The following is a 46,982-nucleotide window of genomic DNA, read 5'->3' as shown; positions in this document are numbered from 1 at the left end:
GTACGCTTAACGTCTTTAGTTTTAGTGGTTTTCATAAAATAAGTCCTAAATGTGTAAACACATTTCAGGACAAGACATAGTTAAACACAAAAAAGCCGCTGACTAAGGCGGCTTTAGTGGAGTATGTTTTTTAATGCTAGGCAACCCTGCTTAGCAGCTTCTAATTACTGTACTTTTGAAAACTCTTGCTCAGAAATTTCACCATTACCATCAGTATCTAGCTGGTCAAAAATTTTCACTAGCTGTGAATTTACCTGCGCTTCTTGCTTTGAAATTGCACCATCACCATCGGCATCAAACGAGGCAAAGTCGACTGCAGCATACGCCGCTGATGAAGAAGCTAATACGATAACGGCAAGTGCTGTATTTAATGTTTTCATAGTTGTGTCCTAATTAAGAGGAAATCCTTTTCTAAGATCCATGGGTTTAAAAATTAACTAAAAAGTGCTTTTGCCAATGTGCACTACTAAGTTTTAATGCACATTGGATTAGAGCAAATGACTCTTTGCTAAGTGAACATGCGCTGCCCTGCGCTCAATTGGCAAAGATCATCACACCCTAGTATTTAGAGAACTCTTGCTTTGAAAGCTCACCATTTCCATCGGTATCAAGCTCAACAAACTCAGCCATTAAATCCGCATCAACCGATGCTTCAGCTTGGCTAATGGCGCCATTGCCATCTACATCTAGCGTGTCAAAATCAGTCCCTGCAAAGGCAGCAGAAGAAGAGGCAATAGCCATAAATGCGAGTGCTTTATTTAAATGCTTCATAATTTAATCCTTCAATATAAACAAATTAGTTAAGTTCACTACGTGGTGTACGCAATCCTTGTAATCCTTTTTCGTAAGCTCCCTTGCCTACTTAGGTTGTCATTGGCAACTCAGGATTGTTACCACACTTTAAGCTTCTGAAAATTCTTCTTTTGATAGCTCACCATCTTGGTCAGTATCTAATTCTGAGAACATGCTCATCAGTTTTGCATCAATTGATGCCTCTGATTTGCTAATCGTGCCGCTGCCATCTACATCTAACGTATCAAAATCGGTTGCTGCAAATGCAGCTGATGATGAAGCAAGGGCGATAAGTGCTAAAGTTTTATTAATGCTTTTCATAATATAATTCCTTCAAGTATATGTGTGCGATTAAGTGTTTTACTTTAAATCACGTTATTGTTCAGTACAGCCAGACTATTACAACTTGAATGCCAAGTTTTAAAAGCTCATTAATTTCAATTGGTTAAAAGAGAACTTGGCTATTTTTGATAAATTTGCGGGGGGTTTATGTTGCAAACTAGCAACAAAGGGTAAACCTAAGTTTTTAAATGCAATAAAAACAGCTAGTTACACAAGAGAAAAAAGCTACAATTTTCGGCGTAAATTGTAAGGATGAAGATTTATCGAAAAAAGAGACTAAATTTTAGCCGTGAGGGGAGCTAACGTATTAAAATAACTCACTAGTAAAACTAATCTATACAGCTGATTTTTATAGAAAATAAAAATTATTTTGTGAAGTTTTAAAAAATATGACTGCCACTCAAATAAAAAATGGCCATTTGTTGCTATTAAGCGAAAGTGCTTACTCTAATGGCAACTCAAGCATTGCGGGATCGATAAAGTGCTCTTTCATAAATGCCTTCATTTCATCTTCACTGGCTAGAAGTTTAATACCACAATTAACTCCTGCGGCGTGTTCTTTTACACTGCATATTTCGCCAGTAAATGCTTTATTGTTGGTATCAACCGTCACCGTGCATTGCATATCTTTAATATTTTCATCGTTTTGATCGCCGCGTACATCAAACATCACCCCGGTAAGCGAGATGTCTTTAATCACCCCTTCAAGTACTCTATCGTCACTGAGAGTTAATTTTGCAGGTAATAAGGTAGGTATGCGTGTTTGCGCGCGCAGTGCAAATAACTGCACTTGCTTAGGGTAATTAATAAAAATGAGCCTAGCAGGGTGTGAGGCAACCGACATAAGCTGCTGCCTAAATGCTATTACTTGTCCGCCACTGCCTTCTATAACCGCTCTTACCACCACCATTACACCGTCTCGTAGGTAATCACTTGCAGCAGGTAAACGCTTTGAACTTGGGTAATTTAAAATAATAAATTTATTTTCTAGCAAGCCAATAAACTCTGTTTTTACGCGTTTACTACTGGTAGGCGTAACAATTTCCAAGTCGACCAATCGCCCTGTTGTTAACTGCTGTAATTTATCTAAATTAGAATGTGGCATGCCTGTTCCTAAGCATCATTTTTATATTATTACCCACGCCAAAAGGTCGGCGTAAATAGCACGAGTAAGGTGAAAATTTCTAAGCGACCAAATACCATGGCAATGGTTAATAGCCATTTGGCACCATCGCTCACCGCGCCATAATGAGAGGCAACATCACCTAAGCCTGGGCCTAAATTATTTAAACACGCCGCCGTAGCAGAGAACGCGGTAATGTTATCCATGCCGGTTCCCATTAGCGCCAGCATTATAATAATAAACACCAATGCGTACGCTGAGAAAAACCCCCAAACCGCTTCAACTACTTTATCGGGCAGGGCTTTACGACCAAGCTTAATAGAGTATATAGCACGTGGGTGCACTAAGCGGTTAAGCTCACGTATGCCTTGTAGGTAAAGTAAAAACACGCGTACAACTTTCATACCGCCACCGGTTGAACCTGCACAGCCACCTATAAAGCTCGAAAAAATAAGTAATATAGGTAAAAACAGCGGCCAAGTAGAAAAGTTATCGGTGGCAAAACCGGCTGTGGTGCTCATAGAAACCGCCTGAAATAAGGCCTGATCGAGGGTTTCATCGCCATCGGCAAATATTTCGTTAGATGAGAGCACCGTAAAACAAATCACCACCAGCGCTAACTGTATCAGTAAAAAAACTTTAAATTCAGGGTCGCGAATGTATACCTGAATATTACGACTCGCTACCGCCGCGTAATGCAGTGAAAAGTTAACCGCAGCAATAATTAAAAAGAAAACACATATAAAGTTAATGACAGGGCTATCAAAGTGCCCTATTGAGGCATCGTAAGTAGAAAAACCGCCAATCGCCACTGTAGAAAACGCATGGCATATAGCATCAAACCACTCCATACCTGCCGCCCAATACGCCAACATACAGGTTACCGTTAACGACACATAAATGTACCAAAGATGCTTTGCGGTATCGGCAATACGGGGGGTCATTTTTGAATCTTTTACTGGGCCTGGGATCTCAGCTCGGTATAACTGCATGCCACCGACCCCAAGCATGGGCAGAATAGCAACAGCAAGTACAATGATACCCATACCGCCAAACCACTGTAATTGCTGGCGATAAAACAAAACAGACTTAGGCAGGTATTCAATTCCGGTAAGTACCGTGGCCCCAGTGGTTGTAAGGCCAGAAAAGGCCTCAAACACCGCATCGGCCATAGACAAATTAGGTTCTTGTAAAAAAATCAGCGGTAACGATGCAAACGCCCCTAGTACCAGCCAAAACAGTACAACAATTAAAAAGCCTTCGCGTGCTTTTAAGTCGCCGTTTTCATGCCTGTTTGGGTAATAAGCTGTTAAACCAATAACCACACTAAATATAAACGCTAATACAAAAGGAACACCACCACCATCTTTATAAAATAAAGACACCACCGCAGGCGGCACCATGGTAATACTAAACAGCGCAACAAGTTGGCCAAGGATTTTTATGATGGTACGAAATTGCATGTAGCTTATCGCTTTTATTATTAGTAAATATAAGTGTGTAAGTTATTGTCTTACTCTTTGATAGTTAACTCAACTGCGCCATGGCTTAAATCAAAAATATCTTTAATGGCCTGTTTTGCTTGGCGGCTATCAATAGTAATAACCCATTCAATATTAGCAGTAAATTGTTTTTCTATATTAAGTACTTGATAATTGGTTTTTAACAATTGCTCTATTGCGCCCTGCATGCTGTATTCACTCTGGCCTACAATCTCGATACTCGGTACTTTAGTCACCGTTTTTAGCTGCGAAAGTGCATTATTAAGCGACCCACCATAGGCACGTACTAACCCACCGGTGCCCAGCTTTATACCGCCAAAATAACGGGTGACAACCGCAGTAATTTCGCCAAGTCCAGAACCCACCAGCACATTAAGCATGGGCTTTCCTGCGGTACCATTTGGCTCGCCATCATCAGAAAAACCATAAACATGGCTTCCGCCTGGGTTACCCGCTACGTGCGCCCAACAATTATGACGAGCATCTGGGTACTTTTCTTCAATGCTTTTAATAAATGCTTTAGCAGCCTGTAGGTCTGGCGTATGCGCGATATGAACTATAAAGGTGCTTTTTTTAATTTCTTCTTGATGAAACACATCATCGGCGGGGTATTTATATTCAGACATAATTAAAGCTCAATTAAAAATGGGGCCAAAAGGCCCCTTTGCATTCGCGTATTTTAGCGCGTATTGGCGAGCTCGTCTTTATTAGCTTAGTCGAGCGCTAAATCACGAGTCATATTTTCTAGGCTGTCTTCGTGAACAATAATATTGTCTTCAATACGAATACCGCCGTATGGTTTTAACGACTCGATTTTTTCCCAGTTAATAAACTGCTTACTGTCGGTTTGCGCTAAATCACCTAATAATGAGTCTATAAAGTAAAGCCCTGGCTCAATAGTAAATACTTGGTTTTTCTCTATTTTACGAGTACAACGTAAGAATGGGTGCCCTTCTGGCGATGGCTGGTGGGTGCCTTTATCATCACGCATAAAGCCGCCCATATCGTGCACTTGTAAGCCAAGGTGATGGCCCAAGCCATGAGGAAAAAATGTTGAGGTAATTTTACGTTCCACAATTTCTGTTGCAGGTAAGTTTACAATATTGAAATCGCTAAGAATTTGCGCAATACGGTTATGGCAATCAACGTGTAAATCGCCATATAACATGCCAGGCTTTAATGCGTTGCCTAGCTCAATTTGTATTGCCGTCATAGTTTGTACTAGTTCAGCAAACTCGCCCTGCTTTTTAAAATCGTACGTACGGGTTATATCTGCGGCATACCCATTAAAGTTTGCGCCAGCATCGATTAAAAACGAATTATGAGTAAGCGGTGCTTTTGGCTCAAAATGCGTGTAATGCAAAATAGCGCAGTTTTCGTTAAGCGCTACTATGTTGCCATACGGCATTTCGTTTTCGCTTTGGCGTGTAGCCATAAGGTACGCTTGCTGAATATCAAATTCGCTACCACCATTATAAAACGTATCGCGTGCTGCTTTATGTCCATCTACCGCGATGCGGTTGGCTTGGCGTAAACATTCAAGCTCGTACTGCGTTTTATAAGCGCGGTTATAATGAAAATAGTTAAGTACTGGCTCAGGATTCATAATACTAAAGCCAAGCGCTTGCGCTACCTCTAGGTATTCGCCCATGTAAGCGTATTTAGCTTTATCGTAAGGTAATAGTTTTTCAACTTGATCAGGCTGTAGCAACAATTCTATATCAAAGTACTCTGCCCAAAAATCACGCGGTTCATCTGGCACTTTGTGCCAAAAATCAACTGGGCGGTAAAAAATAAGCTTAGGTTTATCGCTACCATTTACCACAATCCAACAATGTGGATTATCAATAACAGGAAGCCATGCTTTAAAGTGTGGATTAACTTTAAATGGGTAATACATGTCGTCTAAAAACTGGCGCTTAGCTTGGCCTGAGTGAATAACTAAACCCTCGAGCCCTTCACGGTCACAAATTGTACGCGTACGTTGTTGTAATGTGGCAATATGCTCTGCATATAAAACGGCTAATTTATCCATTGTTAATCCATCTGTTAAATTTAACTTGCTTTGAGTCTACCACTTAAACGTAAAGCGCTCAAAAAAGGGGGATATTTAACATGTAAATATCCCCCTAATACTTATACCCATCATGTTAAGTTATTAGCCCTTTATTTAGCACGCTAGAATGGCTAAATATTTTAGGCAATTGGTATTACATAATTTACCCGCCCATTTTCATGTTGAGCAACGGCGCGAGCACGTTTCCTTCTCGGCCCATCCGGGTGTGATAAACTTGGCGATAAGCAAACACATTTTTTACGTAATCTCGCGTTTCTCTATACGGGATCAGCTCAACCCATAGCTCTGCTGGTATGGCTTCGTCAGGTAACCAGCGTTTAATACGATGATACCCTGCGTTGTAAGAAGCCGTAGCAAGTATTTCATTCCCTTTGTTTTTCTTTTTTAAGTACTGCAAGTAACTAGTACCTAAGCGTATATTGGTTTTAGGTTGGTACAAACGCGTACTCGATACCCTTGCTTTGTTAACGTATTCTGCCGTACTAGGGAGCAATTGCATTAAACCACGCGCATTTGCATGCGAACGCGCATCTGGTGCAAACGAGCTTTCGCGCCGTGCAATTGCAATACTCCACGCGGGGTCTATTTTGCTGCGTTTACTGTAGCGCTCAAATATATCTTGAAATGCAAACGGAAAACGCAGTTCAACATAATCCCATGCTTTAATTTTAGCTAACGTGAAAATAACGTTATCGTGCCAATTGTTTTGCGCTGCAACCTTTGAGGCAGCTAGTTTTTCTTCATCAGTAGAGGTGTTCGTTAAGTAATTCCATTCTCTGCGAGCAGAGGTAAAACGCTCGAGTTCGTAAAGTGCTTTTGCACGTTTAAAGCCCGGCGCATTCTTCACCTTCTCTACTAATTTTTGATCAACCTGCAAAGGCTGATTGTTTAAATCAACCGGCAGTCCTAATCGTGCCGCCGCTAAAAAACCATAGTAATCGCGGTTAGCGGCCACTTTAGTCCAAATTTCGTCTGCTTTTTGTTGCTCGCCTCGCTTAGCATAGCTATAAGCAAGCCAATATTGCTGACCTAAACTTAAATCGTCTTTACCTGTAAAAAAAGCCGCTATGCCTTCCCAGTCTTGGGTTTTAAGCATATTACCAAGTTGCCACTGAATTAACTTTCTGTCTTGTCGCGCTTTAGGCACTTTATTAAGCCAAAAGCTGGCCTGCTTATGCCCACTTGAAGCAAGCGATAAAGCAAACGTGTAATATAAATCTGCTTTTTCTTCATCGCTGTAGGTAAACATTTTTTCTAGCTTTTGCCAGGCTCTTAAAGCCAGCGCTTTATCGCGCCAAATTAAACGCTTAACTCCATAAATGGCTATTTGCGCTTCTTTTGCCGACTTAGTTTTATAACGATACAAGCCTGCGGCCGCACTAGGGTCGCGGCGTACTTTTAAATATAAATCGGCTAAGTAACGCTCGTTTTTGGGTAACAACGTTTTTAAATAAGGGAGTAAACTTTGCGTACCGCCCTGCGCTGCAAGCGTTATGCGCTTCCATACAAGCTCTTTATTTAAATAACCTTTTTTGCGCCAAAGCGAAAATAGCGGGTCGCATTCATTCGGTTGCGACTTACCCACCGTCCATAAATCGGTAACCTGATTAAAAATGGCTTTTTCTGGCGCCCCTAAATCAAGCTGAAAATCTAAAAACGTGCATGTTAGCGCTGCGTTAGACGTTTCTCGGTAGTTTTTTATATAAGCTGCTTTTTTATTGTTTTTTTCAAGATACTCTAACCACGCTTTGCGTACCGGCCACTCAAGCGGGGTATGTTCATAAATGGTTAGGTAATCTTCAATTTCGCTTTGGTATTTAAAATTGGGATGGCGTTGCCAATATGTTTTTTCGACATACGGCTTTAGCGGGTGGTCTAACCCGTTTATTGCTTCTTTAAAGTCTTGGTAGCTTCCATAGCGCACTTTTTTTTCAGCATCTAAAAACGCGTCATTATCGATACTCGCTTGGGCAGAACTAAAAGGAAGAATAAAGGCAGCTGCCACAGCGCTTAATAAAAATTTTTTCATAATATCCTTTAGGTTTAACGACCTGTCAGGGTTAATAATTTCCAGTTTGAGACACTAAAACAATAATGAGAGTGCCTTTAATAAAGTATGAACAACATTTAATTTACGCACTCATAATAATTAATGAGTACCTTTAGCACATTCCAGTACACCTTAGCACCAAACCAGCTATATTTTAACCAACCGTTTGTAACCGAGTTAAATTTTTCGTTGCATTTTAATTTTAAAGCAAGCACACTGGTCGAAATGCAAACTCATCGTACCAGTCTTAGTTCGTCAACTAGGGAGAATAATAATGTTATATAAAAGCGATTCCTTTGAAGTTAGCTTCCTAAAGGAAAACATCGCCGAGTTTAAGTTTTGTGTTGCAGGTTCTGTAAACACACTATCTCAGCAAACTCTTTCAGATTGTGCAGCAGCATTAAAAGAATTAGCGTCTAATTCTGATATCAAAGGCATGATTTTCACCAGTGATAAAGATCACTTTATTATTGGTGCAGATATCTTCGAATTTTTACCAACATTTACTAAACCAGAAGAAGAATTAGTAACGTGGATCAAAAACGCAACCGACGTTTTTGACGCAATCGAAGACTTACCATTCCCAACTCTTAGCGCTATAAATGGCTTGGCACTTGGCGGCGGCTGTGAGTGGGCACTTGCTACCGATTATCGCGTTGCAAGCGAAACCGCTAAAATGGGCTTACCAGAAGTTAAACTAGGTATAATGCCTGGTTTTGGTGGCACAGTGCGCTTACCACGCATCATTGGCGCAGATAATGCCATGCTTTGGATTACCTCAGGCAAAGAAAACCGTGCCGCTGACGCCCTAAAAGTAGGTGCGTTTGACGCGGTAGTTAGTGCTGACAAACTTTTAGAGTCAAGCCTAGCAACACTTGAATTAGCAATTGCCGGAAAACTAGATTGGCAGGCGAAGCGCGATGTTAAACTTCAGCCACTTAAATTAAACCGTGTTGAGCAAGGCATGAGCTTTGCGATGGCAGAAGGTATGGTAATGGGTAAAACCAAAGGCCACTATCCTGCTCCGGTTATGGCAGTTCGCACTATTAAAGCAGCGGCCAACTGTACTCGCGATGAAGCAATGGCAATCGAAAATGCTAACTTTGCAAAACTTGCGCGCACTAACGAAGCAGCTGCACAAACCGGTATTTTCTTAAATGACCAGTTTATTAAAGGCAAAGCACGTAAACTTGCTAAGCACAGCAATGTTGAAATTAAACAAGCGGCTGTATTAGGCGCAGGTATTATGGGCGGCGGTATTGCATACCAGTCTGCTTATAAAGGTACCCCAATTGTAATGAAAGACATCCAACAGGATGCGCTTGATTTAGGTATGGGTGAAGCGTCTAAACTACTGGGTGCAAAAGTTAAACGCGGCCATATGCCAATGGAAAAAATGCTGGCAACGCTTAGTAAAATTAAGCCAACGCTTAACGATGCCGACCTACAAAACGCCAACATTATTGTTGAAGCGGTTGTAGAAAACCCTAAAGTTAAGCAAGCGGTATTAGCTGACCTTGAAAAGAACATGCCTGAAGGCACGGTACTTACATCAAACACATCGACTATTTGTATCGACTTGCTTGCAGAAGCGTTAGATAAACCAGAAAACTTCTGTGGTATGCACTTTTTCAACCCAGTGCCAAAAATGCCATTAGTAGAAATTATCCGTGGTGCAAAAACCTCTGATAAAACAATTAATGCAGTTGTTGATTACGCGCTTAAACTTGGCAAGTCACCTATCGTTGTTAACGATTGCCCTGGCTTTTTTGTAAACCGTGTTTTATTCCCTTACTTTGCAGGCTTTAGCAAATTAGTTGTTGAAGGCGCTAACTTTGCAAAAGTAGATAAAGTAATGGAAAACGTATTTGGCTGGCCAATGGGCCCGGCTTACCTGCTTGATGTTGTAGGTATTGATACGGCGTATCACTGTACTGGCGTAATGGCTGACGGATTCCCTGAGCGTATGGCACGCGCAGAAAAAGATCCGGTGACTGTTTTTGCTAACGAAAAACGTTTTGGTCAAAAGAACAAAGCAGGTTTTTACAAGTACGAAACAGACCGTCGTGGTCGTCTTAAAAAATCAAGCGATGCAACAGCAATTGAGCTACTAGCGCCAATTACTGATGCACCGAAAGAATTTGATAAACAAGAAATTATCGACCGTTGTATGATCCCAATGATCAACGAAGTACTACTTTGTTTACAAGAAGGCATTGTTGCTTCTCCTCAAGAAGCTGATATGGCCCTTGTATACGGCGTTGGTTTCCCTCCATTTAGAGGCGGCGCGTTCCGTTACTTAGATCAAACAGGTTTAGCTAACTTTGTTGCAGCAGCAGACAAATATGCTCACCTAGGTGCGATTTACCAAGTATCAGAACAAACTCGCAAATGGGCCGAAGAAGGTCGTGTTTTCTATAAGGTGGAAGGTTAATATCATGAATAATCCAGTAATTGTAGATTGTATCCGCACACCAATGGGTCGCTCAAAAGGCGGCGTATTTAAAAACAAGCGTGCGGAAGATTTAAGTGCTCACCTTATGAAAGGGTTATTAGAGCGCAACCCAGCAGTTGACCCTGCATCAATTGACGATATTTATTGGGGCTGTGTACAGCAAACATTAGAGCAAGGCTTTAACGTTGCACGTAACGCATCACTGCTTGCAGGTATTCCACACTCAGTACCTGCTACAACCGTTAACCGTTTATGTGGCTCGTCAATGCAAGCATTGCATGACGCAGCACGCGCAATTATGACAGGCGCTGGCGACACTTACCTTATTGGTGGTGTTGAGCACATGGGTCACGTTCCTATGACTCACGGTAACGACTTTCACCCAGGCTTAGCAACTTCAATTGCACAAGCATCTGGCTCTATGGGGTTAACTGCAGAATACCTTGCTACTATTCACGGTATTAGCCGTCAACAGCAAGATGAGTTTGCTTATCGCTCACATCAACGTGCACATGCTGCAACAGTTGAAGGCCGTTTCCGCCGCGAAATTTTAGCAATGGAAGGTCACGCAGCTGATGGCTCTTTAATTTTAGTTGAAGATGATGAAGTAATTCGCCCTGAAACAACGGTTGAAGGTTTATCTCAGCTTCGCCCAGTATTTAACCCTGCCTCTGGCTCGGTTACTGCGGGTACATCTTCTGCACTTTCTGATGGCGCATCAGCCATGTTAGTAATGAGCGAAGAAAAAGCAAAAGAGCTTGGCTTACCAATTCGTGCACGCGTTAAAGCAATGGCTGTTGCCGGTTGCGATCCATCAATCATGGGTTACGGCCCAGTACCAGCAAGTAAAAAAGCACTTGCACAAGCTGGTATTACTATTGATGATATTGACGTAGCAGAGCTTAACGAAGCATTTGCAGCACAATCACTGCCTGTACTTAAAGACTTAGGTTTAGCAGACGTGGTTGATGAAAAAGTGAATTTAAACGGCGGCGCAATCGCACTTGGTCACCCACTAGGTTGTTCAGGTTCGCGTATTAGCACCTCGCTTATACACTTAATGGAAGACAAAAATGCAAAATATGGTCTAGCAACTATGTGTATTGGTTTAGGCCAAGGCATCGCGACTGTATTTGAACGTGTTCAAGACTAAGTATTAACTTAAACATGTAGACCATCTTGGTGATTAAAAAGGCGAACTAGCGCAAGTTAGTTCGCCTTTTTTTATGCCACCAGCTTATTGCTGATATGAATAATGTGATCGGGTGTATTAAATTTAAACCAGATTATTTTTTACTGTATTACGCTTACCCGTTATATGCAAAACAGTTAACCAAACAGATTAATTGCGCTAAACTACCCGACCTAACCAAGCCGCGACTATTTTTACAGGTAACTTTTTATGAGCTTTGATAATCCCGATCACCAATTAGACGCCATGGGCCTACGCTGCCCAGAACCTGTAATGATGTTACGCGCTGCAATTCGTAAGATGAACGACGGTGAAACGTTATTAATTACCGCTGATGACCCATCAACCACCCGTGATATTCCAAGTTTTTGTACGTTTATGGATCACACGCTGGTGGCCACAGACGCCGATGAAGCACCGTATAGGTATGTGGTGAAGAAAGGGCTTTAAGGTTTGAAAGTTGGTTTAGTAAGTTAGGTTATTTTTGAATATTTAACGCATCGTTAAGAACTTAAACCAGATGTAGGTTGGGTAGAGTTTACGAAACCCAACTTGTTTTATAACACCGAAATTTTATTCATCATACAAAGTGGTTGAATCATTATTGCACTCCCAATCTTGGCTTAGTTTTGAATTTTTAACGTATTGATGAAAGCTTGAAAATGGCCAATCACTCACTTTAATAACATGGTTATGTTTCACCGGGTTGTAGTGAATATAATTAATATGATTATTTAAGTCTTCTTCATCTCTAATTTTATGTTCCCAATAGCGACGCTGCCAAATCCCGCGCTCTCCTTTCGCTATTCGACTTTTATTACAAAACTCTGTTGCTGGCAGCTCTCGAGAAAAGCCTGATTTTATAAGTCGCCAACGCATTGCGTAATTACTATCACCTTTTGGTAATTGCCAAATAGCATGAAGATGATCGGGCATGATAACAATTGCAATCGTCTTTATTGGATGCTTTTTTGCCACCTTTGAATATACACGGCGTAATAACTCTATATTTTCCACAAGCAAAGGCTGAGATCTATCTTCTAAATTTACCGTAAAAAAATAACATGCGCCCGCCTCTAACATACGTTTATAACGCATATTTTTATCCATAAAATAAACAGATAAATAAGAGTATAGATTAGTTTTGTTAATTATAATCAAGACAAGTTTACGAAACCCAACGTATTTGATAACCAGCAGCACAGTTTTATTCGCAGCATATGTTGGGTTTCGTTTCACTCTACCCAACCTACTTAAAATCTACTTAAAATCTACTTACCTATTATCGCGCTTTTGATTTACGACTGTAATTAATACTAACTAAGCTCATTAATTTGATTGCAAATTTATAGCAATCAATAAAAATTATTATTGATGTAGGTTGGGTTGAGTTTTACGAAATCCAACGTATTTGATAACCAGCAGTACTGTTTTATTCGCCGCATATGTTGGGTTTCGTTTCACTCTACCCAACCTACTTAAAATCTACTTACCTATTACCGCGCTTTTGGTTTACGACTGTAATTAGACTAACTAAGCTCATTAATTTGATTGTATATTTATAGCAATCAATAAAAATTATTATTGATGTACGTTGGGTTGAGTTTTACGAAACCCAACGTATTTGATAACCAGCAGAACAGTTTTATTCGCCGCACATGTTGGGTTTCGTTTCACTCTACCTACAACATCCTTGTCGCAAATCTATAAGCCCACTCGGGCAACTAAAAGCTGACAGCTCCCAACTAACAGCTATTTCTTAGTAATCGTCACTTGTGGCTTATCGTAATCACTGTAATCAATACTTACTATGTAGGTGCCTTTTATCGCTGGCGTGTAGCTAAAGTAGTTATAAATAGTATTGCAGTCTGCAAGTACGGGTTGGCCGAGCGTTAGTTTTTGCCCTGCAGGTTGGGCATCGCTGTAGCCACAGTTGTAGCCTTCGCTAAAATCGGCATCGGCTATTTTAAATTCGTACACTTTACCTGGGGTGCTAAATTTAACTTCTGCTTGGTAAAGCGCGCCGCCTACTGGCATAAACTGGTACTGAGGCTCTGCATCCCAAAGCGTAAAATCGCCTCTTAGGTAAATTGTTTTATCCAGCTCTTGCTGTGGCAGTACGTCGTTAATAGACACTTGGCTAGTACACGCTGTGAGTAAGCCGACAATGGCAAGCGTTAAAATTCGTTTCATTGGCATCATTAATGGGTTTCCTTCGTTCTGTTAAAACTAAAAAGCCAGCAATACGCTGGCTTTTTATTGGCTTAAGCGGTGTTATTTTTGTAGTACAGATATATCTGCAATATCTAAAAATAAGCGGCTTAACTGGCTTAATAGTGCGAGGCGATTTTGCTTTACAGCTTCATCGTCGGCCATAACCATGACGTTGTCAAAAAAGTTATCAACACTTTGGCGAATACCAGCCAATTGGCTTAATGCCTCTTGGTAGCTTCCATCAGCGTAAAGTGGTGCAAGCTCAGTTGCAAATTTTGCTACTTGTGATGCTAATACTTTTTCAGCGTCGTCGCTTAATAGGCTCTCATCAACATCACCTTCGGTGGTAATGTTATTTTTAGCTAGTATGTTACCTACACGCTTATTCGCTGCTGCAAGCGCTTCTGCGGCGTCTAACGTACGGAAGTGGCTTACTGCTTTAACACGACGGTCAAAGTCAGTAGGCTTAGTAGGACGACGTGCCAGTACTGCTTGAATAACATCTACTTCAATGCCTTCGTCTTGATACCATGCGCGAAAGCGCCCTAGCATAAAGTCAAATACGTCGGTTGATACATTTAGGTTAGTAAGCTTTTCGCCAAACAGTGTTTGTGCTTTTGCTACTAGGTCTAAAATATCAAGCGGTAGCTCTTTTTCTACCATGATACGCAGTGCACCAATGGCAGCACGACGAAGTGCAAATGGGTCTTTGTCACCTTTTGGTGCTTGGCCTATACCAAAAATACCCACCAGCGTATCAAACTTATCTGCAATTGCTACTGCACAGCTGATTAGGTTTGTAGGTAAATTGTCACCCGCAAAACGCGGCATGTATTGCTCGTTTTGTGCAATAGCTACATCTTCTGCTTCGCCATCAAAGCGTGCATAGTGCATACCCATTACACCTTGCACGTCGGTAAATTCCATTACCATTTCGGTCATTAAGTCTGTTTTACTTAATAGGCCAGCACGTTTTGCAAGGTCTTTGTCGGCACCAAGTTGCTCTGCAATGTAGCCGGCAAGTTCGCTAATACGTACAGATTTATCTTTAAGCGTACCTAATTGCTTTTGGAATAAAACAGTATCAAGTGACTCTAAGCGACTTTCTAGGGTTTTCTTTTTATCTGTTTCAAAGAAGAACTGCGCATCAGCTAAACGTGGGCGCACTACTTTTTCGTTACCAGATATAACCACTCTTGGATCTTTACTTTCGATGTTAGATACAAACAAAAACTTATTTAAAAGTTTGCCGTTCTGATCTAATAGCGGGAAGTATTTTTGATCATCCTTCATGGTGTAAATTAGCGCTTCGGCAGGTACATCTAAAAATGCTTCTTCAAATGTTGCCGTTAACGTTACTGGCCACTCTACTAGTGAAGTAACTTCTTCTAATAAGTCTTCATCCATTGCAACAACCGCATTCACTGCGCTTGCCGCTTCTTCTATTTGTGCACGGATTTGCGCTTTACGTTGTTCGTAATCAGCAATAACGTAGGCTGATTTTAATACGTCGAACACGTCATCAGCATGGTTAATGGTGATTTTTTCTGGATGATGAAAACGGTGGCCTTGTAACTGATTAGTTACTTGCTTACCTAAAATTTCACCTTCAATAAGTTCCTCACCAAATAAAATAGTAACGGTATGAACTGGGCGAATAAATTGTGTTTTATTCGCGCCCCAACGCATTGGCTTAGGTATTGGCAGCTTTGCTAACGACTTTGCAATGGCATCGCTCATCAGCGTTTTGGTTTCTTGTCCTGCTACTTTAGCAATATGTAAAAGCCAAGCGCCTTTGTCGGTTTCAAGAGTTTGTGCTTCACTTACGTCAATACCACAACCACGTGCCCAACCCATTGCTGCTTTAGTTGGGTTACCTTCGCTATCGAACGCGGCTTTAGTTGCAGGGCCACGCTTTTCTACTTCTTTATCTTGCTGCTTTGCTGCAAGCGCTTTTACTTGTAAACCTAAACGACGAGGCGATGCATACCAGCTTACGCCTTCATGCCCAAGCTCTAGTGTTTCAAGCTCTGCAGTTAAGTTTGCGGCAAAGGCTTCTGCTAATTTGCGCAGTGCTTTTGGTGGCAGCTCTTCGGTGCCAATTTCTACTAATAAATTTTGTGCTGACATGCTTACTTATCCTTACACAGCGGAAAACCAAGCGCTTCACGTGCATCGTAATAACTTTGTGCACACGCTTTTGATAACGCTCGAACGCGTAAAATATAACGCTGACGTTCGGTTACTGAGATTGCATGGCGCGCATCGAGTAAGTTAAACGCGTGCGATGCTTTCATTACTTGCTCGTAAGCAGGTAGTGGTAAATTTGCTTCTATTAGCTTTTGGCTCTCAGCTTCACACTTATCAAACTGTGCGAATAAGTCATCTACGTTTGCGTGTTCAAAGTTGTAAGTAGATTGTTCTACTTCATTTTGATGGAATACATCGCCGTAAGTTACACGCCCTAATGGACCGTCTGCCCATACTAGGTCGTAAATACTGTCTACGCCTTGAATGTACATTGCTAAACGCTCTAGGCCGTAAGTAATTTCACCGGTTACAGGAGAGCACTCTAAGCCCCCTACTTGCTGAAAGTAAGTAAACTGCGTTACTTCCATACCGTTTAGCCAAATCTCCCAACCTAAGCCCCAAGCGCCTAGTGTTGGCGATTCCCAGTTATCTTCTACAAAGCGTACTTCGTGCGTTAGGGTATCAATTCCCATCGCTTCTAGTGAGCCTAAGTAAAGCTCTTGAATATTATCTGGTGATGGCTTTAAAACTACCTGAAATTGGTAGTAATGCTGTAAGCGGTTTGGGTTTTCGCCGTAGCGACCATCAGTAGGACGGCGACACGGTTGTACGTATGCGCTCGACATTGGCTCAGGGCCAATAGATTTTAAGAATGTTTGCGGGTGAAATGTCCCTGCGCCCACTTCCATATCAAGTGGTTGAATAATGACACAGCCTTGCTGCGCCCAATAATCCTGTAAAGCCAGGATCAAACCTTGAAAGGTTTTAACGTCATATTTTTGCATATTTGGCTTTTTACTATCTGAAAGTAGCGTGAAAATTACCCTCAGTATACCTTGTGCACACGCAGGTTTTAAGCAGTTTGTGCGGTTGTTAAAATAAAAAAGGAGCCATTAGGCTCCTTTTAAGATGTAAGTATAATTTTTTACACGTCTAAGTTAACTACGCGAAGTGCGTTGGTTTCTATAAACTCACGACGTGGCTCAACTTGATCGCCCATTAATGTTGCAAACAATTGATCTGCCGCTACAGCATCTTCAATTGTTACTTGTAACATACGACGAGCGCTAGGATCCATTGTGGTTTCCCACAGTTGGCTAGGGTTCATTTCGCCTAATCCTTTATAGCGCTGAATATAGATCCCGCGCTTAGATTCTGCGATCAACCATTCCAAAGCATCCACAAAGTTATCAACAGGTTTTGTTTTCTCACCACGTTGAACATATGCGCCTTCTTTTAAGATGTTTGCGATCTTCGTGCCAGTCACAGCAATGCGTTGGTAGTCGCGCGAGGCGATAAAGTCGTAATGTAATACGTGTGCTTTATCCACACCGTGCTGACGAATATTCACAACCGGGAAGTACAAGTTGCGCTCTGCATCATGCTCAGTACCCGCATGGAAAATTGTCGCATCTTCATCACGTTCAACTAAGTCATCAACAAGCTCTTTAGTCCACTCAATTACCTTAGCTTCGTTAGATAAGTCTTCTACTTTTAACTCGCTTTGGTAAATCAAACGTTCCATTACCGTGTTAGGGTATTTACGTTTTAAGCGCTCAATGACTTTAACTGTGTTTTGGTAATCTTGTACTATTTGCTCAAGCGCTTCACCTTCAATTGCACTTGCATCTTCGCTTGTGTAAAGCGCTGCATTATTTAGTGCAAGTGATGTTAGGTAATCTACTAGTGCAGGATCGTCTTTAATATAACGCTCTTGCTTACCTTTTTTCACTTTATAAAGTGGCGGTTGTGCAATGTAAATATAGCCACGCTCAACAATTTCTGGCATTTGGCGATAGAAGAATGTTAGTAGCAATGTACGAATGTGAGAACCATCCACGTCCGCATCGGTCATGATAATGATGCTGTGGTAACGTAGTTTTTCTGGGTCATATTCATCACGGCCAATACCACAACCTAGGGCTGTTATTAGCGTCGCTACTTCTTGTGAAGAAAGCATCTTATCAAAGCGTGCTTTCTCTACGTTCAAGATTTTACCTTTAAGTGGTAAAATTGCTTGGTTTTTACGATTACGACCCTGCTTGGCTGAACCGCCAGCTGAGTCACCCTCCACTATGTATAGTTCAGATAATGATGGGTCTTTTTCTTGGCAGTCAGCTAATTTACCAGGTAAACCTGCTAAATCCATAGCGCCTTTACGACGAGTCATTTCACGGGCTTTACGCGCCGCTTCACGTGCTCGTGCTGCATCAATAATTTTACCAACAACAATTTTGGCATCCATTGGGTTTTCTAATAAGAAATCAGAAAACTTTTCAGCCATTGCTTGCTCAACCGCAGATTTAACTTCGCTTGATACTAGCTTGTCTTTAGTTTGTGATGAGAACTTAGGATCAGGTACTTTAACACTAACAACCGCTGTTAAGCCTTCACGCGCATCATCGCCCGTTGCATTACTGGTTGTTTTAGCTTTTTTGTTAAAGCCTTCTTTTTCCATGTAGTTATTAAGTGTACGTGTTAGCGCAGATCTAAAACCGGCTAAGTGAGTACCACCATCACGTTGTGGAATGTTATTAGTAAAACAGTAAATGTTTTCTTGGAAGCCATCGTTCCACTGCATTGAAACTTCAACGCTAATCCCATCTTCTTCACGCTCGTGAGTAAAATGGAATACACCTTTATGTACAGGTGTTTTATTGCGGTTTAAGTATTCAACAAACGCTTGAATACCGCCATCATATTTAAAGTGGTCGGTTTTATTTTCTTCGCGTTCATCAGATAAGATGATGCTTACACCAGAGTTCAAAAACGATAGCTCGCGTAAACGCTTAGCTAAAATATCATAATGAAAATCAAGGTTTGTAAATGTTTCGCCACTTGGCCAAAAACGCAGTTCAGTACCCGTAGTGTCAGCATCGCCAATAACAGTTAATGGAGCGTTAGGTACGCCCATGCTGTAAGTTTGCTCGTGCAATTTGCCTTCACGACGAATAGTAAGAGTTAGTTTTTCTGATAATGCATTTACTACCGATACACCAACACCGTGTAAGCCACCTGATACTTTATAAGAGTTATCATCAAACTTACCACCGGCATGAAGTACCGTCATGATAACCTCGGCAGCAGACACACCTTCTTCTTCATGGATAGAAGTTGGGATACCACGACCGTTATCTCTTACAGAGACTGAACCGTCTAAGTGAATCGTTACATAAATATCATCACAATGACCTGCTAAGGCTTCATCGATAGAGTTATCAACGACCTCAAACACCATGTGGTGTAAGCCTGTGCCATCATCGGTGTCCCCTATATACATTCCAGGACGCTTTCTTACTGCGTCTAATCCTTTAAGTACTTTAATACTCGACGAATCATAATTCTCAGACATGGTTAATCCCACTTATCTTGTTATTAGGTTGCCATGTTTCACGTGGAACATTTGTAGTTCTCGTTGCATGGGTTCCACCACAGCAGAAATACTTTCAGACAAAATTGAAGAAATAAAAATTTGAGAACTGCAGTGAGCCAATAATTGTCCCACTTTCTCTTTTGTATCCTCGCCTAACTCTGAAGGTAGATCATCTATTAGCAATATAGATTGCTTATCTGTCTCTGACTCAATTAAACTATTTTGCGTTACTTTTAACGCATAAAGCAATAACTTCAATTGACCGCGTGAAAACGTATTCTCTACGCTGTTGCCAGCGACACTAAAACTAAAATCGGCCTTATGAGGGCCTTTACTTGTAAAACCTTGGCGAGCGTCTCGCTCAAAGTTTTGCTCTAATGCATCACTTAAAGACTCACTGTCTTTCCAACCTGCATTAAAGTTGATTTCTAAATCGCGTATAAGCGTTAATTCTGCACACATTTTATCAAAAAACTGCTGCTTAAACCTACTTATATACGCCATTCTTAATTTATTTATTTGTTCTGCCAGTCTAACAAATTCTTTGTCCCAAAACCTAATTTGGTCAAAATAATTCTTTGGCTTACTTTTTAATAATGCATTGCGTTGTTTAAGCACTTTATTAAACGATTGCCATAAATAAAAAAACTCATGTTCCACGTGGAACAAACCCAAATCTAAAAACTTACGTCGCTCTTTTGGGCCACCAAAAAACAATGAATAGCTTTCGGGTGTAATAATTTGCACAGGCATTAACTGTGCAAGTTCAGAGATTTTTCTGCTGGCTTTGCCTTGTATTTTTAAATTAGTTTCACCACTTTGGGTTTTACTAATCCCAATAGGAATAGACAAGTCGTGTAGCGCTTTGCGGCCGTGTATTACAAACTGATCTTGCTGATGTTGAATAATACTTTTATGTTTAGGTGTTCGAAAAGATTTGCCGTGAGAAAGGTAATAAATAGCCTCTAAAAGGCTGGTTTTTCCGCTGCCGTTTTCACCATAAATTATATTAACGCCGTTGACTGGTTCTAGCGTCAGTGCCTCAATATTACGAAAATACTTGAGGCTCAAGTGACTTAAACTCATTTATAATGGGTATCTTATAATCGCATAGGCATAACCACGTACATTGCTTCTTCATCGCCCGCACCTTCAATAAGTGCACTGCTGTTTGAATCTGCTAATGTAAATAGTACATCTTCTGTTTTTAATGTATTTAGTACATCTAATACATACGATACATTAAAACCAATTTCTAGCTCATCACCCTCATACATTACTTCTACTATTTCCTCAGCCTCTTCTTGCTCAGGGTTATTAGCCGTAATTTTAAGTAAGCCATTGGCAAGGTTTAAACGCACACCTCTAAATTTTTCGTTAGATAAAATAGACACACGTTGAAACGCATTACGTAACCATTCACGGTTAGCGGTAATTACTTTATCTCCACCACGTGGTAATACGCGGCGATAATCAGGGAAGCGGCCATCCACTAACTTACTGGTAAAAGTAAATTCCACATCGATAATACGAATATGGTTAGCGCCAAATTGAATAGTAACTAATTCTTCATCGGCAACCATTAGGCGCATAATTTCTTGCACACCTTTGCGCGGTATTATTAATTGACGCTGCGTATTTAACGATTGGCCTAATTCTTTTTGCGCTATTGCCAAACGGTGGCCATCGGTGGCCACTGTTTTAATGTCGGTATTATCTACTTCAAACGACATGCCATTTAAGTAATAACGAACGTCTTGGTTAGCCATTGAAAAATGCGTGCTTTCAAGTAACTTACGTAACTCTAAACGCGTTAGCTGAAACTCAACCTCGCCATCCCACTGCTCTAAATTAGGAAAGTCTTCCGCGGCAAGTGTAGTAAGTGAAAAGCGGCTTTTACCACTGGTTAAAAGCAGTTGGTGCTCTTGTAAGCTCAATGTAAGCTCAGAACCATCAGGCAGGCTTTTACAAATATCGAGTAATTTTTTAGCAGGTAGCGTTAACTTTGTATCGGCAATATCATCACCAACAAAAACACCTGCAACTAGTTCAATTTCAAGGTCTGTGCCTGTCATTGAAAGTTGCCCGTTTTCTACCACTAACAATACATTAGATAATATAGGTAACGTATGTTTACGTTCAATCGCACCCGATACTTGCACTAATGGCTTTAAAAATTGTTCTCTTGAAATGGTTATTTGCATAATAAAGTCAGCCCTAAGATGACAACGTTCTTATTAAATTTTGATAATCTTCTTTTATTTCGTGGCTTTCATCACGAAGTGATTTAACCTTTCTACACGCATGTAATACCGTGGTGTGGTCACGTCCACCAAATGCGTCACCAATCTCAGGTAAGCTGTGATTAGTTAATTCTTTAGATAATGCCATAGCTACCTGACGCGGCCTCGCGATAGAGCGGCTGCGGCGCTTAGATAACAGATCTGACACACGTATTCTGTAATACTCAGCCACGGTGCGCTGTATGTTGTCTATAGTGACAAGCTTATCTTGTAGTGCCAATAAATCGCGCAGCGCTTCTTTTACAAAGTCGATAGAAATTGGGCGTCCGGTAAAATTAGCATTAGCTATTACACGGTTAAGCGCGCCTTCTAATTCACGTACGTTTGAGCGTAATTTTTTAGCGATAAAAAAAGCGACTTCGTGCGGTAAATTAATTTTACTCTGCTGCGCTTTTTTCATCAAAATGGCAACACGCGTTTCAAGCTCTGGCGGCTCTATAGCAATCGTTAAACCCCAACCGAATCGTGATTTAAGCCTGTCTTCTACGCCCTCAATTTCTTTTGGGTAGCGGTCAGAGGTTAAAATAATTTGCTGATTACCTTCTAATAATGCATTAAAGGTATGAAAAAATTCTTCTTGTGAGCGCTCTTTATTAGCAAAAAATTGAATATCATCAATCATTAGCGCATCTACACTACGGTAATAACGTTTAAATTCTTCAATGGCGTTATTTTGTAGTGCTTTTACCATGTCTTGCACAAAACGCTCAGAATGCATGTAAACAATTTTAGCATCGGGCTTGTTAGCCATAATGCCATTACCTACTGCATGTAATAAGTGAGTTTTACCTAAGCCTGTGCCACCGTAAATAAATACCGGGTTAAAGGCAGAGCCAGGGTTATCTGCAACTTGTGTTGCAGCCGCTTTTGCTAGCTGGTTAGATTTACCCTCAACAAAGCTGTCAAAGGTATAGTTATCTTTTATATTAGATTTATAGCCTGATTTAGGCGCAGGCTCTACTGCTGCTTTTTGTTCTACAGGTTGCTGTTTAGCAGGTGCCTGTGAACTAGGTGATGCAGGGGCTTCAACACTTGGCGCCGCCGCTTGAGTATTTAGTAGTGGTTTACTACCTACATCAAAACGTAATTCGGGCGCTTCATCACCACAAATTTCTACCAGTAACTCATTAATACGGTTTAAATACTTTTCTCTTACCCAATCAAGAACAAAGCGATTAGGTGCGTAAATCGTTAAGGTATCTTCGGTACTTTCTGCTTGTAGTGGTCTTACCCACATACTGAATTGTTGCGAAGGCAACTCATCTTGCAATACATATAAACAACTTTGCCAAACCGACAGATACACAGTTAAACTCCCAGAGGTATAATTTTTATTCCCGCACATCAATAATGATTAAAAATCATGCATTTATTGCGTTCAATTGGCCAGCTACCCGACCCAAGACCGGGTATTATGAAGGCACTTTATCCACAAGTAAAAGATTGATTTTTATAAAATTGTTGATATCAATGTATAAATATCTTAACAGACTGATTTATAGCGACTTTTATTTTAAAGCCTGATAACAGATCATAACAAAAACACACTGAGATCGCGAACCAATTTTACGATCTAAATGAGTTTTCCCATGCTTTTATTCACTTTTTAAACACCAGCTGTGGAAAACTTCTTAATTATGATGATCCTAGTTGATCACCCTACTTTATTACGATCCACATTCTTTTAGTCAGTCTCGGCCATTAATTCGCCTTTTTGCGCAAAAGCAGACCATTTTGCTTTAAAATTAATCCATAAATATCAAGCCAGCGTACAAAAAATGTAATAAACACGGTGTTTACAGCGCAATTATGATTGACTTTAAAGTGCTTAATCTATAATATCTCGCGCTCGCAATGGCACCTGTGCCAGGATCGCGACCTGCATAGGATGTTTTAACTTTAACCGATCGGATGAGATTGTTATGAAAAGAACTTTTCAACCTAGCGTTTTAAAACGCAAACGTGCACACGGCTTCCGTGCTCGCATGGCAACTGTAAATGGCCGTAAAGTATTAGCACGTCGCCGCGCTAAAGGCCGCAAAGTTCTTTCTGCTTAATATATAAGTGGAAGACTTTAGCTTTGGCAGGGAGTTACGTCTGTTAACTCCCTCGCATTACTCTCGCATATTTAACGAACCCGCTCGGGCTGCAACTCCTTTATTTACTCTTTTAGCTAAACCTAATGACCAAGATAAACCTAGGTTAGGACTCACTGTTGCTAAAAAACGTGTAAAAAAGGCATGCCAACGTAACCGTATTAAACGACTCGCTCGCGAAAGTTTTCGTTTAAATCAACACACCATCGATAATATCGATATTGTGCTTATGGTAAAAAGTGGTATTGATGAGCAGTCTAACGAAGAAATAACCAAACAACTTACAAAGCTGTGGCGTAAAATAAATGAACGCTGCAAACCTGGTGCACCTAAACCACCACCTTTTAAAAAACGCCCAAACAAATCAGCTAAATCTAATAAACAAACCCGATAGCAATAGAATTGCAGGGTTAATTAGGGTATCTTTAGCTCACCTTTTAATCATGCGTTTAAAATCTCTAATTGAGCCTTTAAATACATGGTATCTATTCACTAAATATACGCAGGGGTATAAACACCATGAGGTTACTTAAACCACTTGTTGCTATTCCAAAGCGTTGTTTAGTGTTATTTATCCGCGGTTATCAAATGTGGATAAGCCCACTACTAGGCCCGCATTGTCGTTTTAATCCAAGCTGCTCTCATTACGCTATTCAAGCAATTAATTTGCATGGATTTGTAAAAGGGAGTTGGTTAGCACTTAAACGCATATTAAAATGCCATCCTTTACATTCAGGCGGAGAAGACCCCGTTCCTGAAAAATTAACCCGTATTAACCACCAACACGAGAAATAAGAGCTGTTATGGAATCGCAACGCACGTTTTTATTAATCGGTTTAATGTTAGTGTCGTTTTTATTATTTCAAGAATGGAATAATGACTACAACACACCTAAAGCCGATCCTAGTGCCACTACACAAACACTAAACACAACGTCACCAGAGTCAGATGATTATATACCGTCATCGTCAGATTCAGGTTTACCTGCTTCGGCTACCGCTGCTAAACGTTCAGTTATTGACATTACGACTGACGTTTTCAAAGTAAAAATAGACACCAAAGGCGGTGACATTGTTGAAGCAGACTTACTCCAATACGAAGAAGTAAAAGGTGAAGAAACACCATTTATGCTTCTAGGCGAGTTTGATGGCAATCAATACTTCTCACAAAGTGGTTTAATTGGTTTAAATGGCCCAGACGCATCAGCGAATGGTCGCCCTACTTACCAAGCAACGCAAAAAGCCTACACGCTAAGCGGTGATGAGCTACGTGTACCACTTACCTATGTTGATAGTAATGGCGTTAGCTTCACTAAAACATACGTATTTAAAAAAGGTCAATACGATGTAGGCCTTGAGTACACAGTAAATAATGCTACAAGTGCGCCAGTGCAAGTACAGCTATACACGCAAATTAAGCGTACCGTACAAGAAAAAGGCAGCTTAGTAGATCAAAACTATTTAGGTGCAGCTTACGGTACTGATGAAGAGTCGTACGAAAAATACAGCTTTTCAGATATGGCTGACAAAAACCTAAATAAAAACACCCAAGGCGGTTACGTTGCATTTATTCAGCATTACTTTGTAAGTGCATGGGTACCTAAGCAAGACGAAACACACACGCTTTACAGCTTAATTACTAAAAGTAATGCCGCTATTATTGGTACAAAAGCAGCGCCTATAAATGTACAAGCCGGCAGCGAGCAAACTCTTAATGCGACTTACTACATGGGTCCTAAAGAGTCAGATATTCTTGAAGCGATTCACCCAGATTTAGACCTGACTGTAGATTACGGTTGGTTATGGTTTATTTCGCAACCTTTATTTGTACTTCTTAAATGGCTACACAGTATTTTAGGTAACTGGGGTGTCGCTATTATTGCCATCACTATTATCGTTAAATCGTTAATGTACCCGCTGACTAAAGCGCAATACACGTCAATGGCTAAAATGCGTGCCCTTCAGCCTAAAATGGCTGCCCTAAAAGAAAAATATGGTGATGACCGTCAAAAGTTCGGCCAAGCTACTATGGAAATGTACAAAAAAGAAAAAGTTAACCCTATGGGTGGCTGTTTCCCTATTTTGCTACAAATGCCAATTTTCTTAGCGCTATTTTACGTATTCTTAGAATCGACAGAGCTGCGCCATGCAGAGTTCATTCTTTGGCTAACAGACCTTTCTACAAAAGACCCATACTACGTATTACCAATATTATTTGGTGCAAGTATGTTTGTGACGCAAAAACTACAACCAATGACGGTTACCGATCCAATGCAGCAAAAAATGATGACCTTTATGCCAGTTATCTTCTCTGTATTCTTCTTATGGTTCCCATCTGGTTTAGTACTTTACTGGTTAGTGTCTAACCTTATTTCTATTGTCCAGATGCTTATCATCTACCGTGGCATGGAAAAGCAAGGTATAAAAGTAAGAGGCTAGCTTAACGGCTACTCATATAAAGGCGACTTAGGTCGCCTTTTTTATTGCCTATTTTTTACCACAGCTATTCGCTACCAATAAATGCATAGGTTACAATAGCGCCATTAAAGTTACTCTCGTTGGCAAATAAATAGCATGATCAATCAAGACACAATTGCAGCACAAGCGACCGCCCCTGGGCGTGGTGGCGTAGGTATAATTCGGGTTTCTGGCAGCCTTGCTAAAAGCGTGGCCGAAAAAATAATAGGTAAAGTACCTAAGCTTCGCTATGCCGACTACGTTCCTTTTAAAAGTTTAAGCGGCGAGCAACTCGACCAAGGCATCGCTATTTATTTTGCAGGGCCAAATTCATTTACCGGCGAAGACGTACTTGAACTGCAAGGTCACGGCGGCCCTGTTGTACTCGACATGCTATTAAAAGAAATTAGCCAAATAGAAGGCGTTCGCTTAGCTAAGCCTGGTGAGTTTTCTGAGCGCGCCTTTATGAACGACAAGCTTGATTTAACCCAAGCAGAGGCTATTAGCGATTTAATTAATGCAACCTCAGAGCAAGCAGCTAAAAGCGCCCTACAGTCGCTACAAGGTGAGTTTTCTAAACACATTGAAACCCTAGTAGAAAAAGTTATTCATTTACGTATGTATGTAGAGGCAGCCATTGACTTCCCTGATGAGGAAATTGATTTTTTATCCGATGGTAAAGTATCGGGCGATTTAGATGCCATCATCAGTCAATTACACACAGTAACGAGCCAAGCTAAGCAAGGCAGTATTATGCGCGAAGGTATGCGCGTTGTTATCGCAGGGCGCCCTAATGCGGGTAAATCAAGCCTACTTAATGCCCTAGCAGGACGCGAAGCTGCCATAGTAACCGAAATAGCCGGTACTACTCGCGACGTACTACGTGAGCACATTCATATTGATGGTATGCCACTGCATATTATCGATACCGCAGGCCTACGTGAAAGCCCAGACCGCGTTGAACAAATAGGTATAGAGCGCGCGTGGGATGAAATAACCCAAGCTGATCGCGTGTTGTTTATGCTTGATGGCACCGACACCACCGACACCGACCCACACGCAATTTGGCCTGAGTTTATGGCAAAGTTACCGCAAGGTATGGGTGTTACCGTTATCAGAAATAAAGCCGATTTATCGGGCGATGCAGTAGGTATGGATGAAAACCAACAATACCCAGTAATTAGTTTAAGCGCTAAAAATGCGCAAGGTATTGAGCTTGTACGCGACCACTTAAAAGCTTGTATTGGCTTTCAGGGCGCAACAGAAGGTGGATTTATGGCGCGCCGCCGCCATTTAGATGCACTTGAACATGCGGCCTATCACTTAGATACTGGTAAAACGCAGTTAGAAATGCACGTAGCCGGCGAAATATTAGCCGAAGAGCTACGCTTAACGCAGCAGTACTTAAACGAAATAACCGGTGAATTTACCTCAGACGACCTACTAGGCAAAATATTTAGCTCGTTCTGTATTGGTAAATAACTCGCTAAAGCAGCATAAAATAACACTCACTTTAGGGCACATTAGTGCCCTTTTTTATGCCCGGTATAAAAATTTAAAAAGCTAAAATGGGTTAAAATTAAATAAAAACGCGCCTGATTTTAGCGTATTCAACTCACCTGTTTAATCTCTCACAGTATAAAAATACACCACGTTAAGCGCGTAATTGGCGCTCGATATAGCTTAAAAAAGTACCAATATGCCGGTAAAAAGTATCCTTAAGTAGATTGTTTTAACTACGGTTTGTGAATTTATAAGCAAAAGTAACCGGTACTATTAAGGCCAACGCCCACGTTTTTAATTGATCCACCAGCAAAACTCCTCGCTGAACTTGAAAAATAATAAGACTAATTAAAAAAGGTTATCCACAATCGCCTACTTTATGGCTAATAAAACAAAAATAGCGGCACATTTATAAGCTTAAACCGCAACGATCTATAAAAAAGCGTAGTTTATTACACTTATTTTCACTTTTTTAGGGCAGATCCGCTTAATCGGATCGTTTTTAAAAATTATTTTTGATCGCCTTTTTAAGTTATCAACAAGATTACTATCCACATTATGATCAACAACAGCTTAGCTATATAAAAACGCGAGCTGGTGGCATCACTTATAAAAAAAATCAATGACTTAGCTATATTTAGATCTACAAAACATACTAGTTAAGCAGAGCTTTCCCCAACCTTATCAACAACTTGATCAGAAGATTACATTTAAATAGTTTTTGTTAATTCATTTATATTCAATAACTTATACAAGCATTTACAACAAAGAGCAAAAACAACTCAAAAATAGTTATACAAAATTACAAAGGTTTTCTTTACTGCAAGGCTAACTCAGTTATCATAGCGGGCAAATAAGTAAAGTGTGATCAGTTTAAATATGAGTTCTGTAAATATAATCGTTGGTAGTCAAATGGGATCTGCAGAATATGTAGCAGAACAACTATGTGATGAGTTAAATAACCAAGGTATAAGTGCTGAACTACATGATCAACCTAATTTATCTGATATTGATCAACACAATACAATCTGGCTTATATGCACATCGACCTATGGCGCGGGCGATTACCCCGACAACCTTTTACCATTTGTTGAGCAGCTAAATCAGCAAAGTGACTTATCTGCAATTAAATATTCAGTCATTGGCTTAGGCGATACCAGCTACGACACCTATAACCTTGCTGGGCGTAATATAAATAGTTTAATGGCAAGCCTTGGCGCAACATGCATAGCGCCAAGGCTTGAATTAAATATTCTTGATGAGGCATTACCCGAAGATACCGCCCTAGAGTGGCTAGACTCGTGGATAGAGAAAACACAATTAAAGTAATGTGATCGAATAAAATGCATAAACAAAGTTACCCACAATTTACTAATAATTTAATAGCTTTTGTGGATAACCGCTGATCAAACTGCGTTTTTAAGCATGCTTATCCATGGGATAAGATCCAATTGATATTGGGCTGTGTATAACCCCCCTTTTTGATCAGAGCTTATTTGCCTGATGATCCGATCATATTAACACCTTTAGATCTGATCTAATTTTATGTTTTAAATGAATAAATAGAGCTTATCAACAGAAAACCCGATCAATAGTAGTAATAGTATTAAAAGATCTCTTTAAAAGATCCTTTATATTATAAGTGATCAGTGACTTAGATCTTGCCCACTGTTTAATCATTTATCTTCTGCTAATTTCTAGGTAGAATACGCTCCCTTTTGAAGTTTACTGGTTTGATTAAGTAGGATCCCATTAATGATTTTTCACGAAAAGTTTGACGTTATCGTAGTAGGTGGTGGACATGCAGGCACTGAAGCCTCATTGGCTGCTGCACGTATGGGGATGAATACCCTGCTGCTAACTCATAATATGGATACACTTGGTCAAATGTCTTGCAACCCTGCAATTGGTGGCATAGGCAAAGGCCATTTGGTTAAAGAAATTGATGCGCTAGGCGGTGCTATGGCACAGGCTATTGATAAAGGCGGTATTCAATTTCGTACCTTAAATTCTTCAAAGGGACCAGCTGTTCGTGCAACTCGAGCACAAGCTGATCGCGCTTTGTACAAAGCTGCAATTCAAAACACATTACAAAACCAAGAAAACCTAAAAATATTTCAACAATCGTGTGATGATCTTATCGTTGAAAACGACAAAGTTGTTGGCGTAGTAACCCAAATGGGATTACGTTTTAGCGCACCTAGTGTTGTATTAACCGTAGGTACTTTCTTAGGTGGCCAAATACATATTGGTTTAGAGAATTTTAAAGGTGGCCGTGCAGGCGATCCCCCTTCAATTGCACTTGCTGATCGTTTACGTGAATTACCTTTTAGAGTAGACCGTTTAAAAACAGGTACTCCACCACGTATTGATGCCCGTACAGTTGATTTTAGCAAGATGCAAGAACAACCAGGTGATGCGCCTACACCGGTATTTTCGTTTATTGGTAAACAAAGCGATCACCCACAGCAAATACCGTGTTATATCACCTACACAAACGAAAAAACCCATGAGGTTATTCGTAACAATTTACATCGCTCGCCTATGTACTCTGGCGTAATTGAAGGTATAGGACCACGTTACTGCCCTTCAATAGAAGATAAAATTGTGCGCTTTGCTGATAAAGACAAGCACCAAATATTTGTAGAGCCTGAAGGTTTAACATCGTACGAGCTTTACCCAAACGGTATTTCAACCAGCTTACCTTTTGATGTGCAGTTACAAATTGTGCAATCGATAGATGGTTTTGAAAACGCACATATTTGTCGCCCTGGTTATGCTATTGAATATGATTTCTTTGACCCACGTGATTTAAAACAGTCATTAGAAACCAAATTTATAGACGGATTATTTTTTGCAGGCCAAATAAATGGTACTACTGGTTACGAAGAAGCCGGTGCACAAGGTTTAATAGCCGGCATGAACGCCGCTTTACAAGTACAAGGCAAAGATGCATGGACTCCACGTCGTGATGAAGCATATGTGGGCGTACTAATAGACGACTTAGCAACGCTTGGTACAAAAGAACCGTACCGTATGTTTACTAGCCGTGCGGAATACCGTTTATTATTGCGTGAAGATAACGCTGATATTCGCTTAACAGAAAAAGGCCGTGAACTTGGTTTAGTTAACGATGAGCGCTGGCAGGCATTTAACGAAAAAATGGAAGTGATCGAAAAAGAGAAACAGCGTATTAAAGAAACCTGGATCCACAAAGATCATGCTGTGGTTGATCAAGTAAACGCCTTATTAAAAACACCGCTTACTCGTGAAGCAAGTTTAGAGGATCTACTTCGTCGTCCAGAAATTCGTTACGATGACTTAATGGCTATTGATGGGCTAGGATCTGAGTTTACAAACCAAGCTGCACTTGAACAAGTTGAGATCCATACTAAATACGCAGGCTACATTGCGCGCCAGCAAGATGAGATCAATAAACAGCTTCGTCATGAAGAAACCATTTTGCCTAAAGAGTTCGATTACTCAACGGTATCGGGTTTATCAAACGAGGTAGTTGCTAAGCTAACGGATGCGCGTCCAGACACTATTGGCCAAGCTTCTCGTATTTCTGGTATCACCCCAGCGGCGATTTCGCTATTATTAGTGTATCTGAAGAAGCAAGGCTTATTACGCAAAACTGCGTAATGGTAAAGGTAAACTGTGTTACAGCAACAATTAACAACATTGTTAGCGCAAACTGATATTGCGCTAACCGAAAAACAACAACAGCAATTAGTTAAATACGTTGAGTTACTAAACAAATGGAACAAAGCGTATAATTTAACGTCTGTACGCTTACCAGAAGAAATGATGATTAAGCACATTATGGATAGCTTAGTTGTTGCACCTCATTTACCCGGTCATCATTATATTGATGTAGGCACAGGTCCTGGCTTACCAGGTATTGTATTAGCTATTGCACTACCTGATACGCAATTTGTATTGCTTGATAGCTTAGGCAAACGTGTTCGCTTTTTAATGCAAGTTAAACACGAGCTAGGGCTAAATAATGTCACCCCTGTGCAGTCAAGAGTTGAAGAATATCAACCAAGTGTTAAATTAGATGGCGTACTAAGTCGTGCGTTTGCTTCACTGCAAGATATGGTTGATTGGTGTTCACACTTAATTGATCACTCAGGCAAATTTATAGCGCTTAAAGGTGTGTTTCCTAGTGAAGAGCTAGAGTCGCTACCTGAGGGTGTAAAATTTGAAGATAAAATCTCGCTAGTAGTGCCTGAGCTTGATGCACAACGACATTTAATTATTCTTTCTAAAGACTAGGGATCAGAGACATAGTGGCAAAAGTCATCGCATTAGCAAATCAAAAAGGCGGCGTTGGTAAAACAACAACGGCTGTTAATCTCGCTGCATCTATGGCTGCAACGAAGCGTAAAGTGCTGTTAATAGATCTCGACCCCCAAGGCAACGCTACGATGGGTAGCGGTGTAGACAAATATGGCGATGTCGCCACCATTTACGATTTACTCATTGAAGAAAAACCAATGGATGAGGTGATAATCACTGAAACCTCGGGTGAGTATCATATGATAGCGGCCAACGGCGATGTAACCGCAGCCGAAGTAAAGTTAATGGAATTGTTTGCACGCGAAGTACGCCTTCGTAATGCGCTTGAAAAAATACAAGATAAATACGAATTTATTTTTATCGACTGCCCGCCTTCACTAAATATGTTAACAGTAAACGCCATGGCTGCTGCTGATTCTATTTTAGTACCTATGCAATGTGAATATTATGCGCTTGAAGGGTTAACCGCATTAATGGACACTATTACGCAACTTGCAAAGTTAGTTAACCCTAACTTACAAATTGAAGGCATTCTTCGTACTATGTACGATCCGCGCAATCGATTAGCAAATGATGTATCAGAACAATTAAAACAACATTTTGGCGATAAAGTATACCGCACCGTGATCCCACGTAATGTGCGTCTTGCCGAGGCACCTAGTTTTGGTGCACCAGCAATGTACTACGACCGCGCATCAAGTGGCGCAAAAGCCTACTTAGCACTTGCGGGCGAAATGCTACGCAGAAAAGAAAAAACAGCGCCGGTAGTCGCCTAACTTTAAGGTAAAAAAATAACATGTCTGCTAAAAAACGAGGTTTAGGCCGAGGACTCGATGCCCTTTTAAGTTCATCAAAACCAGCGCCGAGCTCAAGCAAGGAACAAGACACAGTAAATGTGACTGAAGCTGTACAAACTGCAGCACAGCCCGTTGCGAATGAGTTGCAAAAGCTGCCTATTGAGTTTTTACACTCAGGAAAATACCAGCCTCGTAAAGATATGTCTGAAGAAGCGCTTGAGGAGTTAGCAAGCTCTATCCGCTCTCAAGGCATTATTCAGCCAATTGTGGTGCGCCCAGTTGCAGAAAATAGCTTTGAAATAATTGCCGGTGAGCGCCGTTGGCGTGCTGCACAAATAGCAAAGCTTGAAAGCGTACCTTGTATTGTAAAAGATGTGCCAGATGAAGCCGCCGTTGCTATTGCGCTGATAGAAAATATTCAGCGTGAAGATTTAAACGCAATGGAAGAAGCTATCGCTTTAAACAGATTATTGAATGAATTTGAATTAACGCACCAGCAAGTTGCCGATGCGGTGGGTAAGTCGCGCACTACCGTGACCAATTTACTACGATTAAACAATTTAAATAGTGATGTTAAAATTCTGTTAGAGCATGGCGACATAGAAATGGGCCACGCACGCTGTTTATTAGCACTTGAAGGTGAAGCACAATCTGACGCTGCAAGATTAGCCGTAGCTAAAGCGCTAACTGTTCGCGAAACCGAAAAGTTAGTACGCTCAATTTTAGAGCCGGTTGCTGCTAAAGAAGCACCTGAAAAAGACCCAGATGTTAAGCGTTTAGAGCAAAAATTAGCCGACAACTTAGGGGCTAAAGTAGAAATAAATTATAACGCGAAAGGCAAAGGTAAGTTGGTTATTTCTTACACCAATTTAGATGAGCTTGATGGCATTTTAAATCGTATAAATCACAGCAATACCGACCATTAAAATTTTACATGTCCGATAAGAGACATTTGTAGCTATTTTGTGTTACAAAGCGTCTACTCAAGTTGCAAAACTGGTAGGATTAAGTATAATTTCGCCAGTTTTCACACCCTAACAATTAGAACGCCATAAAGGTTAACTAAACGTGACTAATAAGTTAGCAAGACCTTATAGGCTTGCCGCATTTAAATTAATTTGTCTTCAGGGTATCGTAGCACTTGTAGCTGCAGTAATTATTTTTGTTGGTTGGGGAGTAAACGCCAGCGTATCAGCGCTTGCCGGTAGCAGCGTAGCAATACTTCCCCACCTAGTATTTGCGCTTTATGCATTCAGATATATGGGTGCAAGCAAAGCAAATCAAGCGTATACCTCGTTAAAACGCGGTAACGGATTAAAATTTATGCTAACAATCGTATTGTTTGCACTGATACTCAAGTCAACCACGGTCGTTTTAGTGCCGTTTTTTTGTGTTTATGTATTTGTGCTCTTTACTGGATTGTTTGCACCCGTTTTTTTTAAACATTAACTTTTGGGATATAACATGGCTGCAGAAGAAGTTACTATATCAAGCCATATCCAGCATCACTTAACAAACGCTAAGATGTGTATGACCGACTCAGGTCTTGCCTTCAACAAAGCGTGTGCAGACAGTGGTTTCTGGACATGGAATATAGATACCCTCGCATGGTCAATCGGACTTGGTCTATTATTTTTATGGACCTTCCGAAGCGCCGCAAAGAAAGCTCACACCGGAGTACCGGGTAAATTTCAATGTTTTATTGAAATGATTGTTGAGTTCGTTGGTGACAACGTACGTGACACTTACCACGGTAAAAGCAAATTAATTGCTCCATTAGCCTTAACAATTTTTGTTTGGGTGTTCTTAATGAACTTAATGGATTTAATCCCAGTTGATTTCTTACCTGCACTTGCTGGTTTTGTTGGTGAACAAGCCTTTGGCATGGACTCACACGACGTTTACATGAAAATTGTACCTACCACAGACATAAACTTAACCGCTGCATTAGCATTGGGTGTGTTTATTCTGATGATTGGTTACTCTATTAAAATTAAAGGGGTTGGTGGCTTCATTAAAGAGCTTACACTTCACCCGTTTAGCTCTAATAGCAAAGTGGCTATGATTTTCTTAATTCCTTGTAATTTATTACTAGAAACAATCGCTCTAGTGTCTAAGCCTTTCTCGTTAGCACTGCGTTTATTCGGTAACTTATACGCTGGTGAATTGATATTCATACTTATCGGCGCAGTTGGTTTAATGCAACTTCCGTTGCACTTTGTTTGGGCTGTATTCCATATCTTAGTAATCGTGTTACAAGCATTCGTATTTATGATGCTAACCATTGTTTACCTAAGCATGGCAAGTTCAGACAATCACTAATTTATACACTTTTTATATTTAACTTTAACAATTGAAACTTTGGAGAAAAAAATGGAACTAGTATTAGGTCTTAAGTACATCGCAGTTGCTTTACTTATCGGCTTCGGTGCAATCGGTACTGCAATCGGCTTCGGTAACATGGGTGGTAAATTCTTAGAAGCATGTGCGCGTCAGCCTGAACTTGCACCTTCATTACAAGTTAAGATGTTCATCCTAGCTGGTCTAATCGATGCGGTAGCAATGATCGGTGTTGGTATCGCAATGGTAATCCTGTTCGTACTTTAATTTTATTTTTTGAACAGCTTACTATTTTAAGGAGGAGCGGTCGTGAACATAACAGCCACTCTTATCGGTGAATTAATTGCGTTTACGGTGTTTGTACTATTTTGTATGAAATATGTATGGCCACCACTTAATGATGCAATTGAGTCTCGCCAGAAGAAAATTGAAGATGGTTTAGCTGCCTCTGATAGAGCCGAAAAAGACTTAGAACTTGCGCAACAAAAAGCTGCAGAACAGCTTAAAGATGCAAAAGCTCAAGCGGCTGATATCATTGAACAAGCTAAAAAGCGTGCCGTGCTTATTGTTGACGAAGAAACTGTTCGTGGACAAGAAGAGCGTGAAAAAATTATTGCTCAAGGGCACTCTGAAATTGAATCAGAGCGTAACCGTGTAACAGAAGAGCTACGTAAGCAAGTAGCAACTCTGGCAGTGGTTGGCGCTGAAAGAATTTTAGAGCGTGAAATCAATCAAGCCGCACATAGTGACATCGTTGAAAAACTTGTCGCTGAGCTGTAATTAGGAGGGTATGAGCATGTCTGAATTGACTACTATCGCTCGCCCATACGCTAAAGCGGCTTTTGAACTTGCCGTTGAAAAAGGCACGATTGAAAGCTGGAATGACATGTTGTTTTTTGCAGGCGAAGTTGCCAGCAATGAACAAGCATCAGCCATTCTAGCTGGATTGCCTACTGCTACTGCACAAGCTGAGTTATTTATTAACTTATGTGCTGAGCAGCTCAACGAACAAGGTCAGAACCTAGTTAAGGTGATGGCTGAAAATGGACGTTTGATTGCACTGCCTGAGGTTGCTCAGTTATTCGCTGCGTTTAAAGCAGAGTATGACAAAGAAATCGACGTAGATGTGATTTCGGCAACCCCTCTTGCTGCAGCGCAGCAAGAGTCATTGGTAGCGACACTTGAAAAACGTTTCGCACGCAAAGTTAAGCTGAATTGTAGTGAAGACGCTGCAGTTGTTGGCGGCCTTATTATTAAGGCGGGTGACACTGTAATCGACGGCTCAGTACGCGGTAAATTAAACCGCTTAGCCACAACACTACAATCGTAATTGGGAAAAAGAGCATGCAACTTAATTCCACTGAAATTTCAGATCTGATCAAACAACGTATTGAGCAGTTCGAAGTTGTAAGTGAAGCTCGTAACGAAGGTACTATCGTATCTGTTACTGACGGTATCATCCGCATCCACGGTCTAGCTGACTGTATGCAAGGTGAGATGATTGAGCTTCCAGGCAACCGTTATGCTATCGCACTAAACCTTGAGCGTGACTCAATTGGTGCAGTAGTTATGGGTCCTTACGCTGACCTTACTGAAGGCGTAAAAGTATACACAACTGGTCGTATCTTAGAAGTTCCTGTTGGTGCTGGCTTACTTGGTCGTGTTGTAAACACACTAGGTGCTCCTATCGACGGTAAAGGCGCTTTAGATAACGACGGTTTTGAACCTGTAGAAAAAATTGCACCGGGTGTAATCGAGCGTCAATCTGTAGATGAGCCAGTTCAAACTGGTTACAAATCTATTGATGCGATGATTCCAGTTGGTCGTGGTCAGCGTGAGCTTGTAATCGGTGACCGCCAAACAGGTAAAACTGCACTAGCAATCGATGCAATCATCAACCAAAAGAACACAGGCGTTAAGTGTGTGTACGTAGCGGTTGGCCAAAAAGCATCTACTATTGCTAACGTAGTACGTAAATTAGAAGAGCACGGTGCACTTGCAAATACTATCGTAGTTGTAGCATCTGCTTCTGAGTCTGCGGCACTTCAGTACTTAGCACCGTTCTCGGGCTGTACTATGGGTGAATACTTCCGTGACCGTGGTGAAAACGCATTAATCGTATATGATGATTTATCTAAGCAAGCTGTTGCTTACCGTCAAATCTCATTACTACTTAAGCGTCCACCAGGTCGTGAAGCATACCCAGGTGACGTATTCTACCTTCACTCGCGTCTTTTAGAGCGTGCATCGCGTGTAAACGCTGATTACGTTGAAAAGTTCACTAACGGTGAAGTGAAAGGACAAACTGGTTCATTGACGGCATTGCCAATCATTGAAACTCAAGGCGGCGACGTTTCTGCGTTCGTACCGACAAACGTTATCTCTATCACCGATGGTCAGATCTTCTTAGAAACTGACTTATTCAACTCAGGTATCCGTCCGGCAGTAAATGCTGGTATCTCGGTATCGCGTGTTGGTGGTGCTGCACAAACTAAAATCGTTAAGAAACTAGGTGGCGGTATCCGTCTAGCCCTAGCTCAGTACCGTGAATTAGCTGCGTTCTCGCAGTTCGCGTCTGACCTTGATGATGCAACTCGTGCTCAACTTGAGCATGGTGAGCGTGTAACAGAGCTAATGAAGCAGAAACAGTACGCACCAATGTCTGTTGCTGAAATGTCTTTGTCGTTATTTGCAGCTGAGAAAGGTTATCTTAAAGATATCGAAATCTCTAAAATTATGGATTTCGAAGCAGCTTTACTTTCTTATGCAAGTAGCACATACGCAGAGCTTGTGGCTCAAATCAATGAAACTGGTAACTACAACGCCGAGATCGAAGCGCAGCTTAAAGAACTTCTTGAGAAGTTCAAGTCTACGCAAACTTGGTAATTTAGTTATTAATGGTGCGCTTTAGTTTACTAAAGCACACCTTGATTCGGAGAGAGAGTCATGGCCAGCGGAAAAGAGATTAAAAGCAAGATCGGGAGTATTAAAAATACTCAAAAGATCACTAGCGCAATGGAAATGGTTGCTGCGTCTAAAATGAAAAAGGCGCAAGAACGAGTGGCTTCAAGCCGTCCATACGCTGACAAATTACGCAAAGTAATTGGTCGTGTTGCTCAAGCAAATCTTGATTTTACTCACCCGTTCTTAGAAGAACGTGAAGTAAAACGAGTTGGTTATATTGTTATCTCTACAGACCGTGGTCTATGTGGTGGCTTAAACTCAAATGAGTTTAAAAAAGTTGCATTAGACATTAAAGCGTGGAAAGAAAAAGGTGTGGACGCTGAGTTTGCAACTTTAGGTAGCAAAGCTGCTAGTTTCTTTCAACGTTTTGGCGGTCAAGTGCTTGCTAAAAAAGCAGGCCTTGGAGATAAGCCTTCAGTACAAGACGTAATTGGTCCTGTAAAAATTATGCTAGATGCATTCTCAGAAGGTAAAATTGACCGTTTATTCCTGGTATATAACAACTTCGTTAATACCATGAAGCAAGAACCAACAATTGACCAGTTACTCCCTTTGCCAAAAGCTGAAGAAGAAGTATCTGCCCACACATGGGACTACTTATACGAGCCAGGCCCAGACGCTATATTAGAGTCTTTGCTTGTACGCTTTGTTGAGTCTCAGGTATACCAAGGTGTGGTTGAGAACGCTGCCTCTGAACAGGCTGCCCGTATGGTTGCAATGAAAGCTGCAACAGATAATGCCGGCGACCTTATGGATGAGTTACAGCTTGTTTATAACAAGGCCCGCCAAGCGGCAATCACACAAGAAATTAGTGAGATTGTTTCTGGGTCAGCCGCAGTTTAATGCTTCAGGCAAAGATTAACGAGAGGAATAGACATGAGTTTAGGTAAGGTCGTCCAAATTATCGGTGCCGTTGTGGATATTGAGTTTTCTCAAGACAACGTGCCAGCCGTATATGACGCGCTAAAAGTAACAGATGGCGATTTAGCTGGTTTGACTTTAGAAGTTCAACAACAGCTAGGTGGCGGTGTTGTTCGTACTATCGCACTAGGTACTACTGACGGTTTACGTCGTGGCGCAGCGGTAGAAAATACAGGTGAAGCGATTCAAGTTCCAGTTGGTAAAGCAACGCTTGGTCGTATCATGAACGTACTTGGTGAGCCAATCGATGAAGCTGGCCCAATCGGCGAAGAAGACCGTATGTCTATTCACCGTGCAGCGCCTTCATACGAAGAGCAATCAAGTTCAGTAGAACTTTTAGAAACTGGTATCAAGGTAATCGACCTTGTATGTCCATTTGCTAAAGGTGGTAAAGTTGGTTTATTCGGTGGTGCCGGTGTAGGTAAAACCGTAAACATGATGGAACTTATCCGTAACATCGCAATCGAGCACAGCGGCTACTCAGTATTCGCAGGTGTTGGTGAGCGTACTCGTGAGGGTAACGATTTCTACCATGAAATGAACGATTCAAACGTACTTGATAAAGTATCGCTTGTATACGGTCAGATGAACGAGCCTCCTGGTAACCGTTTACGCGTAGCGTTAACTGGTCTTACTATGGCTGAGAAGTTCCGTGACGAAGGTCGCGATGTACTTTTCTTCGTAGATAACATCTACCGTTACACGCTTGCTGGTACAGAAGTATCTGCACTTCTTGGTCGTATGCCATCAGCGGTAGGTTACCAGCCTACACTTGCTGAAGAAATGGGTGTACTTCAAGAGCGTATCGCTTCAACGAAGACAGGTTCAATTACATCAATCCAAGCGGTATACGTACCTGCGGATGATTTAACGGATCCATCTCCAGCAACTACCTTTGCTCACTTAGATGCAACAGTAGTACTTTCACGTGATATCGCATCACTTGGTATCTACCCAGCGGTAGACCCACTTGATTCATCTTCACGTCAACTTGACCCATTAGTAATTGGTCAAGAGCACTACGATACAGCACGTGGCGTTCAAACAGTTCTTCAGCGTTACAAAGAACTTAAAGACATCATTGCTATCCTAGGTATGGACGAGCTTTCTGACGAAGATAAGCAACTTGTATCTCGTGCACGTAAAATCCAGCGTTTCCTATCTCAGCCATTCTTCGTGGCAGAGGTATTTACAGGTGCGCCAGGTAAATACGTTTCACTAAAAGACACAATTGCTGGCTTTAAAGGCATTCTAAGCGGTGAATTTGATGACCTTCCAGAGCAAGCGTTCTACATGGTTGGCTCTATCGAAGAAGCTCAAGAAAAAGCTAAAAGCATGTAATTAGGAGGGTAGTATGGCAGCTATGACTGTACATCTTGACGTAGTAAGCGCAGAGCAGAGCTTGTTCTCTGGTCTAGTTGAATCGATTCAAGTATCTGGTAGTGAAGGTGAGCTTGGTGTTAATGCCGGTCACGCCCCACTACTAACTGCCCTTAAACCTGGTATGGTACGTTTAGTTAAGCAACATGGTGAAGAAGAACTGATCTATATTGCTGGCGGTACACTAGAAGTTCAACCGAACATAGTAACCGTACTTGCTGATACAGCTGTTCGTGGTGAAGACCTAGACGAGCAAGCCGCAGAGCAAGCTAAGCGTGACGCAGAAAGCCAAATGGCTAATGCGTCAGCTGCTGAATTTGATTATCAAAAAGCAGCTATGCAACTAGCAGAAGCTATTGCACAACTTCGCGTAATTCAGCAATTACGTAAAAAGTAAGCCTATCCGGTTTTTAAAAGCCCACATTATGTGGGCTTTTTTGTGCCTGTAATTTGGCTTTACACTTATATCAACCTGCAAAGCTGGTTACAATAAGTGTAATTATTATGAACAGTTTGTTTATCATAGATTCAGTCATTATTTTTTATAATACGGCTGAGTATGTATACATGGAGTGACATGCGTAATCTAGTTAAGCTACTTTCATTAACTCCTCACTAAAACAACGGAAAAAGGAAATTGTTTTAATGGCTCTAACAACAGTAATTCTTGCTGCGGGTAAAGGTACTCGTATGCGCTCAGCTCTACCAAAAGTACTGCATAAAGTGGCAGGTAAACCTATGGTGCAGCATGTTATAGATAACGCAAAGGCATTGGGTGCAACCACCACTAACTTAGTTTACGGGCATGGCGGCGAACTATTACAACAACAACTTGCCGATAACGACGTAAACTGGGTACTGCAAGCAGAACAACTTGGTACTGGCCACGCAGTAGCACAAGCAAGCCCTCATATTAATGATGACGACACTGTGCTTGTTTTATACGGCGATGTACCCCTTACAAAGCAATCAACACTTGAGCGCTTACTAGCCGCAACACCTAAAAATGGTTTGGCGGTATTAACAGTTAATTTGGTTAACCCAAATGGCTATGGCCGTATGCTACGAGAAGATGGCAAGCTTGTAGGTATTATTGAGCAAAAAGATGCAAGCGCTGAGCAGCTACTTATCAGCGAAGTAAACACCGGCATTATGGCGGTTAACGGCAAGCTTTTAAAAACATGGTTAGGCAATCTATCTAACAATAATGCGCAAGGCGAATACTACCTTACAGATATCGTTGCTATGGCGCACAGTGAAGGTGTAGAAATCACCTCAGCACAGCCCGATCATGCAATGGAAGTTGAAGGCGCAAACAACCGCGTACAACTTGCAGGCCTAGAGCGTGCTTATCAAGCATGGCAAGCAGAAGAGCTAATGTTAAATGGTGCCACCCTAGCCGACCCTGCTCGTATTGATGTACGTGGCAATGTTAAAACAGGCGAAGACGTATTAATTGATATAAACGTTATTTTTGAAGGTAATGTAACCCTTGGCAATAACGTACAAATTGGCCCTAACTGCGTACTTAAAAACTGTACCATAGGCGATAACGTTGTAATAAAAGCGAATACCCTAATTGAAGATGCAAGCGTAGCGGCTAAATGTACGCTGGGGCCTTATGCACGCCTACGCCCAGGTGCGGTAATGGAAGAAGACTCGCACATTGGTAATTTTGTAGAGATGAAAAAAACCCGACTAGGTAAAGGCTCTAAAGCAAACCACTTAAGTTACTTAGGCGATGCTGAAATTGGCGAAAAAGTGAATATAGGCGCAGGTACTATTACCTGTAACTACGATGGAGTTAATAAAGCAAAAACCATTATTGGTGATAACGCCTTTATTGGTTCTAACTCATCACTTGTTGCCCCAGTACACATTGGTACAACAGCAACAATAGGAGCAGGCTCTGTGATCACCAGTACCGTTGAAGATGAGCAGCTTGCAATAGCACGTTCTAAACAGCGTAATTTAACCGGCTGGAAACGCCCAGTTAAAAAATAATTATAAAAGGCTACTTAGGTAGCCTTTTTTATTTCAGTTGAAGTTTAAACTGTTCTTTATAGCGCCTAGACAAGTTAAGCATCTTACCTGTAGTAAGTTTTATTTCACTATCGCCACTAGGTAGCGGTGTTATAGATTCTATTCTATCTAGATTTACACCATGACTGCGGTGGATTCTACAGAAACCTTTCTCTTCTAGTTGCTCACTTAGTGCTGTTAGGGTCATTCTTAAAGGGTAAATAGACGTGCCAATATACAAGTTTACATAGTTGCCCGATGATTCAAGCCAATCAACATCGTCTATTTTTACAATAAACTCTTTACCATGCTTTTTTACAAGCAAACGGTTTAGAGTGGGTGTTGCTTGTTGCTCGCTTTCTTCTATAGAAGATGCCTCCCCAATTAATTGCTGAACGACATATTGATATACTTTTATGAGCGCAATAAAAAATATAAAGCTTATAGCATCCTTTTGATATTCGTATATTAATTCAAACCAACTCAAACCAAAATCATAAGAGCGACCCCAAGCTAAATATACAAGCTTGCGACTGCCTACCATAATAGCAATATGTAACATGCTAAATACAATTGAAGCGCCAAAATACATACCCAATGAAGTAGGTATTTTATGCCATTTAAAAGGTGTGTTATTCAAAAACCAAATTAAAGCCGGAAACATAAGCAAAGATCCTAGCGCGCTTGAATACTCCCATACAAATGGCTCCCAAATTAAAAATGTTAAATCTCCTGATCTTTTTACCTCCATAATTTGGGTTGTAGCATTTACGGTATTATTAATTAATACGTAAGCACACAGTAATACTGATGCGTATAAGGTTTGAAAACGCTGAAAGTGTTGTAGGTTCATAGTATGTGCTTATATTTATGTGGTGAGTTTATCCCTAAATACCACCGTTTATCACTAATGCCTGTAATATAAGCACTTATGAATATTTTTTGCGAGTCGTTTCAGTCTTACTAGTACCAATAGACATACATTGGTTTTAGTATGAATAAACAATTACACGTAACAAACCGTCATTACTTTCTTGATTGGCTGAGAGTCATTGCGTTTGCTGTACTTATTTTTTATCACATTGGCATGTTGTACAGCGAAAACTGGGGCTTTCACTTTAAAAGTACTTATATATCTCACTACGTAGAGTATTTTTTATTGGTGTTTGCTCCTTGGAGAATGCTACTGATTTGGTTTATATCTGGAGTAGCACTTCGCTTTATGCTCGATAAAGTGAGAGGTGTTAAATCAAATGCGTTATTTGTTTTAAATCGCTCTATTTTTATATTACTACCTTTGCTGGTGGGGTTATGGCTAATAGTTCCCTTTCAGTTGTATGCAGAAATGTCGCAAACAAGCGGGATAGACATAACGTATTGGCAGTTCTACTTAGCGTTTTTAGATATTAATAATGAGATGTTTGCCAATTACCAGTCTGGGGTATGGCCGCACGTAGATGTAAATCATTTATGGTATTTACGCTCTCTTTGGCAGTTCATGCTTATCATTATTTTATTTTCACTATTCATGAAGCTCCCTTTTTTTACGCCTTTACTCAAGTTAGGTAAAGTGAGGCTGCCATTACTGGTAAGCTTATTAGTCATAGCCATGTTGCTTACACATAACTACTTAGAAGGAGATGCTGTAAGGGAGGCTAACGGCTTTATATTTCTATTTATAGGGTATCTGTCAGGCAAACACAATTATTTTTGGGCGAGCCTAAAACACTATTTTTGGGTGTTATGTGTAAGCTTTACCCTGCCATTAATATACATATTAATGGCTTACCAAAACGTATTTGATTTACCTAGTTATATTTTTACTACTATATACAATATTCAAAGAGTATTGGGAGTGCTTACCATGCTTGCACTCGCACAGCATTTTTTAAACTTTAAAACTAATTACTTAAAAACATTTAATAGCTGGGTGTTCCCTTTTTATTTATTGCACCAAAGTGTACTCATAATCCTATGTTTTGTTTTGCAGCCTTTAGAGGTAGGTTCTTTTATTGAACCACTCTTGGTTGTTATTGGTACATGGTGTATTTGCGCGGTTATTAAATTAATAGTGACACGTATTGATATTTTAAGGCCTTTAATAGGTGTTAAAACTCAAAATAGCTATTCCAAGCCTTATAAATTATTAGGTTATACAGTAAGCCTTATTCTTGTGTGCCCCTTAGCATTTAAACTCGTTTTTTAAAGTTAAAAAAGCTTTATTAAAAGTGCCATAGCTTTGTCATACCTGTGTGTTGTTATTTTGTTCAATACCACACTAAGGAAAATAACAATGTTAAAAAGGTCACTTATAGCACTTTCACTCATATCAATATTAACGGGTTGCTCACTAGATGGAGATGACGGCCAAGACGGCACGCAAGGTATCCAAGGGGAGCAAGGCACAGCGGGTCTAAATGGTACTAACGGCACCAATGCAAACTCTGCGTTAAATATAAGTTTAGTAGGCCGCGCTGTACTTAATGCCCAAAGCCCCGAAGGTGCAGCCGAAATAGTCGCATATCAAGCATCTAAAAAGTGGATTTACGCCATTAACAGCTCTGGTGATGAAGCCGTTGTTAATATTATACCCGCCGACACCTTTGATACGGCGGCCCTTGTTAAAGATAACGAAGGGATAGTGAGTGCAACTAACCTAACATCAACCATTACCCTTACCTTAAACGACAACACCCCAGGCGATGCTAACAGCATAGCAATAGATGAAAACAACCAAATGCTAGCTGTGGCTATGGCTGCTAAAAATGTGGGCGAAGCGGGTCAAATTGCATTTTACGACATAAGCGGCGATACACCCGCCTTCATAAAAAATGTACCAGCAGGCTTTTTGCCAGACATGGTGACTTTTAACCACGACGGTACAAAAGTAGTTGTAGCCAATGAAGGTGAACCTAATGGCGATTACAGTATCGACCCAGAAGGCTCTGTAAGCATAATTAATATAGTAGAAGGTGTAGTAGCTGATACGGCAGCTAATATTGACTTTACTACTTACAATAGTCAGCAAGCTGAACTTGAGTCTGATGGATTTGTGTTTGCTAACCCTACAGGGCGCACTATTAGCGGAAATGTAATAAATACGACAGTAGCTATGGATTTAGAGCCTGAGTACGTCAGCATTTCTAAAGATAACAAATATGCCTACGTATCAATTCAAGAAAATAACGGTCTCGCTATTATTAACCTAGAAGATAATAGCGTAGAGCTAAAAGCGCTAGGCTTTAAAGACTGGTCAGATTTACAAATAGATGCATCAGATAAAGACGGCGGTGTTAATTTTAAATCGTATCCAGGGCTTTATGGTATGTATCAGCCAGATACAATTTCAAGCTTTAGCTGGAAAGGCGCAAACTTTATAGTATCGGCAAATGAAGGTGATGCACGCGAGTACTTCTTTGATGTAACAGATGAAGCAGACTGCACAGCAAAGGGCGGCCTAGATTACGATGAAGATGATGGCTGTCTTGCCTATATAGATGAAAGCCGCGTTGAAGATTTAACGCTTGCAGCTAATTTTGACTACTTAAATAACGACGATGACGATATAGGCCGCTTGAAGGTAAGCACTGTAAAAGGTGATACGAATGACGACGGTCAATACGAATCGCTTTATGCCTATGGTGCACGCTCATTTACTATTTGGGACAGTAATGGGCTGGTGGTATTTGACTCAGGCGATGACATAGGTCGTATTACCGCATCGGTTCATGGTGAAGCCTTTAATAACAATGAAGATGAAAACGAAGGTGACACACGCTCAGATGATAAAGGCGCAGAACCCGAAGCGCTAACAATAGGTACGATAGACGAACGCACTTTTGCCTTTATAGGTCTTGAGCGCATGGGCGGGATTATGGTTTACGATATTACCAACCCTTACGATGTGCAATTTGAAGATTACTTTTATAACCGTGGTGTAATAGAAGGGGCAGATATAACCGGCGACCTTGCACCCGAAGGCATGGTGTTTGTAACTGCCGAACAAAGTGCGACAGGCGAGCCACTGCTTATAATCGGTAATGAGATCTCAGGTTCTATAGCTGTATGGCAAATTGCAGCAAATTAAAACCAACAAAGCAGTACAGCGATTACTAAATGTACTGCTTTTTCTAACGCGCAAATATTAGCTGTAAAATAGCGACTTAACATGCGCGTTTTTTAATCTAAAATCAGCCCGTAGGCCTTTATTTGTATGCGTTTCATACTAAATTCATTTATTTGTCAAAAAGCTGAAATTAAACATTGACCCCCGCTCGAATCTCCCTATAATGCGACCCCACTGAGACGGGAAACGCTGAAGCATAGCAAGGCACAACGGCTCAGAGAGTTAAGTAAAACTTCGGTTTTAAATCTTCTAAAAAGAAAGTTTAAAATTAAGTGTTGACTCGAAAAATAAAGGATGTATTATACGCATCCCTAGCGACAAGGTCGCAACGTTCTTTAACAATATAAAGCAATCATCTGTGTGGGCACTCGTACAGATTGAGTTCTAACAGCCAAGCTA

General features: G+C 40.8%; 42 protein-coding genes. 25 read left to right on the top strand and 17 right to left on the bottom strand.

All coding sequences use genetic code 11. The features are described from left to right. Nucleotides 1-164: 164 nt before the first annotated feature. The 8 genes from MTN96_RS32800 to MTN96_RS32765 form a co-directional block, all read right to left on the bottom strand. Complete coding sequence (locus MTN96_RS32800) at nt 165-380, bottom strand: EF-hand domain-containing protein (RefSeq protein WP_004588041.1); 216 nt, start codon at nt 378-380, stop codon at nt 165-167. 178 nt (nt 381-558) lie between these two features. Continuing rightward, complete coding sequence (locus tag MTN96_RS32795; RefSeq protein ID WP_004588042.1) at nt 559-771, bottom strand: calmodulin-like protein; 213 nt, start codon at nt 769-771, stop codon at nt 559-561. A 129-nt stretch (nt 772-900) separates the two neighbouring features. Further along, nucleotides 901-1,113 (bottom strand): EF-hand domain-containing protein, encoded by a 213-nt coding sequence (locus MTN96_RS32790; protein ID WP_004588043.1) that lies wholly within the window; start codon nt 1,111-1,113, stop codon nt 901-903. Nucleotides 1,114-1,576: 463 nt separating this feature from the next. Beyond that, nucleotides 1,577-2,239 carry a flagellar brake protein gene (locus MTN96_RS32785; protein ID WP_248534235.1) on the bottom strand — a complete coding sequence of 221 codons (663 nt, stop codon included), beginning with the start codon at nt 2,237-2,239 and terminating at the stop codon, nt 1,577-1,579. A gap of 29 nt (nt 2,240-2,268) precedes the next feature. After that, a complete protein-coding gene (locus MTN96_RS32780; RefSeq protein ID WP_004588045.1) occupies nt 2,269-3,720 on the bottom strand; it encodes a TrkH family potassium uptake protein in 1,452 nt (483 codons plus the stop codon). A gap of 50 nt (nt 3,721-3,770) precedes the next feature. Beyond that, a complete protein-coding gene (locus MTN96_RS32775) occupies nt 3,771-4,385 on the bottom strand; it encodes a YigZ family protein (RefSeq protein WP_024032141.1) in 615 nt (204 codons plus the stop codon). An 86-nt stretch (nt 4,386-4,471) separates the two neighbouring features. Next, nucleotides 4,472-5,794, bottom strand: a complete 1,323-nt coding sequence (gene pepQ / locus MTN96_RS32770; protein WP_004588047.1) for a Xaa-Pro dipeptidase — start codon at nt 5,792-5,794, stop codon at nt 4,472-4,474. Between the two features lie 184 nt (nt 5,795-5,978). Then, nucleotides 5,979-7,865 (bottom strand): transglycosylase SLT domain-containing protein, encoded by a 1,887-nt coding sequence (locus MTN96_RS32765; RefSeq protein ID WP_248534233.1) that lies wholly within the window; start codon nt 7,863-7,865, stop codon nt 5,979-5,981. A 295-nt stretch (nt 7,866-8,160) separates the two neighbouring features. Between MTN96_RS32765 and fadB the strand changes: the two genes are divergently transcribed. From fadB to tusA, 3 genes are all read left to right on the top strand, one after another. Next, a complete protein-coding gene (gene fadB / locus MTN96_RS32760) occupies nt 8,161-10,320 on the top strand; it encodes a fatty acid oxidation complex subunit alpha FadB (RefSeq protein ID WP_248534231.1) in 2,160 nt (719 codons plus the stop codon). A gap of 4 nt (nt 10,321-10,324) precedes the next feature. Further along, nucleotides 10,325-11,494, top strand: coding sequence for an acetyl-CoA C-acyltransferase FadA (fadA, locus tag MTN96_RS32755; protein ID WP_004588050.1), 1,170 nt, complete (start codon nt 10,325-10,327; stop codon nt 11,492-11,494). Between the two features lie 249 nt (nt 11,495-11,743). Continuing rightward, complete coding sequence (tusA, locus tag MTN96_RS32750; protein WP_004588051.1) at nt 11,744-11,983, top strand: sulfurtransferase TusA; 240 nt, start codon at nt 11,744-11,746, stop codon at nt 11,981-11,983. 123 nt (nt 11,984-12,106) lie between these two features. Here the strand turns inward: tusA and MTN96_RS32745 are convergent, their stop codons facing one another. The 8 genes from MTN96_RS32745 to dnaA all read right to left on the bottom strand — a co-directional run bounded on the left by MTN96_RS32745 (nt 12,107) and on the right by dnaA (nt 22,979). Then, the gene (locus tag MTN96_RS32745; RefSeq protein WP_126005373.1) at nt 12,107-12,631 is read right to left on the bottom strand and encodes a transposase; all 525 of its coding nucleotides are present in this window, start codon (nt 12,629-12,631) and stop codon (nt 12,107-12,109) included. A 654-nt stretch (nt 12,632-13,285) separates the two neighbouring features. Next, nucleotides 13,286-13,735 (bottom strand): hypothetical protein, encoded by a 450-nt coding sequence (locus tag MTN96_RS32740; protein WP_248534229.1) that lies wholly within the window; start codon nt 13,733-13,735, stop codon nt 13,286-13,288. 72 nt (nt 13,736-13,807) lie between these two features. Next, nucleotides 13,808-15,877, bottom strand: a complete 2,070-nt coding sequence (gene glyS / locus MTN96_RS32735; RefSeq protein ID WP_248534227.1) for a glycine--tRNA ligase subunit beta — start codon at nt 15,875-15,877, stop codon at nt 13,808-13,810. A 2-nt stretch (nt 15,878-15,879) separates the two neighbouring features. Continuing rightward, nucleotides 15,880-16,782, bottom strand: a complete 903-nt coding sequence (gene glyQ, locus MTN96_RS32730) for a glycine--tRNA ligase subunit alpha (protein ID WP_004588055.1) — start codon at nt 16,780-16,782, stop codon at nt 15,880-15,882. A gap of 140 nt (nt 16,783-16,922) precedes the next feature. Beyond that, nucleotides 16,923-19,349, bottom strand: a complete 2,427-nt coding sequence (gene gyrB, locus MTN96_RS32725; RefSeq protein ID WP_029772815.1) for a DNA topoisomerase (ATP-hydrolyzing) subunit B — start codon at nt 19,347-19,349, stop codon at nt 16,923-16,925. Between the two features lie 12 nt (nt 19,350-19,361). Further along, on the bottom strand, nt 19,362-20,456 hold the full coding sequence (gene recF / locus MTN96_RS32720) for a DNA replication/repair protein RecF (RefSeq protein WP_024032132.1): 1,095 nt from the start codon (nt 20,454-20,456) through the stop codon (nt 19,362-19,364). Nucleotides 20,457-20,470: 14 nt separating this feature from the next. Then, nucleotides 20,471-21,574: a DNA polymerase III subunit beta gene (dnaN, locus tag MTN96_RS32715; RefSeq protein ID WP_004588058.1), complete on the bottom strand. Its 1,104-nt coding sequence runs from the start codon at nt 21,572-21,574 to the stop codon at nt 20,471-20,473. A 13-nt stretch (nt 21,575-21,587) separates the two neighbouring features. After that, a complete protein-coding gene (gene dnaA, locus MTN96_RS32710; RefSeq protein WP_004588059.1) occupies nt 21,588-22,979 on the bottom strand; it encodes a chromosomal replication initiator protein DnaA in 1,392 nt (463 codons plus the stop codon). A gap of 616 nt (nt 22,980-23,595) precedes the next feature. Between dnaA and rpmH the strand changes: the two genes are divergently transcribed. The 20 genes from rpmH to glmU all read left to right on the top strand — a co-directional run bounded on the left by rpmH (nt 23,596) and on the right by glmU (nt 42,439). Then, nucleotides 23,596-23,730: a 50S ribosomal protein L34 gene (gene rpmH, locus MTN96_RS32705; RefSeq protein WP_004335215.1), complete on the top strand. Its 135-nt coding sequence runs from the start codon at nt 23,596-23,598 to the stop codon at nt 23,728-23,730. Nucleotides 23,731-23,737: 7 nt separating this feature from the next. Next, a complete protein-coding gene (gene rnpA / locus MTN96_RS32700; RefSeq protein ID WP_029772813.1) occupies nt 23,738-24,163 on the top strand; it encodes a ribonuclease P protein component in 426 nt (141 codons plus the stop codon). A 125-nt stretch (nt 24,164-24,288) separates the two neighbouring features. Beyond that, entirely contained in the window at nt 24,289-24,564 is a 276-nt protein-coding gene (gene yidD, locus MTN96_RS32695; protein WP_004588061.1) for a membrane protein insertion efficiency factor YidD, read from the top strand. A gap of 8 nt (nt 24,565-24,572) precedes the next feature. Next, nucleotides 24,573-26,207: a membrane protein insertase YidC gene (yidC, locus tag MTN96_RS32690; protein ID WP_024032130.1), complete on the top strand. Its 1,635-nt coding sequence runs from the start codon at nt 24,573-24,575 to the stop codon at nt 26,205-26,207. Nucleotides 26,208-26,342: 135 nt separating this feature from the next. After that, nucleotides 26,343-27,707, top strand: coding sequence for a tRNA uridine-5-carboxymethylaminomethyl(34) synthesis GTPase MnmE (gene mnmE / locus MTN96_RS32685; protein WP_055255658.1), 1,365 nt, complete (start codon nt 26,343-26,345; stop codon nt 27,705-27,707). Nucleotides 27,708-28,607: 900 nt separating this feature from the next. Further along, nucleotides 28,608-29,057 (top strand): FMN-binding protein MioC, encoded by a 450-nt coding sequence (mioC, locus tag MTN96_RS32680; RefSeq protein WP_054983816.1) that lies wholly within the window; start codon nt 28,608-28,610, stop codon nt 29,055-29,057. 426 nt (nt 29,058-29,483) lie between these two features. Next, a complete protein-coding gene (mnmG, locus tag MTN96_RS32675) occupies nt 29,484-31,373 on the top strand; it encodes a tRNA uridine-5-carboxymethylaminomethyl(34) synthesis enzyme MnmG (protein WP_054983815.1) in 1,890 nt (629 codons plus the stop codon). A gap of 15 nt (nt 31,374-31,388) precedes the next feature. Continuing rightward, nucleotides 31,389-32,009, top strand: coding sequence for a 16S rRNA (guanine(527)-N(7))-methyltransferase RsmG (gene rsmG / locus MTN96_RS32670; protein WP_004588066.1), 621 nt, complete (start codon nt 31,389-31,391; stop codon nt 32,007-32,009). 14 nt (nt 32,010-32,023) lie between these two features. Continuing rightward, on the top strand, nt 32,024-32,809 hold the full coding sequence (locus tag MTN96_RS32665; RefSeq protein ID WP_004588067.1) for a ParA family protein: 786 nt from the start codon (nt 32,024-32,026) through the stop codon (nt 32,807-32,809). A 20-nt stretch (nt 32,810-32,829) separates the two neighbouring features. Then, on the top strand, nt 32,830-33,756 hold the full coding sequence (locus tag MTN96_RS32660; protein ID WP_004588068.1) for a ParB/RepB/Spo0J family partition protein: 927 nt from the start codon (nt 32,830-32,832) through the stop codon (nt 33,754-33,756). A 142-nt stretch (nt 33,757-33,898) separates the two neighbouring features. Beyond that, nucleotides 33,899-34,279: an ATP synthase subunit I gene (locus tag MTN96_RS32655; RefSeq protein WP_024032126.1), complete on the top strand. Its 381-nt coding sequence runs from the start codon at nt 33,899-33,901 to the stop codon at nt 34,277-34,279. A gap of 15 nt (nt 34,280-34,294) precedes the next feature. Further along, nucleotides 34,295-35,152: a F0F1 ATP synthase subunit A gene (gene atpB / locus MTN96_RS32650; protein WP_004588070.1), complete on the top strand. Its 858-nt coding sequence runs from the start codon at nt 34,295-34,297 to the stop codon at nt 35,150-35,152. 51 nt (nt 35,153-35,203) lie between these two features. Beyond that, nucleotides 35,204-35,437, top strand: coding sequence for a F0F1 ATP synthase subunit C (gene atpE, locus MTN96_RS32645; protein WP_004588071.1), 234 nt, complete (start codon nt 35,204-35,206; stop codon nt 35,435-35,437). Between the two features lie 42 nt (nt 35,438-35,479). Further along, nucleotides 35,480-35,950 carry a F0F1 ATP synthase subunit B gene (gene atpF, locus MTN96_RS32640; RefSeq protein WP_004588072.1) on the top strand — a complete coding sequence of 157 codons (471 nt, stop codon included), beginning with the start codon at nt 35,480-35,482 and terminating at the stop codon, nt 35,948-35,950. Nucleotides 35,951-35,966: 16 nt separating this feature from the next. After that, a complete protein-coding gene (atpH, locus tag MTN96_RS32635) occupies nt 35,967-36,500 on the top strand; it encodes a F0F1 ATP synthase subunit delta (protein WP_004588073.1) in 534 nt (177 codons plus the stop codon). 14 nt (nt 36,501-36,514) lie between these two features. Continuing rightward, complete coding sequence (gene atpA, locus MTN96_RS32630; RefSeq protein WP_004588074.1) at nt 36,515-38,056, top strand: F0F1 ATP synthase subunit alpha; 1,542 nt, start codon at nt 36,515-36,517, stop codon at nt 38,054-38,056. Between the two features lie 60 nt (nt 38,057-38,116). Beyond that, a complete protein-coding gene (atpG, locus tag MTN96_RS32625) occupies nt 38,117-38,977 on the top strand; it encodes a F0F1 ATP synthase subunit gamma (protein WP_004588075.1) in 861 nt (286 codons plus the stop codon). A 33-nt stretch (nt 38,978-39,010) separates the two neighbouring features. Beyond that, the gene (gene atpD, locus MTN96_RS32620) at nt 39,011-40,396 is read left to right on the top strand and encodes a F0F1 ATP synthase subunit beta (RefSeq protein ID WP_004588076.1); all 1,386 of its coding nucleotides are present in this window, start codon (nt 39,011-39,013) and stop codon (nt 40,394-40,396) included. Between the two features lie 13 nt (nt 40,397-40,409). Continuing rightward, nucleotides 40,410-40,832 (top strand): F0F1 ATP synthase subunit epsilon, encoded by a 423-nt coding sequence (locus MTN96_RS32615; RefSeq protein WP_004588077.1) that lies wholly within the window; start codon nt 40,410-40,412, stop codon nt 40,830-40,832. Between the two features lie 248 nt (nt 40,833-41,080). Continuing rightward, complete coding sequence (glmU, locus tag MTN96_RS32610) at nt 41,081-42,439, top strand: bifunctional UDP-N-acetylglucosamine diphosphorylase/glucosamine-1-phosphate N-acetyltransferase GlmU (RefSeq protein WP_248534224.1); 1,359 nt, start codon at nt 41,081-41,083, stop codon at nt 42,437-42,439. A gap of 28 nt (nt 42,440-42,467) precedes the next feature. On the opposite strand, the gene MTN96_RS32605 is transcribed toward glmU, so the two are convergent. Continuing rightward, nucleotides 42,468-43,310, bottom strand: coding sequence for a LytTR family DNA-binding domain-containing protein (locus MTN96_RS32605; protein ID WP_248534222.1), 843 nt, complete (start codon nt 43,308-43,310; stop codon nt 42,468-42,470). Nucleotides 43,311-43,451: 141 nt separating this feature from the next. Between MTN96_RS32605 and MTN96_RS32600 the strand changes: the two genes are divergently transcribed. Continuing rightward, nucleotides 43,452-44,663, top strand: coding sequence for an acyltransferase family protein (locus MTN96_RS32600; protein WP_248534220.1), 1,212 nt, complete (start codon nt 43,452-43,454; stop codon nt 44,661-44,663). Between the two features lie 87 nt (nt 44,664-44,750). Continuing rightward, nucleotides 44,751-46,544 carry a choice-of-anchor I family protein gene (locus MTN96_RS32595; protein ID WP_248534218.1) on the top strand — a complete coding sequence of 598 codons (1,794 nt, stop codon included), beginning with the start codon at nt 44,751-44,753 and terminating at the stop codon, nt 46,542-46,544. Nucleotides 46,545-46,982 lie beyond the last annotated feature (438 nt).

The sequence above is a fragment of the Pseudoalteromonas sp. 2CM28B genome, from assembly GCF_023161935.1.
This window is presented reverse-complemented; position numbering and strand designations above follow the sequence as displayed.

Excerpts from the sequence above, each read along its gene's own strand:
- mnmE (WP_055255658.1), top strand. The coding sequence starts at position 26,343 with ATGATCAATCAAGACACAATTGCAGCACAAGCGACCGCCCCTGGGCGT.
- dnaN (WP_004588058.1), bottom strand. The coding sequence starts at position 21,574 with ATGCAAATAACCATTTCAAGAGAACAATTTTTAAAGCCATTAGTGCAA.
- MTN96_RS32795 (WP_004588042.1), bottom strand. The coding sequence starts at position 771 with ATGAAGCATTTAAATAAAGCACTCGCATTTATGGCTATTGCCTCTTCT.
- MTN96_RS32785 (WP_248534235.1), bottom strand. The coding sequence starts at position 2,239 with ATGCCACATTCTAATTTAGATAAATTACAGCAGTTAACAACAGGGCGA.
- atpB (WP_004588070.1), top strand. The coding sequence starts at position 34,295 with ATGGCTGCAGAAGAAGTTACTATATCAAGCCATATCCAGCATCACTTA.
- MTN96_RS32780 (WP_004588045.1), bottom strand. The coding sequence starts at position 3,720 with ATGCAATTTCGTACCATCATAAAAATCCTTGGCCAACTTGTTGCGCTG.
- rpmH (WP_004335215.1), top strand. The coding sequence starts at position 23,596 with ATGAAAAGAACTTTTCAACCTAGCGTTTTAAAACGCAAACGTGCACAC.
- MTN96_RS32775 (WP_024032141.1), bottom strand. The coding sequence starts at position 4,385 with ATGTCTGAATATAAATACCCCGCCGATGATGTGTTTCATCAAGAAGAA.
- glyS (WP_248534227.1), bottom strand. The coding sequence starts at position 15,877 with ATGTCAGCACAAAATTTATTAGTAGAAATTGGCACCGAAGAGCTGCCA.
- fadA (WP_004588050.1), top strand. The coding sequence starts at position 10,325 with ATGAATAATCCAGTAATTGTAGATTGTATCCGCACACCAATGGGTCGC.
- MTN96_RS32745 (WP_126005373.1), bottom strand. The coding sequence starts at position 12,631 with ATGCGTTATAAACGTATGTTAGAGGCGGGCGCATGTTATTTTTTTACG.
- tusA (WP_004588051.1), top strand. The coding sequence starts at position 11,744 with ATGAGCTTTGATAATCCCGATCACCAATTAGACGCCATGGGCCTACGC.
- MTN96_RS32595 (WP_248534218.1), top strand. The coding sequence starts at position 44,751 with ATGTTAAAAAGGTCACTTATAGCACTTTCACTCATATCAATATTAACG.
- MTN96_RS32605 (WP_248534222.1), bottom strand. The coding sequence starts at position 43,310 with ATGAACCTACAACACTTTCAGCGTTTTCAAACCTTATACGCATCAGTA.
- MTN96_RS32615 (WP_004588077.1), top strand. The coding sequence starts at position 40,410 with ATGGCAGCTATGACTGTACATCTTGACGTAGTAAGCGCAGAGCAGAGC.
- fadB (WP_248534231.1), top strand. The coding sequence starts at position 8,161 with ATGTTATATAAAAGCGATTCCTTTGAAGTTAGCTTCCTAAAGGAAAAC.
- atpA (WP_004588074.1), top strand. The coding sequence starts at position 36,515 with ATGCAACTTAATTCCACTGAAATTTCAGATCTGATCAAACAACGTATT.
- mnmG (WP_054983815.1), top strand. The coding sequence starts at position 29,484 with ATGATTTTTCACGAAAAGTTTGACGTTATCGTAGTAGGTGGTGGACAT.
- MTN96_RS32740 (WP_248534229.1), bottom strand. The coding sequence starts at position 13,735 with ATGATGCCAATGAAACGAATTTTAACGCTTGCCATTGTCGGCTTACTC.
- MTN96_RS32765 (WP_248534233.1), bottom strand. The coding sequence starts at position 7,865 with ATGAAAAAATTTTTATTAAGCGCTGTGGCAGCTGCCTTTATTCTTCCT.
- mioC (WP_054983816.1), top strand. The coding sequence starts at position 28,608 with ATGAGTTCTGTAAATATAATCGTTGGTAGTCAAATGGGATCTGCAGAA.
- MTN96_RS32660 (WP_004588068.1), top strand. The coding sequence starts at position 32,830 with ATGTCTGCTAAAAAACGAGGTTTAGGCCGAGGACTCGATGCCCTTTTA.
- yidD (WP_004588061.1), top strand. The coding sequence starts at position 24,289 with ATGAGGTTACTTAAACCACTTGTTGCTATTCCAAAGCGTTGTTTAGTG.
- yidC (WP_024032130.1), top strand. The coding sequence starts at position 24,573 with ATGGAATCGCAACGCACGTTTTTATTAATCGGTTTAATGTTAGTGTCG.
- MTN96_RS32600 (WP_248534220.1), top strand. The coding sequence starts at position 43,452 with ATGAATAAACAATTACACGTAACAAACCGTCATTACTTTCTTGATTGG.
- atpH (WP_004588073.1), top strand. The coding sequence starts at position 35,967 with ATGTCTGAATTGACTACTATCGCTCGCCCATACGCTAAAGCGGCTTTT.
- atpD (WP_004588076.1), top strand. The coding sequence starts at position 39,011 with ATGAGTTTAGGTAAGGTCGTCCAAATTATCGGTGCCGTTGTGGATATT.
- atpG (WP_004588075.1), top strand. The coding sequence starts at position 38,117 with ATGGCCAGCGGAAAAGAGATTAAAAGCAAGATCGGGAGTATTAAAAAT.
- atpE (WP_004588071.1), top strand. The coding sequence starts at position 35,204 with ATGGAACTAGTATTAGGTCTTAAGTACATCGCAGTTGCTTTACTTATC.
- glyQ (WP_004588055.1), bottom strand. The coding sequence starts at position 16,782 with ATGCAAAAATATGACGTTAAAACCTTTCAAGGTTTGATCCTGGCTTTA.
- glmU (WP_248534224.1), top strand. The coding sequence starts at position 41,081 with ATGGCTCTAACAACAGTAATTCTTGCTGCGGGTAAAGGTACTCGTATG.
- gyrB (WP_029772815.1), bottom strand. The coding sequence starts at position 19,349 with ATGTCTGAGAATTATGATTCGTCGAGTATTAAAGTACTTAAAGGATTA.
- MTN96_RS32790 (WP_004588043.1), bottom strand. The coding sequence starts at position 1,113 with ATGAAAAGCATTAATAAAACTTTAGCACTTATCGCCCTTGCTTCATCA.
- pepQ (WP_004588047.1), bottom strand. The coding sequence starts at position 5,794 with ATGGATAAATTAGCCGTTTTATATGCAGAGCATATTGCCACATTACAA.
- recF (WP_024032132.1), bottom strand. The coding sequence starts at position 20,456 with ATGAGTTTAAGTCACTTGAGCCTCAAGTATTTTCGTAATATTGAGGCA.
- MTN96_RS32800 (WP_004588041.1), bottom strand. The coding sequence starts at position 380 with ATGAAAACATTAAATACAGCACTTGCCGTTATCGTATTAGCTTCTTCA.